The sequence below is a fragment of the Synechocystis sp. LKSZ1 genome (assembly GCF_040436315.1).
Lineage (GTDB): Bacteria > Cyanobacteriota > Cyanobacteriia > Cyanobacteriales > Microcystaceae > Synechocystis.
Window position 1 is genome coordinate 3,220,208 of the sequence record NZ_AP031572.1, and the last position, 57,671, is coordinate 3,277,878.

At 46.2% G+C, this 57,671-nt stretch carries 43 protein-coding genes (2 of these 43 running past the window's edge); 22 read left to right on the forward strand and 21 right to left on the reverse strand.

All coding sequences use genetic code 11. The features are described 5' to 3' along the window. The 3 genes from ABXS88_RS14595 to ABXS88_RS14605 form a co-directional block, all read right to left on the reverse strand. Positions 1–822, reverse strand: partial view of an AI-2E family transporter gene (locus tag ABXS88_RS14595; RefSeq protein WP_353672776.1) — the 5' portion only. Its footprint begins 255 nt before the window's first position; 822 of the gene's 1,077 nt are visible here — the first part of the coding sequence; it begins with the start codon at positions 820–822; the stop codon falls past the left edge of the window. An 87-nt stretch (positions 823–909) separates the two neighbouring features. Then, the gene (gene trpE / locus ABXS88_RS14600) at positions 910–2,436 is read right to left on the reverse strand and encodes an anthranilate synthase component I (RefSeq protein ID WP_353672777.1); all 1,527 of its coding nucleotides are present in this window, start codon (positions 2,434–2,436) and stop codon (positions 910–912) included. Positions 2,437–2,535: 99 nt separating this feature from the next. Further along, a complete protein-coding gene (locus tag ABXS88_RS14605; protein WP_353672778.1) occupies positions 2,536–2,961 on the reverse strand; it encodes a photosystem I reaction center subunit II PsaD in 426 nt (141 codons plus the stop codon). A gap of 270 nt (positions 2,962–3,231) precedes the next feature. On the opposite strand from ABXS88_RS14605, the gene ABXS88_RS14610 reads away from it, so the two are divergent. Together ABXS88_RS14610 and ABXS88_RS14615 are read left to right on the forward strand one after the other, a co-directional pair. Further along, positions 3,232–3,618, forward strand: coding sequence for a cupin domain-containing protein (locus ABXS88_RS14610; RefSeq protein ID WP_353672779.1), 387 nt, complete (start codon positions 3,232–3,234; stop codon positions 3,616–3,618). An 18-nt stretch (positions 3,619–3,636) separates the two neighbouring features. Beyond that, complete coding sequence (locus ABXS88_RS14615; RefSeq protein ID WP_353672780.1) at positions 3,637–4,137, forward strand: DUF1269 domain-containing protein; 501 nt, start codon at positions 3,637–3,639, stop codon at positions 4,135–4,137. 121 nt (positions 4,138–4,258) lie between these two features. On the opposite strand, the gene ABXS88_RS14620 is transcribed toward ABXS88_RS14615, so the two are convergent. The 3 genes from ABXS88_RS14620 to ABXS88_RS14630 all read right to left on the reverse strand — a co-directional run bounded on the left by ABXS88_RS14620 (position 4,259) and on the right by ABXS88_RS14630 (position 8,076). Then, entirely contained in the window at positions 4,259–5,410 is a 1,152-nt protein-coding gene (locus ABXS88_RS14620) for a response regulator (RefSeq protein ID WP_353672781.1), read from the reverse strand. A 120-nt stretch (positions 5,411–5,530) separates the two neighbouring features. After that, positions 5,531–6,754, reverse strand: coding sequence for an EAL domain-containing protein (locus ABXS88_RS14625; RefSeq protein ID WP_353672782.1), 1,224 nt, complete (start codon positions 6,752–6,754; stop codon positions 5,531–5,533). A gap of 542 nt (positions 6,755–7,296) precedes the next feature. After that, the gene (locus ABXS88_RS14630) at positions 7,297–8,076 is read right to left on the reverse strand and encodes an SDR family NAD(P)-dependent oxidoreductase (protein ID WP_353672783.1); all 780 of its coding nucleotides are present in this window, start codon (positions 8,074–8,076) and stop codon (positions 7,297–7,299) included. Between the two features lie 831 nt (positions 8,077–8,907). Here ABXS88_RS14630 and ABXS88_RS14635 point away from each other — a divergent pair. The 5 genes from ABXS88_RS14635 to ABXS88_RS14655 all read left to right on the forward strand — a co-directional run bounded on the left by ABXS88_RS14635 (position 8,908) and on the right by ABXS88_RS14655 (position 20,171). Beyond that, positions 8,908–15,681: a phytase gene (locus ABXS88_RS14635; RefSeq protein WP_353672784.1), complete on the forward strand. Its 6,774-nt coding sequence runs from the start codon at positions 8,908–8,910 to the stop codon at positions 15,679–15,681. Between the two features lie 132 nt (positions 15,682–15,813). Next, positions 15,814–17,148: a nicotinate phosphoribosyltransferase gene (locus ABXS88_RS14640; protein ID WP_353672785.1), complete on the forward strand. Its 1,335-nt coding sequence runs from the start codon at positions 15,814–15,816 to the stop codon at positions 17,146–17,148. After that, complete coding sequence (locus tag ABXS88_RS14645) at positions 17,145–17,735, forward strand: nicotinate-nucleotide adenylyltransferase (protein ID WP_353672786.1); 591 nt, start codon at positions 17,145–17,147, stop codon at positions 17,733–17,735. Before ABXS88_RS14640 ends, ABXS88_RS14645 begins: the two co-directional genes overlap by 4 nt. A 41-nt stretch (positions 17,736–17,776) precedes the next feature. Then, positions 17,777–18,496, forward strand: coding sequence for an NUDIX domain-containing protein (locus ABXS88_RS14650; RefSeq protein WP_353672787.1), 720 nt, complete (start codon positions 17,777–17,779; stop codon positions 18,494–18,496). Positions 18,497–18,500: 4 nt separating this feature from the next. Beyond that, positions 18,501–20,171 carry an NAD+ synthase gene (locus tag ABXS88_RS14655; RefSeq protein WP_353672788.1) on the forward strand — a complete coding sequence of 557 codons (1,671 nt, stop codon included), beginning with the start codon at positions 18,501–18,503 and terminating at the stop codon, positions 20,169–20,171. A gap of 15 nt (positions 20,172–20,186) precedes the next feature. On the opposite strand, the gene ABXS88_RS14660 is transcribed toward ABXS88_RS14655, so the two are convergent. After that, positions 20,187–21,449: a HAMP domain-containing sensor histidine kinase gene (locus ABXS88_RS14660; protein ID WP_353672789.1), complete on the reverse strand. Its 1,263-nt coding sequence runs from the start codon at positions 21,447–21,449 to the stop codon at positions 20,187–20,189. A gap of 314 nt (positions 21,450–21,763) precedes the next feature. Between ABXS88_RS14660 and ABXS88_RS14665 the strand changes: the two genes are divergently transcribed. Beyond that, positions 21,764–24,046, forward strand: a complete 2,283-nt coding sequence (locus tag ABXS88_RS14665) for a SpoIIE family protein phosphatase (RefSeq protein ID WP_353672790.1) — start codon at positions 21,764–21,766, stop codon at positions 24,044–24,046. A 2-nt stretch (positions 24,047–24,048) separates the two neighbouring features. On the opposite strand, the gene ABXS88_RS14670 is transcribed toward ABXS88_RS14665, so the two are convergent. Continuing rightward, the gene (locus tag ABXS88_RS14670) at positions 24,049–24,339 is read right to left on the reverse strand and encodes a hypothetical protein (RefSeq protein ID WP_353672791.1); all 291 of its coding nucleotides are present in this window, start codon (positions 24,337–24,339) and stop codon (positions 24,049–24,051) included. A gap of 18 nt (positions 24,340–24,357) precedes the next feature. Further along, positions 24,358–25,452 (reverse strand): metallophosphoesterase, encoded by a 1,095-nt coding sequence (locus ABXS88_RS14675; protein ID WP_353672792.1) that lies wholly within the window; start codon positions 25,450–25,452, stop codon positions 24,358–24,360. A gap of 118 nt (positions 25,453–25,570) precedes the next feature. Between ABXS88_RS14675 and ABXS88_RS14680 the strand changes: the two genes are divergently transcribed. The 9 genes from ABXS88_RS14680 (at position 25,571) to ABXS88_RS14720 (ending at position 40,467) form a co-directional block, all read left to right on the forward strand. Continuing rightward, positions 25,571–27,760 carry an ATP-binding protein gene (locus tag ABXS88_RS14680; RefSeq protein ID WP_353672793.1) on the forward strand — a complete coding sequence of 730 codons (2,190 nt, stop codon included), beginning with the start codon at positions 25,571–25,573 and terminating at the stop codon, positions 27,758–27,760. 546 nt (positions 27,761–28,306) lie between these two features. Next, positions 28,307–28,843 (forward strand): methyltransferase domain-containing protein, encoded by a 537-nt coding sequence (locus ABXS88_RS14685; protein WP_353672794.1) that lies wholly within the window; start codon positions 28,307–28,309, stop codon positions 28,841–28,843. 14 nt (positions 28,844–28,857) lie between these two features. Further along, positions 28,858–29,934: a hypothetical protein gene (locus tag ABXS88_RS14690; protein ID WP_353672795.1), complete on the forward strand. Its 1,077-nt coding sequence runs from the start codon at positions 28,858–28,860 to the stop codon at positions 29,932–29,934. A gap of 5 nt (positions 29,935–29,939) precedes the next feature. Then, entirely contained in the window at positions 29,940–30,512 is a 573-nt protein-coding gene (locus ABXS88_RS14695) for a class I SAM-dependent methyltransferase (RefSeq protein ID WP_353672796.1), read from the forward strand. A gap of 30 nt (positions 30,513–30,542) precedes the next feature. Continuing rightward, a complete protein-coding gene (locus ABXS88_RS14700; protein ID WP_353672797.1) occupies positions 30,543–30,902 on the forward strand; it encodes a hypothetical protein in 360 nt (119 codons plus the stop codon). A gap of 40 nt (positions 30,903–30,942) precedes the next feature. Beyond that, positions 30,943–33,132, forward strand: a complete 2,190-nt coding sequence (locus ABXS88_RS14705; RefSeq protein WP_353672798.1) for a hypothetical protein — start codon at positions 30,943–30,945, stop codon at positions 33,130–33,132. A gap of 100 nt (positions 33,133–33,232) precedes the next feature. Further along, positions 33,233–35,425: an O-linked N-acetylglucosamine transferase, SPINDLY family protein gene (locus tag ABXS88_RS14710; protein WP_353672799.1), complete on the forward strand. Its 2,193-nt coding sequence runs from the start codon at positions 33,233–33,235 to the stop codon at positions 35,423–35,425. Between the two features lie 66 nt (positions 35,426–35,491). Continuing rightward, positions 35,492–37,990, forward strand: a complete 2,499-nt coding sequence (locus ABXS88_RS14715; protein WP_353672800.1) for a tetratricopeptide repeat protein — start codon at positions 35,492–35,494, stop codon at positions 37,988–37,990. Beyond that, a complete protein-coding gene (locus ABXS88_RS14720) occupies positions 37,990–40,467 on the forward strand; it encodes a hypothetical protein (protein ID WP_353672801.1) in 2,478 nt (825 codons plus the stop codon). The genes ABXS88_RS14715 and ABXS88_RS14720 overlap by 1 nt, the downstream gene beginning before the upstream one ends. Here ABXS88_RS14720 and ABXS88_RS14725 read toward each other — a convergent pair. Continuing rightward, on the reverse strand, positions 40,450–41,259 hold the full coding sequence (locus tag ABXS88_RS14725; RefSeq protein WP_353672802.1) for a hypothetical protein: 810 nt from the start codon (positions 41,257–41,259) through the stop codon (positions 40,450–40,452). The two genes, ABXS88_RS14720 and ABXS88_RS14725, sit on opposite strands and share 18 nt — an antisense overlap. 156 nt (positions 41,260–41,415) lie before the next feature. On the opposite strand from ABXS88_RS14725, the gene ABXS88_RS14730 reads away from it, so the two are divergent. Then, positions 41,416–42,435, forward strand: a complete 1,020-nt coding sequence (locus ABXS88_RS14730) for an IS4 family transposase (RefSeq protein ID WP_353674830.1) — start codon at positions 41,416–41,418, stop codon at positions 42,433–42,435. Positions 42,436–42,764: 329 nt separating this feature from the next. On the opposite strand, the gene ABXS88_RS14735 is transcribed toward ABXS88_RS14730, so the two are convergent. The 7 genes from ABXS88_RS14735 to ABXS88_RS14765 form a co-directional block, all read right to left on the reverse strand. After that, positions 42,765–43,277 (reverse strand): prepilin-type N-terminal cleavage/methylation domain-containing protein, encoded by a 513-nt coding sequence (locus tag ABXS88_RS14735; protein WP_353672803.1) that lies wholly within the window; start codon positions 43,275–43,277, stop codon positions 42,765–42,767. A 185-nt stretch (positions 43,278–43,462) separates the two neighbouring features. Then, complete coding sequence (locus ABXS88_RS14740; RefSeq protein ID WP_353672804.1) at positions 43,463–43,897, reverse strand: type IV pilin-like G/H family protein; 435 nt, start codon at positions 43,895–43,897, stop codon at positions 43,463–43,465. Between the two features lie 111 nt (positions 43,898–44,008). Further along, entirely contained in the window at positions 44,009–45,328 is a 1,320-nt protein-coding gene (locus tag ABXS88_RS14745) for a class I SAM-dependent methyltransferase (RefSeq protein WP_353672805.1), read from the reverse strand. Between the two features lie 116 nt (positions 45,329–45,444). Continuing rightward, positions 45,445–47,193 (reverse strand): arginine--tRNA ligase, encoded by a 1,749-nt coding sequence (argS, locus tag ABXS88_RS14750; RefSeq protein ID WP_353672806.1) that lies wholly within the window; start codon positions 47,191–47,193, stop codon positions 45,445–45,447. A 151-nt stretch (positions 47,194–47,344) separates the two neighbouring features. Beyond that, positions 47,345–48,973 (reverse strand): chaperonin GroEL, encoded by a 1,629-nt coding sequence (gene groL, locus ABXS88_RS14755; protein ID WP_353672807.1) that lies wholly within the window; start codon positions 48,971–48,973, stop codon positions 47,345–47,347. A 74-nt stretch (positions 48,974–49,047) separates the two neighbouring features. Next, a complete protein-coding gene (groES, locus tag ABXS88_RS14760) occupies positions 49,048–49,359 on the reverse strand; it encodes a co-chaperone GroES (RefSeq protein ID WP_353672808.1) in 312 nt (103 codons plus the stop codon). A 200-nt stretch (positions 49,360–49,559) separates the two neighbouring features. After that, a complete protein-coding gene (locus tag ABXS88_RS14765; RefSeq protein WP_353672809.1) occupies positions 49,560–49,820 on the reverse strand; it encodes a glutaredoxin family protein in 261 nt (86 codons plus the stop codon). A 415-nt stretch (positions 49,821–50,235) separates the two neighbouring features. Between ABXS88_RS14765 and ABXS88_RS14770 the strand changes: the two genes are divergently transcribed. Together ABXS88_RS14770 and dcd are read left to right on the forward strand one after the other, a co-directional pair. Further along, a complete protein-coding gene (locus ABXS88_RS14770; RefSeq protein ID WP_353672810.1) occupies positions 50,236–51,957 on the forward strand; it encodes an ABC-F family ATP-binding cassette domain-containing protein in 1,722 nt (573 codons plus the stop codon). Positions 51,958–51,980: 23 nt separating this feature from the next. Beyond that, positions 51,981–52,562: a dCTP deaminase gene (gene dcd / locus ABXS88_RS14775; protein ID WP_353672811.1), complete on the forward strand. Its 582-nt coding sequence runs from the start codon at positions 51,981–51,983 to the stop codon at positions 52,560–52,562. Here the strand turns inward: dcd and ABXS88_RS14780 are convergent. Continuing rightward, positions 52,559–53,314 (reverse strand): Uma2 family endonuclease, encoded by a 756-nt coding sequence (locus tag ABXS88_RS14780; RefSeq protein ID WP_353672812.1) that lies wholly within the window; start codon positions 53,312–53,314, stop codon positions 52,559–52,561. The two genes, dcd and ABXS88_RS14780, sit on opposite strands and share 4 nt — an antisense overlap. Positions 53,315–53,401: 87 nt before the next feature. Next, on the reverse strand, positions 53,402–53,731 hold the full coding sequence (locus tag ABXS88_RS14785; RefSeq protein ID WP_353672813.1) for an iron-sulfur cluster assembly accessory protein: 330 nt from the start codon (positions 53,729–53,731) through the stop codon (positions 53,402–53,404). Between the two features lie 121 nt (positions 53,732–53,852). Here ABXS88_RS14785 and crtD point away from each other — a divergent pair, with 121 nt between their 5' ends. After that, complete coding sequence (crtD, locus tag ABXS88_RS14790; RefSeq protein WP_353672814.1) at positions 53,853–55,346, forward strand: C-3',4' desaturase CrtD; 1,494 nt, start codon at positions 53,853–53,855, stop codon at positions 55,344–55,346. Between the two features lie 73 nt (positions 55,347–55,419). Continuing rightward, complete coding sequence (locus tag ABXS88_RS14795) at positions 55,420–55,698, forward strand: YggT family protein (protein WP_353672815.1); 279 nt, start codon at positions 55,420–55,422, stop codon at positions 55,696–55,698. Between the two features lie 160 nt (positions 55,699–55,858). On the opposite strand, the gene ABXS88_RS14800 is transcribed toward ABXS88_RS14795, so the two are convergent. Both ABXS88_RS14800 and ABXS88_RS14805 read right to left on the reverse strand, forming a co-directional pair. Beyond that, on the reverse strand, positions 55,859–57,532 hold the full coding sequence (locus tag ABXS88_RS14800) for a GTP-binding protein (RefSeq protein ID WP_353672816.1): 1,674 nt from the start codon (positions 57,530–57,532) through the stop codon (positions 55,859–55,861). A 63-nt stretch (positions 57,533–57,595) separates the two neighbouring features. Continuing rightward, on the reverse strand, positions 57,596–57,671 hold the 3' end of the coding sequence (locus ABXS88_RS14805) for an ABC transporter ATP-binding protein (protein WP_353674831.1). 1,586 nt of this gene lie beyond the right edge of the window; only the last 76 of its 1,662 coding nucleotides appear in the window; the start codon falls outside the window, past its right edge; its stop codon occupies positions 57,596–57,598.

The following is a 57,671-nucleotide window of genomic DNA, read 5'->3' on the forward strand; positions in this document are numbered from 1 at the left end:
CGCCAAGGGCGGAAAGGTGAACCAAGCATAGACTAGGGTACCGATGATGATAATCCCTGGGCCAATCTGCACAATTGTTAAGAGTAAACAAAGGGGAATCAGCAGGCCAGCGGCAGGGATTTTAGCCACCATAAAACCTAGCCCCACCAAAAGGGTTTGGATGACCGCGACCCCAAGAATGCCACGGGTGACACTGCGAATCGTAACCGCCATCAGTTTTAAAAAGGCCGGCCCCCGCTCGGGAGAGAGACGGGTCATCAAGCGCGTCAGGCTAATTTTCAAGCTGGCCTGATTAAGAATCAGAATGTTGGCAATGACGATGGATACCATAAATTTCAAGAGAATTAAGCTGGTATCCGCCGCTAGCAAGAGTATTTTAGTTGCGATGTCCTTGAGTTGAGGTTTAAATTGGCTGAGCACAGACCCCAAGTTACTGGAAGCCTTGGCCCAGAAACCGTAAATCGGTGGGCCAATCAACGGCCAGGACGAAATATCTGAGGAGGGCGGCGGAATCACCAAAGCGCCTTCTTTGAGTTGATCCGCCAGGGCCTGGGCATTGCCGGCCGAGAGGGTGGCCATGACACTGACGGGGCCGATGATAATGCCTAAGCCCAGCAGGATTAACAGGGCACTGGCCAGTTTGGAGCGTCCTTGCAACACCGCCCTGAGCCATTCAAAAATAGGGAAAATGGCAATGGCCAGGATTGTGCTCCAGAGAATAATGTCCATGAAGGGCCGTAGTAAGAGAAAGCACCAGGCCCCCAGCCCCCCTAGAATGCCGAGACGAATCAAAAAATCCACATTTTTAACATTGCTGTCCATGGTCTGACCTTCTCCCCGAGGCGCGATACTGCCCTATGATCCGTCGCGAATGCCCGTTGGCTTCGCTTAATTCCCGCTGGTTTTGACCTAGATCAGGCAACGAATGGCCTCGAGCAGGCCCCGGGCCTTATTGAGGGTTTCTTCGTATTCCTTTTCCGGGTCAGAATCCGCGACGAGGCCGGCCCCCGCCTGAACAGAGACTTGATGGCCCTGGCCGCCGGCTTTTTTTTGCACGACCATGGTGCGAATAGCAATGGCCGTATTGAGTTGGCCCTCAAAATCGTAGTAACCGTAGACACCTGAGTAAGGCCCTCGTCGCTCTGGTTCCAGTTCATGAATGATTTCCATGGCGCGAATTTTCGGGGCGCCACTGACAGTGCCTGCTGGAAAACAGGCCTGGAGCAAATCCCACGCCGTTTTACCGGGGGCCAATTGACCCACGACATTGCTGACAATGTGCATCACGTGGGAATAGCGCTCAATAACCATCAGTTCATTCACCCGGACAGATCCCTGGACACAGACCCGGCCTAGATCGTTCCGGCCGAGATCTACGAGCATGATGTGCTCGGCAATTTCCTTGGGATCCTGGAGCAGTTCCTCCGCCAATTGTTCATCTTCCTGGGGGGTTAGGCCACGACGACGGGTGCCTGCAATGGGCCGCACGGTAGCCTGGAGATTATTGTCCCCCTGCCACTCGGCCTTGACCATTACCTCAGGGCTAGAACCAATGATTTGCCAATCGCCAAAATTGTAGAAGGCCATGTAGGGAGAGGGATTGATCAAACGCAGAGAGCGGTAGAGGTTGAAGGGCGCGTCGCTGTAGGTCGTGGTCAGGCGCTGGGAAAGCACGACCTGAAAAATATCCCCGGCTTTGATGTAGTCCTGGGCCTTGCTGACGTTATGACAGAAAACATCGTGATGGGTATTGCTCTGGTAGGCCAGATTACTGGCGGCGTCAGGATGGGGTTGTAGTTCCAAGGAGGTGGCCTTGGGGGGTAGGGGCAATTGCAATTTCAGCACTAACTTGGTAACGCGGTCACAGGCCTGTTGATAAGCCGCTTCTAAGCTGCCCCCTTCCTCCCGCACATCGGCGTAGGCAATGGCCCAAATTTTTCGTTTTACCTGGTCAAAAATAATCAGATGATCGATCTGCATCCAGATACCATCGGGCAGATCCTGGTCTTGGGCCTCGTAGATGGGCACTCTTGGCTCCATCCAGTGAATTAATTCGTACCCCCAAACTCCAAACAGGCCCCCAATACCGGGCGGCAACTGGGGCAATTTGACGGGATGAATCGGGGCCAAACAATCCGCCAAAATTGTTAGGGGATTCCCCTGAAAGTGTCGCTGGCTTTCATCCCGGAAGGTCTGGGTTGTTTTCTGCCCCCGAGCCTCTAGCACCCACACCGGGTCACAGCCCAAAAAACTATAGCGCCCTAGATTTTCTCCCCCCTCCACCGACTCCAGCAAAAAACTATAGGGTTGACCCGCACAAACCTTATACCAGGCGGAAACCGGCGTTTCCAGATCCGCGACCCACTCTTGGTAAACCGGAATAAAATTACCTTGCTGGGCCAAGCTAACGAAATGGGAGAACTCAGGAAAAATCATACCGTTGGGGAAGCGGGGGCTAAACAGAAAAGACCCTCACCGGCGATTTCTCCAAACTGAGAGAAGGGTGAGGGAATACAGACAAGCAATTGAGTTGACCTAGACGCTGTAGGGCGTTTGGCCGGAGAACTTCAGGGTGACAGGCTCAGGGTTTTTGCCGATGCTTCTGTCTTTTTTGCCTTGGGCTTCCCGGCCTTCGTTAACTTTTTCGGGGAAAACACCATCAGCAGGATGCAGATACTGCACTTCACCCGAGGGATAAATCCGGTAGATTTTATAGTCTTCAATTTTGGGTTTGAACTTTGTCCGGAGCTGGGTACCCAGGGCCAGACATTGTTCCTTGCGAGCGAGATACAGGAGATTTTCCCCTTCATTCATGATGGCGGCGCCACCGGTAGGCATTTCAAAAACTTGTTCTTTTGCGCTAGTCCAGGTGATGGCGTATTTTTCTTCCCGGTCGGCTTTGGAAAGTAGACCACCGGTACTGCCACCGAATTTAGGAGGTTGTCCAGAAAGCTCTGTCATAGGATGATGCTGTAATTGAAAGGTATTTTAGGGAATCCTATCACTGAGTTACGGGTCTCTTGTGGCTTTGTCAAGAACTGTAACAAAACTCAAGCTGATTCAATCTCTGCTCGCTTTTTCAAGGTTTTTGTGGGCAATTTTGGGATCTCCATAGACAGCGGTCTGGTCTCCCCAGAGTTATGACCTCCGGTGTACTGCCCCTCGGGCAGACGGTCGAGCTGGTTGGATGCCGAGTTCCAGGGAATTTGCCGCCGCTATACTGAGATGGCGATGGTGACAGAACAGACATTGATGGATATAGGTAATCTTTTTTTCCAGGCCGATCCCCCGCCCCAGGGAGAATCGTTTGAAACCCTACTGAAACAAAAAGGGGTAGTGATTGAGCGTATCCTCAGTTCCTCCCAAATAGAGCCCCAGGAATATATTCAGGTGCAAGATGAATGGGTGGTTTTACTGCAAGGGGAAGCGTTACTAGAGATAGCTGGTGAGACTATCCGGCTACGGGCCGGGGATTATATTTTTCTGGCATCGCAAACACCGCATACCGTTTTGGCCGTGTCCCAGGGCGCATTATGCCATCCACTTCTGAGAAAATTGCGCCAGCGATTCCCCAGCGTTCCGTCACCGCCATCAGCTTCTAGAATGGGAGGCGATTAATTCCCATAGGTGCCCTTCATGAGTGATCTAATTGTTATTGCCTACGATGATGAATTTAAGGCCGAAGAGGTTCGGCTGACCCTGGCTAAATTACAGGTAGAACATCTGATTGAAATGGAAGATGCGGCCGTTGTGGTCAAAAATGAGCAAGGTAAGGTCAAGCTCAAGCAAGCGGTTAATTTGACCAGTGCCGGGGCCGTTAGTGGCAGTTTCTGGGGCCTGCTCATTGGCACCCTATTTCTGTCTCCCCTATTTGGGGCCGCCGTTGGGGCTGCCAGTGGCGCCTTGGCCGGTGCCCTCAGCGACATTGGGGTTAACGATGACTTTATGCGGGAACTGGGGGAAAGCTTGAAGCCCAAGAGTTCTGCCCTCTTCGTGTTAGTGCGGAAAGTCACCCCTGATAAGGTTCTCGCAGAAGTGGCCCCCTACGGTGGCAAAGTGCTAAAAACCTCTCTGTCCAAGGATGAGGAGACCCAACTTCAGGAAGTGCTTGATCGTCATGGCCTGCCGACGGTTTAGAGACTTCGACAATTTCAGCACAAAATCAGTCTCAGCCTAAAACTCCAATCGATGGCCCCTCATTCGTTAGCCTTAACCCAAGGACGAAGGTGGGTCTTTTTATTACCTGGTTTCTTTTTCATCAGGCACTTAATGGCCGGCGGAGTTGTTGTTCAACCATTTGGAGAATGTCGTTAGGAAGAAAGGGAATGCCTAAAGACCCTGATGCACCAGAAAGTTTAATTCTCAGCTTATCAATCAGGTTGTTACCATGGGTTAAAACGACAATGGGTAAGTGAGCCAAATGGGGCGACTTATGGCACAACGCTGTAATCTCATAACCATCTAGACCTTCCATGTCCGCTCGTACAAACAATAATTCTGGTTGACGACTCTGTAATACAGCCAAGGCCTTGAAGGGGTCTTCAATACAGAGTAGCTTGATTCCTTTTTCTCCTAAAATATAACGAATTTGATGCTGATAAATAGGGGAAGTATCAACATAGGCAATCAGGGAACTATGATGATTTTTGATTTCTTGATGAGGGAGCATCGTCACCGCCCCGGTTTGGATTAAAGGATGAAAAAGAAAAGCTAATTTTAGCGTATTGAGACGAGTTTTTCCGGCGATTAAATATAGAGAATTAAGGTCTTCTAAGCAAGCCTTTAGTGGTTTCACCCAACTAGTACCAGTCAGTTGTCTTTTTTCAAAAATCTCATCGACTTCTTGCCAATTATGTACCAAAGGACGCTGGAATGGCGAGCTAATTTTAGAGCGAACCTGCCACCAGTAACCCACTTTAGATTGGATTTTGGGAGTAATTTGTTGAATATCTAAATTCAAAAATAACGTATCTAGATAACTAGCATGAGTAAAGTGATATTTTGTCTTTGGTAAAGACATGATATGCACTAAAGCCTCCGTCGTGAATTGCTCCAGAATAGAACGGGTTTGTTGAAAAGAGAAAACCCCTCGTTTCCATAATGATGAAATATATTGATAGTCATCTTTAATATAGGGAGGCACTTGTAAATTCAAGTGGTGAATCAAGTCTCCCAGCATATAGATTAAGCGATCGGAAAAACCCGTTAAGCTACTGGCAAAATGGATTTTTCCTTTACCAAAGTAGATTTGCCAAAAAACAAATTCATCAAAGGGATTTTGAACAATTAACTTGCCAGTCACTTGTTCTTCCACTAATTGGTGAATTAATTTGTGAGGAATTTCCATAGGATTATCCTCAGGAATAATGATATTCGTAAAAAGGGGAGCAGAGAGAGCTGAAATTTCCATTGGATGACTCCTGATAATAAATGGATGGTTAGAGATAATTATGTTGAGTAGCAATAAGCTCTTGGGAGAGATATTTGCTAACTTAATTAGGTAAATAACTATTGCTAAGAGCCAACAATTCTAGTAACAACAGGAAAAATGTTCAATGACTTTTTGAGGGATAAGGGGAGGATCAATTAAATAACCTTGGATAACATCACAGTCTATGGATTCTAGAATTTCCATTTGCTCTTTTTCCTCTACTCCCTCAACAATGACCTCTAACTCTAAGTCGTGACTAAGATTAATTAAATTCCTAACCAAGGAGATGCCTCGAGAAGAATACTGAAAGTCTTTTATGAATGACCGATCAATTTTAATGGTTGAAAGGGGGAGTTCTTTTAAAACTGAGAAGGATGAATAACCTGTTCCAAAATCATCAATAGCAGTTTTAATGCCCAGTTCCTGAATTTGTCGTAGAGTATAGACTGCCTGCTGAAAATCATGGAGAATGCAACTTTCTGTAACTTCCAGTTCTAGATTTTTCGTCGGGATAGGGATCTGCTGTAGGATACTCTTCAATTGAGCTAAAAAATTCTTATTTTGCAACTGTTGAGCAGAAATATTAATCGATAAAACAAAAGGAAGAATTGGGTTAGCTAGCCATTGCTGATACTGCCGACAGGCATGGGACAAAACCCAATAACCAGCAGAAATAATATCGCCACTCTTTTCAAGGCGAGGGATAAAATCCCTGGGAGAAATCACGCCTAAATTAGGATTCTGCCAACGAATCAGGGCTTCAACTCCCCGCAAGCGCTGATTTTTCAGAGAAAATTGGGGTTGATAGAGGAGAAAAAATTCTTTCAGTTCCAGGGCCGATGCTAATTCTTGGCCGATTAAATGGGAACGATAGGGATCTAGTTGATCTTCTCGATCGTCTCGATCTTTAGAGTTATCTGATTTTGTAAAGGATTGATAGGTACTCGATAAATCTGATTTAAGCGATAAAAAAGATTCTTTTCTTGGCTTTTGAGGATAGATTTTGCGAGTGAGTTTAAGATCGAAATATTCCACAAGCCGAAAGAGCAGTGGAATCAAAAATCGATGAAGAATAGACTCCCAGTTTCTGGTTTTTATCAACCAATAACAACTCTTTCTTAAACCCGAACCTAGCTGCTTAAACCATTTGATAATTAAACCAAATTCGGGGCAATTTGCCTCTAGTAAAATCGTCGCAGAGGAATGATGACAACGTTTTTTTGTGTAAGATTTATTTTTTTGATGTATCTTCAGGATCTTAGCCTTAGCGGCAGAGAGATTTAGTTTATAAGTATAGTAAAAAGAGTAGGATTCAAAATTCATAGTCGGGCCATCTATGGAATGATAACTAATGGAAACAAGCTTCCATTAATACAGAGAAATTAGGACTCTTAATATTGAGTAGAGTTATCTAGAGCCTATCGCAAAAAAGAAAAAACAATAACTTTATAAAGTATAAGGAATCCAGCTTGATTTTGAAGTATCTATTGTTACTAGGTTGAAATAAAAATCTAATTAACGATAAATGGTCTTAGCCAAAAAGTACACTTTAAATTCTAGGGTTGAATTCAGTCTTGATCCTATTGAATAGAGAAATTAAATGCAGGGCAAAGTGGGTTCTTTTGTTCTTTTTGTGCTCTTGGATTCATGACTTAGATTAATGATAGCGATCCCCATAAAAATCACTCTATTCTTAAGATTGTTATAAGGATTCAGCGAAAAAGACCTAAGAGAAAGTAGTGTTTATAACATTTACGCTTTCTTTGTCAATCTCCAACTCTGGGATAACAAGCTACCGAGTTTCCCCTGATGCTTTCTGGGAGCGGCTGGTTAGTCCCCCCACTTCCACCGTGGGGGGTTGAGGCCTAGACAGACTGGGGGACAGCTAAGAGCAAAATCCGATCCAGCAGGCCGGGAGCCAAACGTTGACACCACACGGCTAAATGACTCTGCCAACCGACTAGGATTTCAGTGCGGTTTTGACGCAGGCCCCGCAGGAGGGTTTTGGCCACGCGCTTAGCCGTCATCGGCCTCACCCAACGGAAGCGCTGGAGATCTTTGACCATGTCCGTATCGGTAAGGGTCGGCAGGAGAGTGACGACCCGAATATTGTAGTTAGCCAATTCTCCCCTCAGGGCCTGGCTAAAGCCCAGAATGGCAAACTTAGTGGCGGAGTAGGTGGCCATGGTGGGAGCCGCTACCTTGCCCATCAAACTGGAGACGTTGACGATGGTGCCTTCCTGTTGGGAAACCATGCGTCGGGCCACACAGCGAGTAATGGCGTACAGGCCCAGTAGGTTCAAGGAAATTTCTTGATGAACCTCCGGCAGACGGGCCTTGAGAAAGGAATTTTGGTGAGCAACTCCCGCACAGTTGACCAACAGATGAATTGGGCCATAGTCGCGCCAGGCCTTGGCAACAGTAGTATTCACCGCAATGGGATCAGTGAGATCTAAGGGGAGGACAATTGCTTCTAAGCCAGGATAAGCATTAGTTAACTCTATGGCCAGTTGTTGGAGTTGGTCTTGATTGCGGGCAACGAGCATTAGGCGGGATACCCCAGCCTGGGCTAATTCTGTAGCGATGGCCCGGCCAATACCCCGAGAGGCACCGGTAACGAGGGCAGTTTTACTTTGGAAATGCATACATCTACCTCCTAAATGACGATGAGGTGAAGGTGAATCATGACAGGCTAGGGGCTACCAATCTGAATACCTGCGGTTCCCCGGAGCGTTCAAAGGGGGATACCGTCAGGGCCTTGTCAGGATTGGGGCCAGGGCAGAGCCTATGCAGAATAAGGAAAATGGTTTAGTGTCTGAGTTTCAATCCAGAACCGTAGCGACGACACTCTGTACACAAGCATAGAGCATGGAAAAACGCCTCCTAAGATACTTCAGCGTAGAATTCGCTCTCGAACACACAGGATAACAAAATAGTCAAGGACTGGCAAGATTTCTTAATGATTTGCTGACAGTTTTGGGTCTGGTCTAGTGCAAGTGTTTAAGAAAAGGGAGACTGGGGCCAGTCCCCATGGACTAGGGATGGGCTTAGATTGGACGGTTTTAACCTGCCTTAAATCTTCCATTAACCTCTCTGGGATCGGCCCTGTGGTAACGTTTGGAGGCGTTGCAACAAAATCCTCAATTGTCTCTGGATTTAAGCTTAACTTGGTAGGTATATTTGCAGCGAGCAATCTTAAGAAGAAATTAATGCTCTGAACTTGCCCTGTATTGCAGATATTCTCCTACAAATTAATTCTTATGCACAGTTAATTTCATTGGCATCTTTCAAGTCCTTTTTTCTATCGAACTTATGTCCAAGGATACAAGTATTCGCTTTTCTCCATTTATGTTTTGCCCAAATCAAAACTCAAATGGCACCCTCCATCGCAGTATTGCCGGTTGAGCCCCCCCTCTTCCAACTTCTAATCGCACTTACCAACGCCATCCATTAAAGTCAAATCACAATTAACCCCTATGGCTCCCAAAGTAATTTTAATTTCCTTAGATGGTGCAACCGATACCATCGTTGATAAGTATCTCCAAACTGGAGTTTTAAGCTCTAGTACTGGTCTAGGACTGCTAAAAAGCAAGGGTTTGTCTGCTACCGCTAACGAAACCATTACACCTTCTCTTACGGCTCCTGCTCATATCGCGATCGCCACAGGTTCCACAGCCGTCAATAACGACATCAATGCCAACACTTTCCACTTAATTGCGAATCCCTTCACTTCAAATACCAGTGGCTTTGCCGCGCCAATTGGTGGCTACAACTATCAATCGGGTATTGATCCATCGGAAAGCGGTAATCCAACAGCTAACCCGATCTGGTTGGCACTTAAGAATGCTGGAAAAACAGTTGTTGCGGCAACCTTTCCTGGTGCAGATGGCGTAAATATCAAATCATCGACGGGAATTGTTTTAGATAAAGCCGCAGATCGCACCGTTGATTACACAGTGCCTTTCGGAGCATTTGGTGGACCTTTCTTTACTGGTGGATCGGGCGGTCGGGGTTTCAGTCTTACTGCTGCGAACTTTAATGTTGACAGTGCTCAAGCCGTTACTGGTTTGAATGCGTTAGGTAAGACTTTCTATGGTGCAGTAAAAGTTGCGAACTTAGAAACCCTTACGGCAACTGCGCTTACGGGTAATAGTAGTGCAGGTTATGACCTGAAAGTTGCGGCGATCGACACCAGCAATGACAACACTGTTAACTACGACACCTTAGTTGTTTTTGATGCCAACGTCGGTATTAAGGGACCTTCGAGTTTGCCTTCCACAGGTTCCGCTTTTATCAAAGTCAGCGACCCAAAATCTATTCCCTTTTTCTTTGACGGCAGCAATAATAAGGTTGGGACAGCTTTTTATGCCAGCACCCTCGCACCTGATCTTTCCAAAGTCAATATTGCCCGCTACTCGGCATACTATATCCCCCGCCCTGCCGAAAGTCCTGGGGTAATCGCCAATGTCGATGACATCAACAACAACATCGGCTTTTGGGCTCCCCAGGCAGATTTCCGCTTCCCCGAACGGATCAACACGGGACTCACTCAGTTTAGCGATGCGGAACTCGAAGCAATTTACGAAGATCAGGTCAAGACTTTTGTCGAATACCAGACTAAGGTTCTGCTCCGCAGTATTCAACAAAACCCCAATGCCGATCTCGTCCTCGGCTATATCGAACAGCCCGATGGCTCCGAACACCAATTCTTGCTCACCGATCCCCGTCAAGCCACGGACTTCACTAACCCCAACAGCATTGGCGCAGGTCAAGATGCAGCTAAGGTAGCACGTTATAAAGGATATGTTGAAACAGCTTACAAGCTTGCTAACGAAGCCGTCCAGAAAGTGATTGACACTGTAGGGGTTGATGCTAATGGCGATCCCAACAGCAACATCATCGTCGTCTCTGATCACGGCTTCTCACCCTTCCATACCGCTGTTAGCATGAACAACTTGCTAAAAAATGCAGGTTTCGACAGCAATAAGGTTCGGGCGATCACCAGTGGACCGGCAGTCAATATTTACATCAACCTCAAGGGACGCGAGCCTAACGGTACGGTTGAAGTTGCCGAGTATTTAACCCTTCAACAGCAGGTAAAAACACTTCTGAACAGTTTGGTTGACACCAATCCTAACTATGTCAATAGTGGTGCTACCAGCAATAAGGTTTTTGACAAGATTTATAGCCGTCAAGTCCCAGCTAACGCGACTACAGCTAACGAGGTGATTAACGCACGGGGTGAGTTTATCGGTGAAGATACGGGCGATGTATTTGCCCTATTGTCCACTGGCTATAACTTTGATGGCGTGCAATCGGCAACGGCTCCAGTAATTCGTAAAGGCGACGATCCTAACAGTCAAAGTACCGCCGTTTTCTCCGTGCCCAACTTCTATGGTGCTCACGGTTATGATCCCACTTTGCCAGACATGAAGGCGATTTTCTATGCGGCGGGTCCCGATGTCAGCCAACAGTCGCTTGGTAATGTCAACAACATTGACGTAGCACCAACTATTGAGAAAATTTTGGGCGTAACCCCAGCCGCTACGGTTAATGGTACGGCTCTGACATTAAATTCCGTTCTCCCCACACCAACAGAAGCTGGTAAAACCGTTGTCGAGTCATCAAAGCTTTTAGCCAATACAACTTTTGCCACGAGCTTTATTCCGACAGGTGCGGCGGGAACGGTAAATGGCAATCAGGTTGCAATTGGCGGCTTGTCGGGCGTAACTTACGATGCTGCAAACGATCGCTACTATGCAATTTCCGACGATCGCTCTTCCATCGCCCCAGCGCGTTTCTATACCTTTACCCTCGACAAGACAACGGGGGCGGTTACGTTTACCAATGTGACTCCCATCAAGGACGCTGGCGGGAATTTCTTTGGGGTTAACAGCCTCGATCCTGAAGGTATTGCTTTAACCAAGAATGGAACCGTCTTTATCTCCTCTGAAGGTGAAGCCAATCCAGCGGTTGGTCGCGTTACGGCTCCTTTTGTTAAGGAATTTAACTTGACCACTGGGCAAGAAGTGCGATCACTAAGCATACCGACCAAATTTGTGCCTGTAGTCCAGGACACCAATAATAACAACGTTGTTGATGCTGGTGATACGCAAACGGCTGGGGTTCGCAATAACTTGGCTTTTGAAAGCTTGACGATTTCTCCCGATCAAAAAACGCTATTCACAGCGACAGAGAACGCTCTATTCCAAGATGGCGTGGCTGCTGATGTCAACAATGGTACAAGATCACGCATCGTTCAGTTCAACCTCACCACTGGTCAAGCGGAAAAAGAATATCTCTATGTAACCGATAAGGTCGCCGTAAGCCCTAATCCTGCTAATGCTTTTGCTACCAATGGCTTGGTGGATTTGTTGGCGATCGACAATCGCGGTACGTTCCTCGCACTAGAGCGCTCGTTTTCCACTGGTGCAGTTGGTACGATCGCGAACACGGGTAACACGATCAAGATTTACGAAATCTCCTTGCAAGGCGCGACCGATATTAGCGTCAACGCCTCCTTGAGCAGTCTGACTGCCGAACAATTGGCGGCGATTGCCCCAGTACAAAAACGGTTGTTGTTAAGTCTCGATTCGTTAAACTTGCCCACGGGAACCGACAACATTGAAGGGATTACCTTTGGCCCCAAGCTTGCCGATGGTCGTCAGTCCATTGTGTTAGTCAGCGACAATAACTTCAGTTCCACTCAGTTCACACAAATCTTGACTCTGAGTGCAGATGTCGTGCCTACGGCTGCTCCGCTCAACGAAACCCGTCCCGCGCTTATTGATGATGGTACAAAGCCCTTCAGTCAACGCGCTGATGCTGACGATCCTGCGGTGTATGTCAATGCCACTGACGCTTCTAAGAGCTTGGTTGTTACTAGCGTCAAGAATGGCGGTTTGCGGATTTACGATCTCGCTGGCAATCTGTTGCAGACGATCAATCCTAGCAATCCCGACATCCGATACAACAATGTGGATTTACAGTATGGTTTTACGCTTGGTGGTCAAAAGGTTGATATCGCCGTAGCCAGCGATCGCAATAACGACAAACTCGCAATCTTCAAAATTGATGCCAATGGCACGGGCGGCAATTATTTAACCAACATCACCGATCCCAGCGCTGCCACCATTTTCCAAGGTGCGCCCTTCACCGGTGAATTTGATCCCGATTCCATTAGCGCTTACGGCTTAACAATTTATCGTAGCCCCGTCACCCAAGATTACTACGTTTTTACTAGCCGACGCGAAACTGGCGATATTGCCCAGTTGAAACTCGTTGACAAAGGTAATGGTGCAATCGGCTATCAGTTAGTACGGAACTTTACAGTTCCCACCATTGATGGACGCGACCCTCAAACTGAAGGCATGGTTGTTGATCAAGAGACAGGTTTTCTATATATCGGTCAAGAGAATGTCGGTATCTGGAAGTATGGAGCCGAACCCAATAGCAGTAATGTCGGTACGCTCATTGATAAAGTCAAAGCCTTGGGCGGTAAAAATCTGATCGAAGATGTTGAAGGATTGACCATTTACTATGGTAAAGATGGTGCTGGTTATCTCTTTGTTTCCAGCCAAGGCGATAACACTTTCGCGGCGTATGCTCGTGAAGGCAACAATGACTTTATCGGACGCTTTGCTATTGGCAATAATGGAGCGATCGATAGCGTGCAGGAATCCGATGGCGCAGATGTGATTAATGTGCCTTTGGGCGGGAATTTTCCCTTCGGTGCATTCATTACTCAAGATGGCAGCAACGATCCTGCGGTGTTGGTAGAAGATGATGGCGAATTGGAAAATATCAGTAGCAATTTCAAGTTCGTTCCTTTTGAAAATATTGCTAATGCTTTTGCAACGCCTCTCACAATTGATACCACAAGCTACGATCCCCGCAATCCTCAAGCTAACTCTTTACTCAACGGTGTGGCAAGTGGTGACACCACCCAGACTTCAACGGTGCTGTGGACTCGTAGTAATTTTACGGGCAATGTCAAGTTTGAGTATTCCACTAAATCGGATTTCAGCACGATCGCAGGGGCAAAAACAGCTACCGTTACCAATCCACTGCAACCCGTCAAGGTTGATGTTACAGGACTCACCCCAGATACCAATTACTTCTATCGTGTCACCGATGCGGCGGGAGATATTGCTACGGGCAAGTTCAGCACGGCGGCGGCGATCGGTAAACAGACTGGGTTACGCTTTGGTGTAGCAGGCGATTGGCGCGGCGAATTAGCTCCCTATCCTGCGATTTCCAATGCTGACGATCGCAACCTCAAATTCTTCTTTGAGTTTGGTGACACCATTTATGGGGACGTTGCCTCCCCTGCTCTACGCAATGCCGATGGCACAGAAAAATCCCAAGCCACAACCCTTGACGACTATCGCACCAAATATACCGAAGTCTATGGACAGCGCTATGGTCAAAACCCATGGGCAGATTTACGGGCTTCCACTTCGATTTTGGCAACCATTGACGATCACGAAGTCACTAACGATTTTGCTGGAGGTGCGCCGATCGCCAGTGATAGTCGCTTCCAAGCCGCTTTCCCCAGCGATAGCGGCAGTGCCTTGATCAATGACAGTACTCTCTTTGAAAATGGCTTACAGGCTTTCCAAGAGTACAAGCCAATTCAGGATCAGTTCTATGGACAAACTGGCGACCCCAGAACAGCAGGCGAACGCAAACTCTATCGCGTCAATACTTACGGTAGCGATGCGGTCAATTTTGTCTTGGATGCTCGCTCTTTCCGCGATCCTGAATTAGCCGGTGTCACCAATCCTAACAACCCTACCCAAGTAGGAACTTTCCTTGCCCAGTCTTTTAATCCTAGCCGTACTCTACTTGGTCGCGCTCAGGTAGACGATCTCAAGCATGATTTGCTCAAGGCGCAGCAGGATGGCATCACTTGGAAGTTTATTAATATTCCTGAGCCGATCCAAAATTTGGGAATTGTTGGTGCAGGCGATCGCTATGAAGGTTATGCCGCCGAACGCACGGAAATTCTTAAGTTCATTGATGACAATAAAATCAACAACGTTGTTTTTATCAGTGCTGATATCCATGGCACATTGGTCAATAACCTTACCTATCAACTGGGGGTAGGGCAAGCCCAAATTGCTACGAATGCCTTTGAAATTACCACAGGCTCAGTAGCCTATGATGCGCCCTTTGGACCAACCGTTGCCGATCTGGCGGTTGCCGCAGGCTTGATTAACTCGCAGCAAAAAGCCTTCTACGATTCCCTCCCTGTTGCTAATGATGCCGATAGCACTCCCAACGATAAGGATGACTTCATCAAATCCATCGTTGATGGTGGTTTAGCACCTCTCGGCTACGATCCCCTTGGTCTCAACAACAATCTCGCTCAAGCCAATGGCCTCATTAATGCCACCCTGCTCCAAGGAGATTACGTGGCAACCCACACCTATGGCTGGACAGAGTTTGATATCGACCCGCTGACTCAAAAGCTAACAGTGACCACCTACGGCATCGATTCCTATACTCGAGCGCAACTGGAGGCCAATCCAGAGGCCATTACCAGCCGTCAGCCCAAGATTGTGAGTCAGTTTGAAGTCTTGCCCCAGACAATACAACCTAAATCTCAATTAGTGGTAGGAACCCCAGGGGATGATGATTTGACGGCCCTCAATGGTGCAACCTTTGACGGTCGCAATAACCAAGTCTTCACCGGAGCCGGTAACGATACTGTTGACCTCCTCTTTAACGCTGGTGCTTTTGGGGCCGGCAATAACCGTATTAACCTCGGTCGCGGGGCCGACACCATCTTTGTCAACCAGCACGAGCGGGTTTTTGGTAGTGATGGGGATGATACCTTCGAGGCCAGTGAGGGCCGGGGCGGCAATCGTATTGCCGGTGGAGCCGGTAACGATACCTTCTTCCTGGGCCATAATGACCGGGCCCTGGGGGGTGAGGGCAACGACCAATTCTACGTCGGCACTGGAGCCGATAACCTGCTCAGTGGTGGGGCTGGGGCCGACCAGTTCTGGCTGGTGAACGGGGAACTGCCCGAGGGGGCCAATACCATCCTCGACTTCCAAGCAGGAGTTGACGTAATCGGCTTCTCCGGTAGCGCGGCCCTGGGCATTAGTCCCACTAGCTTGACCTTGGTTCAGGCGGGGGCCAATACCGTCATTCGTCTGGGGACGCAAGCCCTGGGAATTCTGAACGGAATTGAGGCCGCAAGTCTCAACCTTACCGATGCCAGTCAATTTGTGTTTGCCTAAGCGCTGGGCCCCTACGGGGGCCTTTTTTAAGGCCCTTCTTTGACCATCACTTCAGAGCTTAGGGATTGCCTTTTATAGTAAAAAACACTATTATTGGGGTAATCTTCCGACCCTGCTAAGCAGATTTCGGTCATGATCACCCCTACGGCCTCTCGTCTTACCCTTGGTCTTGATGACCTTGCCCTTGTTACTGATCTCTATCAACTCACCATGATGGCCTGCTATGCCGGTGAGGGCCTGGCAGAACAGACCGCCTGTTTTGAGTTATTTGTCCGTCGCTTGCCCCCGGATTTTGGCTACTTGATTGCCATGGGGCTCCAGGATGCCCTGACCTACCTGGAGCATTTACACTTTACGCCTCGTCAGATCGAACAACTCCAAGGTATGGGTCTGTTTGACCAGGCCCCGGCGGCTTTCTGGCAACAGTTGGCCCAATTCAAGTTTACCGGCTCGGTTTGGGCCGTACCGGAGGGCACCGCTGTGTTTGCCCAGGAACCCCTCCTGCGGATTGAAGCCCCCCTCTGGCAAGCTCAATTGGTGGAAACCTTTTTGCTCAATACCATCAACTATCAAACCCTGATTGCAACGCGGGCCGCTCGTTTGCGTCAAGTGGCAGGGCCAGGGGCAACCTTGTTAGAATTTGGCACCCGTCGGGCCTTTAGTCCCCAGGCAGCTCTCTGGGCGGCACGGGCAGCCTTGGCAGCAGGCTTTGATGCCACCTCCAATGTCTTGGCGGCCCTGCAACTGGGGGAAAAACCCAGTGGTACCATGGCTCATGCTCTGGTCATGGCTTTTAAGGCCACGGCAGGGACGGAGGACGAGGCCTTCACGGCTTTTCAGCGCTATTTTCCCCAGGCCCCTTTACTAATCGATACCTTTGACACGGTGGCAGCAGCAGAACGTTTGGCCCAGCAGGTGCAGGTTGGAAGCCGACAAGTGCGGGGAGTCCGCCTCGATTCAGGGGATTTAGTGGCCCTCTCCCAAACGGTGCGTCGGCTCTTACCCGACATCCAAATTTTCGCCAGTGGGGATTTGGATGAAGTCACCGTTGCGGCTTTAATTGCCCAGGGGGCCAGTTTAGACGGCTATGGTATTGGGACTAAATTAGTGACAGGAAACCCCGTCAATGGTGTTTATAAATTGGTGGAGATCGGGGGCCAACCCACCCTCAAACGCTCTCAGGACAAGGCCACCTATCCCGGTCGTAAGCAAATTTTTCGCTCGGTCCAGGCAGACCGCCTCGGTTTGGCCACGGAATCGCCTCTAACGGGAGAAGTTCCTCTCCTTCAACCAGTTATGGAACAGGGCCAACGACGCTTAGCCTCCGAATCCCTGGCCCAATTGCGGCAACGTACGGCCCAATCGGTACAGGCCCTAGCCCCCGATCTACAGTCCATTACTGGCCCTCATCCCTATCCCGTTACGATTTCTGAGTCCCTCGAAGCCCTCCGTCAATCCCTGCTATGAAAATCGCCCTGTTTGGTACCAGTGCTGACCCTCCTACCGCGGCCCACCAGGCCATCCTGGAATGGTTGGCCCAAGATTACGACCAAGTCGCGGTTTGGGCGTCAGATAATCCCTTCAAGGCCCACCAGAGTCCTCTGCCCGACCGTTTGGCCATGCTGACCTTACTGGTGCAGAGTCTGGGCTATGGCCATATTCAGGTCTGGCCCGAACTTAGCGACCGCCGCAGTTTACTCAGTTTGCAACGGGCCCAGTCCCTGTGGGGGCCCCAGCAGGACTACAGTTTGGTGATTGGTTCTGACCTGATTCAACAAATTCATCAGTGGTACCAGGCCCCCCAACTCTTGACCGCTGTTACGCTGGTAATTTTCCCTCGACCTGGTTATCCGATTAAGGCAGCGGATTTAGCGGCCTTAACCCAACGTGGTGCCCGCTATTGTTTGGTACCTGCCCAGGCCCCAGCGGTATCCTCCTCCCGTTACCGCCAAACCCAGGATCAAACCCTAATTCCTGAGCCAGTCAAGGACTATATCCAACGTCACCACCTGTATCTTCCCTGGGCCGTCGCCACACCGGAACAACGGCCATAAACCGAATCCTGTTAACCTAGCCGACTTTTTCCCGATTGTCTATGCAACCTGTTTCTCCTAACGCCCTCGCCGATTTTAAGGTAGGTGTTGATAACGTCATTTTTTCCGTCGATAGTCAACTCAACCGTCTCCTCGTCCTCCTGGTCAAGCGTCAGGAAGACCCCTTTGCCGGTGATTGGAGCTTGCCCGGTACTTTGGTTCGTCAGGGAGAATCTCTAGAAGCCGCTGCCCAGCGTATTCTGGCGGAAAAAATTCAAGTCGATAACCTCTATTTAGAACAGCTTTATACCTTTGGGGGCCCTGGCCGAGACCCCCGTGAGGCCCCGGAACAGTACGATGTCCGCTATCTGTCCGTCAGCTACTTCGCCCTTGTCCGCTACGAAGAGGCCAAGCTGATGGAAAAAAATATCAGTACAGTTGCCTGGCACAATCTGCTCAATCTACCCTCCCTGGCCTTCGACCACCAGCAGATCCTAGACTACGGTTATCGTCGCCTCCGTAGCAAAGTGGAGTACAGTCCCATTGCCTTTGATGTCTTGCCGGAATGCTTTACTCTCAACGAGTTGTACCAACTCTACAGCACGATTCTCGGGGCCAATTTTTCCGATTACTCCAACTTTCGGGCCAAATTGCTCAAGCTCGGCTTTTTAGCTGATACCGGCCGCAAAGTGATCCGGGGGGCCGGTCGGCCGGCCAGTCTCTACCGCTTTAATGCTCAGGCCTTTTTGCCCTACCAAGATAAACCCCTCGTTTTTGTCTAACGTCATGAAACTTGCCCTGGCCCAACTCAATCCGACCATTGGTGATCTTGCCGGTAATGCCCAAAAAATTCTGGCCCAGGCCCAACGGGCCCACCAAGCAGGGGCAGATCTGCTATTGACCCCTGAATTGGCCCTTTGTGGCTATCCACCGCGGGATCTGTTGCTCGATCCCGCTTTTATCCAGGCCCTGGAACAGCAACTGCAAGACTTGGCCCAGGCCTGTCCGGCAGGTCTTGGCCTAATAGTGGGAACCGTGACCGCCAACCCCGAAGCCCAGACTCAGGGGGGCAAGGGCCTCTGGAATAGCGCCGTACTCCTGGGGGAGGGCCAAGTTCAGCACCGTTTTCATAAGCGTCTCCTGCCCACCTACGATGTCTTTGACGAAGACCGCTATTTTGCTCCCGGCGGGACCCAGGGGTATTTTCTCTGGGCAGGCCTGAAAATTGGCGTGACCATCTGCGAAGACCTCTGGAATGATGAGGCTTTTTGGGGCCAGCGCCGTTATGCCCATAATCCGTTAGCGGATTTGGCCCAGGCCGGGGTGGATTTGGTCTTGAACCTGTCGGCTTCGCCCTACAGCCTGGCCAAGCAACGTCTGCGGGAGGCCCTGGTTCAGCATAGCGCCCAGCGTTTTCAACTGCCCATCGTCTATGCGAATCAGGTGGGGGGGAATGACGACTTAATTTTTGACGGAGCCAGTTTTGCTGTTAATCGTCAGGGCCATTTACTGTGTCGGGCCAAGGCCTTTGCAGAAGAGCTGATTTACCTTGATTTTGAGACGACCCAGGGAGATTTTTTAGCCGGGCCTTGTCAATCATTACCAGAGTCAGAGCCGGCTGAACTCTTTGCAGCTCTGGTGTTGGGCGTGAAGGATTATCTACACAAATGCGGTTTTAGCCGGGCCGTACTGGGTCTAAGTGGGGGCATTGATTCTGCCTTGGTGGCGGCCATTGCCGTCGCGGCCCTGGGTGCCGAGAACGTTCTGGGAATTTTAATGCCCTCTCCCTACAGTTCCGACCACTCCCTCAGCGATGCTTTGGCCCTGGCCCAGAATCTGGGAATTACCACCCACACGGTTCCCATTGAACCGGCCATGGCCACCTACGACCAAATGCTGGCCCCCTTGTTTCAGGGAACACCCTTTGGCCTGGCCGAGGAAAATATTCAGGCCCGGATTCGGGGCAATGTATTGATGGCCATCGCCAACAAATTTGGCCACCTACTGCTAACCACCGGCAACAAGTCGGAAATGGCCGTGGGCTATTGTACTCTCTACGGCGATATGAACGGCGGCCTGGCTGTCATTGCCGACCTGCCAAAAACCCAAGTCTTTAAGCTCTGCCATTGGCTCAATCGAGAAGACGAAGTCATTCCGGCCCACATCCTGAGCAAACCCCCCAGTGCGGAACTCAAACCCGGCCAAGTAGATCAAGATTCCCTACCTCCCTACGAGATCCTGGACCGAATCCTAGAACGCTTTATCCACCATCACCAATCCCGTCAGGAAATTATTCAGGCCGGTTTTGAGCCGGAGACGGTTCACCGCGTTGCTCATCTGATCCGCCGGGCTGAATTTAAGCGTCGCCAGGCCGCCCCTGGCCTGAAGGTGACAGACCGGGCCTTTGGCAGTGGTTGGCGGATGCCCATTGCGATGAAACCCAGTTGGGAGGCGTGAAGGGGGAAACCAGCCCTAACCCAGGGGTAAATAAAGGGTCAGGATCTCCTCTTGGGGGGAGCGCCGACGAATGGTTAATTTGGCCCCCAGGGCCTGGAACAGATTCTTGGTGACATCTAGATTCAGGCTAAGGCGGCCCGTTTCCGGCTGAAACAGGAGGATTTCCCCCAGGGCCTTGAGGGGATTCACCTCGTAGCTGGCCTGGATATGGAACTGTAGCTTCAGTTGATCCCCCGCCGTCCCCACCTGGAGTTGAATGGCCCCGCCGCCGGCCAAGCTCCGTACAAATTTTTCGATTAACCCGGTTAGTACTTGATCCAGCAAAATCGGATTGCTGGCCACCTGGGGCAGGGTGGAGGGCAGATCCACGGCTAAGGCAACGCCATGACGCTGGGCCTGGTGTTGCCACCGGGGAATACATTGCTGGAATAGTTGTTCTAGGGAAGTGGGAACCAGGGATAATGGTTCTTTCTGGGGACTGGTGGCCAATTCTGTCGCTCGGAAAATTAACTCCATACGGCCAATTTGCTCCGTACATTCCCGGTCGATGGCCTGGACTCGTTGCTTAATATCAGCGGGCAAGTCTCGACGTTTTAACAACAAACGGGTCATAGTACGGATACTGGTCAGGGGAGTCCGAATTTCGTGGGTCAGGGCCTGGATCAATTCCACATCCACAGAAGGTGGCGATGGTCGGCCCTCCGGGATGGGCATGGGAGGGGGCGGGGCCAAATGAATGGGGGCCAGATAGCTAAGGAGATAATGGCTAAAGTCTGTAACGAGTTGGTAATCTGGTGTGGGGGCCTGCCAGTCGGTCAACCAGGGAGCGAGGCCGGACAGGGGTAAACGGGCCTGGAGTCGCGATAGGGCCGCCAGGAGTTGTTCTGGGTTAAAGCTAAAGTGAAATTGGGGTTGGCCCTGGGCATCCTCTCCTACCAGCATCAAGAGGCCAAAGCGCTCCGTTAAAAGCAGGCAAAATTGCTCCTGGGCCAGGGGGTCTTGGGGAGGAAGAAAGACTTCCTGAACGAGGGAAACACTAGGTTTAGTTCTGGCGCTTGCCAGGGTTGTTTCGGGTAAGCGGGCCAGGGGCAAACCGGCCAGGGGAGTCAAGACCACACTGGGGCAACGGGACAACAGGTCGGGATGACTTAAAACGGGCATGGGGCCGCAGAGACAAAGGCCCTGGACAATATTTTGATGCAGCAACAAAGTTTCGAGGGCGGCAACGGCGGCAAACCAATGGTACTGGGCCTGTTGTTGGGCCCTAGACCAGGACATCACTGTTGCCACAGGCAAAGTGGCCCGACCATTTGTCGTGGCAATCGGGACAAAAAGATCACTTAGTTTGCTATCGACCCCTGGGCTTGAAATCATTGCGGTGGGGATACTCTACACTCTGCTCAAATCTTAAACGCAAGGGCCCGTTTTCCCTAGCCGTAGAACCGAACCGAGGGCTAGGCGATAACCGTGCCAATGCCTTTGGGCCCGGCGGTTGCTGGTTCAATCTGGGCGGGATCGAGAGTCTTTTTCCGTCGATGCGTCACGCAAAGTGCTATAAGCTAAGCAAGCTTTCAACTGTTTGGGAAAGTCCTATGCTCCCTCGCTCCTCCTGGGACGGCTGGTTTCAGCCGGCTATTCGGCTGATCAATCGTCTGAAGTATCCCCAAAAGTTTGCGCTCCTCAGCTTTGTGTTACTGTTGCCCTTGGCATTAGCGCTCTATCTGCTGTTGTCAGAAATTCAGGGCCAGATTAATTTCGCGGCCAAGGAACTCGATGGGCTCCATTATCTCCAGGCCCTAGAACGTTTTCAGCAAGCGGTTCTCTCATTGCCTCCCCAGGCCTCAGCGAGCAACATAAACGCCGAACGCTTGGCCGCTTGGCAAGACCTGAAACAAGCCGAGCAGACCTGGGGGCCTAGTCTAAAAACCGAAGCTCGTTTCCAGGCCCTGGGTCAATACGGGCCACAATCGACCTCCGCCCCTCTTGCGAAGGGCCCTCTTCTGGCCGCCTTGGCCCGGCTGAGAACTCAGGTGGGTGACCAATCTAATCTCATCCTTGACCCCGATCTGGACAGCTACTATCTAATGGACGCCATTCTCCTGCGTTTGCCGGGGATTCAAGTCGATCTAGCCGCTGTCGTTGATCTGACCCCCGAGGGACATCTATCTCCCCTCCAGCGAGCCCAACTGGTGACCTGGGGAGAACGCATCGAGCAAGCTAACCAGGCCCTGCAAACCTATACCACCGTGGCCTTTGAGCATAACCGGGATGGCCAACTCCGTCCCCGTCTAGAAAGTCCTCTCCAGGCTTTTGGTGAAGAACTCGACCAAGTAACTCTCCCCTTGGCCCGTTTTGCTGATCCCCAGGATACCCCCTCCCTGCCAGCCCTTAAACGTCAAGCCCTGCAGGCCCTGCGATCCAGCTTCCCGGTGTGGCAAAAAACGAGCACCGAACTAGAGCACTTACTGCAAAAGCGCATCCAGCGCTTCCGTTATCGTCAGTGGTCTCTCAGTCTATTTGTGCTATTCACCCTGGCCATGGCCCTGTACCTCTTTATTGGCTTTTATCGCAGTGTGATGCAGACTGTGGAAAGTCTGAGCCAGGCCGCCCGCCGCATGGTGGATGGCACCCAAACCCAAGGGGTACAACTACAAACCCAAGATGAGATGGCCATGGTCATTCACTCCTTTAATACCGTCGCCGATGCCCTGCGCCTGGCAGAAGCCAAGTACCGGAGTATTGTCGAAAATGCGGTGGAAGGGATTTACCAAACGACGGTAACCGGCCAGTATCTGATGGCCAATCCAATGTTGGCCCAGATTTATGGTTACGATTCGCCCACGGAATTGATCGAGCATTTGAGTAACATCGAAACCCAACTCTACGTGAACCCAGAGCGGCGTCAAGATTTTATTCAATTAATGGCTGAGCAGGGAAAAGTCTGGGGTTTTGAATCTGAAGTGTATCGCAAGGATGGTAGTACCCTCTGGATTTCCGAAGCCGCCAGGGCCATTTATGATCCCCAGGGCCAGCTCCTGGGTTTCGAGGGGACAGTGGTGGATATCACCCGTCGTAAACAGGATGAAGGAGAAATTGCCCGCCTTACCCAGCAACTCCAGGATGAAAATTTACGCATGAGCGCGGAACTCTCGGTGACTCGACGCTTGCAGAGTATGCTGATGCCCTCGGAAGAGGAACTCAGCCGGGTGGCCGACCTGGATATTGCCGGTTTTATTGAGCCGGCGGCAGAGGTGGGAGGAGATTACTACGATATTCAACAGGCCCATGGCCGGGTGCGGATCAGTATTGGGGATGTAACAGGCCACGGTCTGGAAAGTAGCTTGGTGATGATCATGGCCCAAACCGCTGTCCGAACCTTATTGGCCAACGGAGAAACTGACCCCGCCCGCCTTCTGAATGCGGTGAATCAAACGATTTACGAAAATACCCGGCGCATGGGTTCCTATAAAAACATGACCCTGGCCCTGTTGGAGTACGAAGCAGGCCTGCTAAGACTCAGCGGCCAGCACGAAGAACTGATTATTGTGCGGGCCAACGGGGAAGCGGAGCAGATCGATACCTTCGATCTGGGCTTTCCCCTGGGGCTGGAGTTGGATATTTCCCGGTTTGTGGCCGAGGCCCAGATCCAATTTTTCCCCGGTGACATTGCGGTTCTCTATACCGATGGCATCACCGAGGCCATGAATCCGGCCAAGGAACAGTACGGTCTAGCGCGGATTCAAAAAGTTGTAGTGGCGCACCGTCAGCAGTCCGCCACCCAAATCCGTCAGGCCCTGATCGATGACCTCAAGTCCTGGATTCATACCCAGCGGGTATTCGATGATATTACCCTCCTTGTCCTCAAGCAACTGTAGCTTTAGGGGGCCGCTTTAATTTTCTGGGCCTGGGCCGGACATTGTTTCAGCACCGCCGCCCGGGTTCTTTGGCGCAGGGCCTTGGGGCTGACTTTTTCTGATTTTTCGATCTGCTCCATGAGGTAATCAGTGGCGACATCCTGAGCAACGGCTTCACTCTTACCTGCCTTGATGGCATCACAGAAGAGTTGGGCTGCCCGTTGGATATCGGGTTCTGTAACGGCTGCTTGGGCCGGAGCCAGGCCGCCGAACAACAGGCCACTCAGCGCAAGCAAGGGTAGGATTCGTATCAAGGTGATTACTCCTAAAGACTATAGGTTGAGTACGGTATCGTTGTCGGTAAAGGTGAGGTGGGGCGGGTGATTAAAGTAACTGAACTGTTGTAGGAAGGCCCGCACCGTGGGGGGGAAATGGGGAAAGTCAAATTTGCCATCGCCAGCGGCCACATCGGCCCAGAAGTAGCGTAGGGATTCCAGGAGGGGTTCCGTCGCCTCTGGAGCAATGTTGAGGGGAGGGGAGGTGAGCAGGCGGGTCATAAAGCGGGCAGAACGGTCGCCTAAAAACTGACGGGAGGTTTGGGCCAGGTCGGGATAGTTTTCAACGGCATCAATGCGGTAGGATTTCACTGCTAATTGCCGGGCCGTAGGGGTCAAGTCGGCCTCGATCACCCGGTAGGGATGGGGATAGCTCACCAAAGAGCCTGTGGTAATTTCGTAAATGCCGTCCTGATGGGCAATGTCCTGGACGTGGAGATGGCCGGTCAGGATTAACTTGACCTGGTATTGCTGGAGAATTTGCAAGAGAGCCGGTGCGTTCTCCAGCATATAGCGACAGCCTAGGTTATGGGTAGACTGGCCCGGTAAATGCTCAATCACATTGTGGTGGATCATGACTAGCACAAACTCTCCGCGACATTGCTGGAGTTGGTGGGTCAGCCATTGCAATTGGGCCGTGTCCAAACGACCCACCTGTTCTCCGCTGTCATTAAATCCATTGGAGTTGAGGCCAATCAATTGTACGCCGGGCAGTAAGGTCTGACGATAATCCAGGCCCTTGGCTTGGTCATAGCCACAGTGGGAATAATAGTCAGCAAAGGTATCTAGGCCAACGGCCTTGGGCGTCGATTGCGGCACCGTTACATCGTGATTACCCGGAATCACGTAGGCCGGAAAGGGCAGTCGGGTCAAGCGATCACTCAGCCAAGCATGGTTATCGGGTTCCCCGTCCTGGGTTAAATCCCCTGGAATCAGCAGAAAATCCAGGTCTAATTGTTCTAGATGAGCCAGGGCCTGGTTGAGGGCGGCCAAACTCACCTCCACCAAGTGAAAACGCTGGGCGATGGGCTCAATAGTATGGGGCAGGGCCACATGGGGGTCGCTGATGATGGCAAAGCGGAAGGTCGGCATAGAAAATCCGAGGGACGAGAATTCTATAATAATGCTTAGAATTTACTCTACGGTGGATAACCCTCGTCATCATAGAAAGGTGACGGACTGCTCTCTACCATAAGGTTATCTGACGGGAATGCTGCCAGCTTTTTCACCTACCTTTCACCGTGTATTACCGACCATTACCGTAGAACGCCTACTCCGTCTATGGCAGGCACTGGCAGACAAGGGAGGAAACAGTACACATCTCGTCATGGAATCCCAGGGGAATAGGCGCTTTTGCCTGCTCCTAGCGCCAACTTTTCAGGCCCTGTTAGAAGCTGAGTCCGCTTCTCCCCACCACGAAGCCATTTCCCTCACCCTGTCAGAAGCCGTCATTGCCGACTTCATCGAGCAACGCCACCTCGTCCTGGCCCCGGCCATGCTGGTGCAATCCCCAGGCCTTCATCCCCTGCAACAGCAGTTTCTATTATCGTTGCTGGAAATTCTCAGTAGTGATAGCAGTAGCCTACCGGCAGAAATGGCTCCCCCCGTAGAACTCCAGGCCAGCCAAGACCGGGTTCTTAGTCAGGTTATTGCTCAGATTCGTCAAAGCTTAGACCTCTCCGTGATTTTAAAGACGGCCGTCACGGAAGTCCAAAAATTCCTCTATGTTGACCGTCTGGTAATTTATCAATTCCAAAATGCCCCTAATCAGCCGGCATTGCCGTCGGCCCCCCGCCAACGTTACGGTCAAGTCACCTACGAGGCCCGGCGCTCTCCCGAAATTCCCACCATGCTTAACTTGGTGACGGAAAATGACTGCTTTTCCCAGGTGATTATTTACGAACAAAAATATTTAAATGGTCAGGTCGTTGCCATTAACGATATCGAGCGTCAGTATTCCTCTTCCTATTGTTTAATCGGCTTGCTTCAGCAACACCATATCCGGGCTAAGTTGATTGCTCCGATTGTGGTGGAAAAGCAACTCTGGGGTTTACTGATTGCCCATCAGTGCCATTGTCCCCGGCAATGGTTAGAACAAGAACAAAATTTCCTGGGCCAGATTGGTGAACACCTAGCGGTGGCCATTGTCCAGGCCAAACTATATGCCGAAGTTCAGCACCAAAAACATACCTTTGAGAAACGGGTGATTGAACGCACTAAAGATCTGCGGGATACCCTCCTGACGGCCCAGGCCGCCAATCATCTCAAAGGAGAATTTTTAGATAACATCACCCATGAATTGAGAACCCCGCTCACCTGCATCATTGGTCTGTCGGGAACCCTCCTGCACTGGTTTGATAAGGCCCAAAGTCTATCCCTCGATAAACAGAAACATTACCTCCAAACCATCCAAGACAGCGGCAAGCAATTAATGACCCTCATTAACGGCATTATTGAGTTGTCTCAATTAGAATCTGGCCAATCGGTTCTGAACTTCCAACTCTTTTCCCTTTATCATTTGACCCAGCATTTAATCCATAGTTTAGAAGCCATGGCCCAAGCGAAAAATATTAAATTAGAGTTGGATTTACAAATTCAAAGTGAGCAGGATGAATTTTGTGCCGACCCTGAAAGACTAGAACAAATCCTACAGCATCTACTGAATAATGCCATCAAATTTACTCCTCCAGAGGGTATGGTAATTCTCCGGTTGTGGAAGGAAAAAAATCAGGCTGTTTTTCAAGTAGAAGATACAGGTGTGGGCATTGCCAATGAACAGGTTCCCTTTCTTTTTGAAGCCTTTAAACAGTTAAATGATAACCCCCAAAGAACTTACGAAGGCAGTGGTATTGGCCTGGCCCTGACCAAGCAATTAGTGGAGCTACATCGGGGCCGCATTGAAGTTGATTCCACCCCCGGTAAAGGCTCGATATTTACCATTTTTATCCCGTACCAAAATCTTTCCTTCCTCGACAAGAATGCTCGACTTAATCCCAATGCGAATATTAATCCTCTCAATTCTGGCGTCGTCGTCATTGAGCAAGATGAAGAAATTGCGACTCTTATTTGTGAGCTCTTGACGGCGGCTAACTATCAAGTCATTTGGCTCATTGAAACGGCTAACTCTGTCAAACAAATTGAGCTATTACAACCCGGTATTGTGATTATCGATCAAGATTTCAAAGATGTGAATCAAATCAGCCGCCTCCTCAAGGGTTCCCATCGCATTACTAACCTAAAAGTGATTCTTTTGAGCGAGCAAATTTCCTCGGCGGAGTGGCAAACCTTTTCCCAAAACGGCATTGATGATTATCTCCTCAAACCCCTACAACCCGACCTGCTTCTACAACGACTAAATACTCTTCGCAACAGCCTCCAGGAAACCAAACCTAGTCTGTGAGAGGCTAGATAACCTAAAAGCAAAACAGTTCCTGTTACCCTGAGTGATAGATACATTTTAAACAGTTTTTTGTGCTTACCTAAGGTTGATATAGGGTAGAGTTCTCAGAAAGATAAGGATTACGCTCAAAAGGTTAAATCTCTTTAAAAATACTTCCCTCTACTGATTTCATTAATGCCCCCAACATAAGAGAATAGTCTAATGTCTTTTTTTGATACGATTCTACTAAGCAAGCACCTGATTATCCAGATGGTTGATGCCCATTGTCTTGAGCGACATCTAGCAAAAGTTCAGATGACAACGAAAAAGCCGCATTGAGGATAAGGAAACTAACAGCGTTGATTGCTAAGTTTTTTGAAGATGAGAATTGCTATCGAAGATTCAAGGGTAATCTAAGGTAAGACATTTAAGTCAAAATACACGACTTAGAAACTGTTTCAGATATACCAAGTAAAAATTCAAATGCTAGAATAGAAACTAGTCATCTATTTAAGTGATTGTTGTTGCAACATTAATATAGTTTTAATTATATGTATAAATGAAGTTATGAGTAATAAAATAAAACTCCATATTGGAGGCACTCAAGTTCATCCTGAATGGAAAATTTTAGACATTGAAGCCCGTCCAGAAGTTGATTATGTAGGTAATGCCAATAATTTGTCACAATTCTCTGACAATTCTGTTGATGTTATTTACGCAAGCCATGTGCTAGAGCATTTTTATTATAATGTTGACAATGAATTAGCTAACACCTTGATAGAATGGCATCGGGTACTAAAGTCAGGGGGAAAATTGATGGTTAGTGTACCGGATTTAAAAACTTTATGCTGGTTGTATCTTCACCCCAATGCCCACCCTCTCGAACGTCATCATATTATGCGAATGATATTTGGTGGACAGACAAATATTTATGATGTTCATAAAGTAGGATTTGACGAGGATATACTGGCTATGTATTTAGAAATGGCGGGTTTTGATAGCTATGAGCGAGTTATGGAGTTTAACATATTTCAAGACTGTAGTTCAATCAAGCTAGTCAATACCCATGTAAGTTTGAATGTTATTGCATCTAAAAGCCTGTGACGGAGGGGGGGGCTATGCTTCACTTTTTTTGGAGTAATTATATTCTATCTGATAATAGCTTCAATATCTATGAGCAATCTAATGCGGAAATAGCAAAATGGGCAGAATACTATTTATCACAAAAAATAAGTTTTCATCAATCTTCTTGGTCTTCCGGAAGAGTTACAGAGTCTCCTGATGATATTTTGTTAGGTCATTTAACATGGGATGGGAGAAGTCAACGACAGAGAGATAAGCAAGGGACGATTCGTCGAAACTGGATTAAAGACAATTCCTTGAACATATGTGAAAAATGTCATCCTAATACCTATATTCTTACTCCTTGGGTTCCAAGTTTTCCATCAATTTGGGTTGATAATATGCCACACTATCAAAGTCAATTATTAGCCGCCAAAAAAATTTTTGCTTTATGTGGTAAAATTTGGATTGAAAAAACCTTTGCAAAAAATGATGATTCAATTGAGTTTATAGTTAAAGACAAATTAATCCATTTAAATATGGGGGTAGCCTATCAAAACTTTCCTATTAAAAAGCAAAAATTCAATCAAAAAGGTGAAAGGCAATTACTCCATATCAGCAACTTAGCTGATTACAAGGGATTCGATATTACCGGTCTTAGTTTAATTGGTGTTGATACTCTTCTTCATGTTGCAACATCATCTATTCAAGCTCCAATTGGATTGCTAAATCTAGAAATTAACAACCAAGATTTTACTTTTAATTTCATTGGTAATATTGACAATAATGATGACGAATTTAATCAATGGGCTGTTGAAAATTGCGACTTCTATATTCATACAGGGAAAATGGATGCACAAGCGACAACTATATTAGAAAATTGTTCACGAGGGCTAATCCCTCTTGTGACCCCGGAAAGTGGCTTTGCCTGCCCCCATGCCATTTATCTCACCCACAATCCTGAAAAAAATCGTAAGATTATAGAATGGGCTCTTGAATTACCAGAGGAGGAATTAATGCAACGCAGTTATCTAATTCGAGAATATATCCAACGCGAACATAACTGGGAAACAATTTTCAACTCCATTTGGAATAATATTATTGTTAGTTGTGCACACTCTGTCACTCATTAATAATCATGTCAAACAATAATCAAAAAGTTGATCAACGGCTGTATATTGATCGTGAAAAACTTAGAGAGTTAGAACTTAATATTCGTCTATGCAGGCACATCGAGCGATACGCACTTTTACGTCAATTTGCTAAGGGTGTTGTTTGTGATGCTGCTTGTGGATGTGGTTACGGCAGTTATTTGTTGTCTACTAATCCCGATGTCACTAAAGTGATTGGTTTGGATTTAGATAAAGATACGATTGACTATGCTAAGAAAGAATATACCACCGAAAAAACAGAATTTTATGCAACAGACTTGGAGCGTTGGGTCTGCTCAGAAAAAATAGATATGCTGATTTCAGTAGAAACCATTGAGCACATTATAAATACATCTCTGATGCCAAAGTTTGTCAACCGTAACTCCATTAATCATCTGATTTTAACTTATCCATCGAAAAAAACTACTCATTACAACCCGTTCCACCATCATAATTTCAATTTGGCCACCATACTAGATATGTTTAGTGATTTTACTTGCTATAAACATTTCAATTGGGAATATGAATTTGACGTAGTTTTTTTATTGAGAAGCAAATAAGCTTCAATGAATTTTTATCTATTGAAACTTATGCAATCAAAAAACTTATATTTATTAATGCTGCAAAGCTCTCAAGAAGTTTTAAAAAAGAGCATTTTTGCCATTCAAATTGAAATAAAGTTTTCCCTTTTTTACTGCGATCAACCTTTATTTGTAACGGAAAATGATCCTCATAAGCTTTTAAAGTTGGCTTGCATCGCTGATATTTTAAATTTCCCTGATTATACATTGGGAATTATGGAGCATTTAACGCTAAGTCATGGGGCTGATCCCCGCTATAATTTAGCGAATACCATTTTTGATAGGCTTTCTCAATTTTCTGATTTAGTTGAGCAAGGTTTAGAAAATTTACCCGTGATCCAAAGTATTCAAGATTACATTAGATTTTAAAAAAATAGATGTTAAAGATTTTTGTTGAGAATAAGTTGTAATGAAAAAAAATTTAGAATTTATAACAATAACTCCTTACTTAGAGCAAGGTTTATGTCAAAAAGCAACTAATATATTACTAAAGCACATCAATGAAGAGCCTAAATTTCTAGATTTGTATTGGTATTTAGGGCTGGCATATTTATTTCAGGGAGATGAAGAAAAAGCTACTGAAGCCTGGTGGGCGGGTCTTAACCAAGCTTGGGAGATGGAAGTTTTAGATGGAGCATTATTATTATCTTCTTTTTTGATTAAAGTTGCTGAAGAACAAGAAAACAAAGAGAATTATGATAAAGCTTTAATTATTAGAGAAAGAGTGCAGGAAATTGATTCCAATAATATCAACAATACTCTAACTCTAATTAAGCTAGCTTATTTCTTGAATATTTTTGATTTAGAAAAATTAGCTAAATGGCAGGTTATTGATAAGCTAAATAGCAACACTGGATCTTCTATCGATTCTGGATTATTACTAGAATGTATCCCTTGGATCTTGAGCTTTCCTACAGCGCTTTCTATTGATTTCTTAGAAGCTAGTTTACCCTATTTAAAGGATCAAGATTGGCTAACATCTGTGATGCATTACGCTATAGAATTAGCTGATGCTAAAAACTTAATTACGTATGCAACTGATATTGCTCAAATTTGTTTAAAATTTGAACCTGATAATTACTGTATTATTAATCAGCTTTTGTATTTTTATGAAATGATTAATAATCAAGCCGCTTTGCTAAAAACAGCTTGGCAATTCTACCATTGTATCCCTAAGCATTCTCAGGAGTTTGGTCTTGAATGTTACATTCTTTCTCGAGTTTTACGTATTCTACTCTTGCAGGGTTGCTGGGCTGATATTGATCGAGAAGATATTATCAATAAGCTGAGATCCGCACTAATTTACCTTGAAAAGCAGCCAAAATTACAACTTAATAGTTTTCTTTCACCTCGCTTTTGGTCTATCGGCTTACCGCTACTCTATCTATTTGATGACTTACTAGAAAATCGCCGATTTATTAATAGTACTTCTCAAAAATTCCAGGAAGGATTAATTCAGGAAAATTCTCTAAGACGCTGGAAAAATAAAGATTTAGATAATAATCGACCTCTCAAAATTGGCTACATCGGTCATTCGTTACGAAAACATTCTGTGGGTTGGCTTAGTCGTTGGCTTTTCCATTACCATGACAAACAAAGATTTAACTTATACTTTTACTTAATCAATCAAGTAAATGATGAATTAACGAAGCAATGGATCATTCCCAATGCAACTCAAGTTTATAATCTAGAGAATGGTTTAGAACAAGCGCTCGATCAGATTCAGACAGACGAAATAGATATACTAGTCGATTTAGATGGTCTTATGGGTAATATGACGGCTAATATTCTTGCATTTAAGCCAGTTCCCATTCAAGTTACCTGGCTCGGCTCTGATGCATCCGGCTTACCAAGCATCGACTACTTTATTGTTGACCCCTATGTATTACCCAAAGGGGCTCAAAATTACTATACTGAGAAGCTTTGGTGTTTACCTGATACCTATCTGGCTATTGATGGATTTGAAGTTGGAACCGCAACACTAAGCCGTGGTAGCTTAGGAATAAATGAGCACGCGGTCATCTATCTAAGTGTACAATCTAGCCTCAAGTACAATCCCCAGCTTTGTCGTCTACAGCTCAAAATTATCCAAGCTGTTCCCAGTAGCATCTTTTTAATCAAAGGAATTGCCAATAACCAAGGCCTACAGGATTTAATTGCAACTATAGCGAGAGAAGTTGGAGTAAATATCAATCGGATTAAGTTTTTGCCTAGAGATTCCGATGAACTAACCCATCGAGCCAATTTAGCAATTGCTGACATTGTTCTAGATACTTATCCCTATAGTGGTGCAACCACAACCTTAGAAACTCTTTGGATGGAGATTCCTCTAGTAACCAGGGTTGGAGAACAATTTTCAGCAAGGAATAGCTATACTTTCCTGACTCAAGTCGGTGTTGAGCAGGGTATTGCCTGGACTGATGAAGAATATGTAGAATGGGGAGTAAAGCTAGGCCAAGCTCCTTTGCTAAGACGGCAAATTAAAAGACAGCTCCGAAAAGCTAAGCAAACTTCGGTTCTATGGAAAGCGGAATTATTTACTCGAGAAATAGAAAAGGCTTATGAGTCAATGTGGCAAACTTTTGTCAAAGATAATTAGTAAAAATTGTATTGATTGGCATCTTGATGATTTTTGATACTGAGCTTTTAATTCACACTTAAAAACGTAGTTTTCTTCACACTAAGCAAGGTAAAAATAAATGAAAACGAACGAAATCACTTCTCTTATAGAAATACAAGAATATGATACTGCTATTATTAAGCTAGAAGAAGAAATCGAGAAAAATCCAACAGAAATAACTTGTTATTTATACTTAGGATTACTATATTTATTACAAGGAAAAGAAGACGCATCTTTGATATGGTCATTCGTAATGTCGCAGGGAGATGAATCAGAAGTAAAGCAATGGCAAAAAGAACTATCTATTATTCTAAATACAGAAGCTAGTAGGCAAGAAAATCTTAACAAATTAGCAGTAGCATACTTAATAAGAGATTGCCTAAGGGAATTGGAGCCTTTTTGGATTGATAACTTGATTAGCTTGATTGCTCTAAAGCTAGAAAATGGTACCTATTCTCCTGAGTATCTACAAGAACTAGGATTGATCAATAGTGGATTTTTTAATGAATCAGATAAAATAAAAAACCAGAAACTTTTAGAAAAAATTATTCCTACGATATTGGATTTCCCAGCTTCAGTTAATCTTGATTTTATTGGCGCTATAGTTAATGTTATCGACGATATTGATAGCTTTAGTTTAGTTTTGAAAAATAAAATATTTGAACTTGCCTACAATCAAAAACATTATAATTACGCATCTGAGCTAAATAAAATATATCTATCACTTCAGGAACATGATCTTACGATGATAGATCAGTCCTTTTGGATTAACTTTACAGCTAAAAATTTTTCAGAAACTATATTATCTGCAGAAACATATCTAGCAAAAATAAGTGATCATTCTCTAACTGTCTACGGATACCACAAAAAGATATTATCTCTTATGGCTAATGCACGCTGGAAAGACTTATTATCTTTTGCAGTAATCTATGAAAACTTATTAAATGAACTAGTCGATTTAATAAACAAAAGTGATTATAAAGTTGAGCCTATTGTTTGCAAATATTTTTATAATTTAGCTGTCAATTTTTTATATCTTGATGATTCCCCTCGTCAATATCGAAACTTACAAAATAAAATTTCTTATATTTACCAATATAAAATAATATGTCAAAGTATTTCAAATAATACAAATTCTTCTGAAATTAATAGAATTAAAAATGGAAAGCTTAGAGTTGGATACATTGCGCATACATTCAATCGTTCTTCCGTTGGCTGGTTATGTCGATGGTTATTGGCGTACCATGATAAAGTTAAGTTTGAAATTTATATTTACTCAATCAGTCAGCACAGAGATGATATTTTAGAAAAATACTTTGACACTGGAATTAATACTTTTTACAATTTTAAAAACTCAATCCAAGAAATTGAAAAACAAATACGAGATGATAAGCTCAATATTTTGGTTGAATTAGATAGTGTAACACAGGATTTAACCCTTGAGATAATGTCTTTGAAGTTGGCTCCGATTCAGATTACGTGGCTCGGATTCGATGCAAGCGGTTTACCGGCAATTGATTATTTTGTTGCTGATCCATATGTATTGCCTGAATATGCTCAAGAATATTATCACGAACAAATACTACGTTTACCAAGTACGTATCTTGCTGTAGATGGTTTCGAAGTTGCTACGCCAACTATTAGACGTCATGAATTAAACATTGATGATGACTCTATTGTTTACCTAACTATGCAGTCTATTCAAAAATACAATCCAAATATCATCAAATTGCAACTAAAAATTATATCCCAAGTTCCCAATAGTTTTTTACTAGTCAAAGGGCGACAAAATCTCGCAAATATTAAGAACTTATTTTGTGAAATTGCTGATGAACAGAATATAAGCTTAAGCCAGCTCAGATTCCTGAATGATGATGTAACTGAAGAAATACATAGAGCGAACTTGTCAATCGCCGATGTAGTTTTAGATACTTATCCCTACAATGGAGCAACAACAACCCTTGAAGCACTGTGGATGGAGATCCCAATTGTAACCAAAGTAGGTCAGCAGTTTGCAGCTCGTAATGGATATACTTTTATGATGAACGCTGGCATTCATGAAGGTATTGCTTGGAACGATCAGGAGTATATTGAATGGGGAGTTAATCTGGGAATGAATAAAGCACTACGTCAGCAGATAAGCTGGAAACTAAAAGAATCTAAAAAAACATCTCCATTATGGGATAGTAAAAGATTTGCTAGTTCAACGGAAACTCTCTACTATCAGATATGGGAAGATTATTTAAGCAAGCAAGCAAGTAAGATTGATTGATGCTTTCAATCTCTTCATGTATTGTTCTATTTTTTTTACTATATATAAAGTCAAGGTTTACCAATCATGAAAACAGAATACCTTAAATTAATAATAGAATATCTAAATGTAAACGATTATGGTTCTGCAATAGATAAATTATTAAATGAGCTACAAAACTCAAAAGAGCCACTCAAAGAAGAGTATTTTTATCTTTCTCTTGCCTATATTTTAAGTGATCAAATAGAAAGCTTCCAATCTTTGTGGCTCTCTCTATTATTAGAAATCTCTCAGAATGAAATTGATACTTGGATAGAAGAGCTAGTTCAATTTTTAGAAAAAAAAGTAAGTAAATTTTTGCAAGAGGAAAAATTAGAAGAGGCAAAAACTCTTTACGAGTCACTCCAAGCATTTCATTCTAGCTATGAGAACCCAGTATTATCAGAAGAATTAATTAATGCAATTTACTCTTTAGCATCTAATTTGAGTCTCATACAAAAATATGAAAATGCAATCGAAGTCTATCAAGAAATTCTTAATTTAAACCCTAATCACAGCTTTGCTTGGCATTCTTTAGCCTTGTGTTACTATAACTTGGATCAATATTTTGAAGCTAAGCTTTCTATAAACAAAGCTATAGAATTAAATCCAGATTTTGTCCAGAATTATCATACCTTAGGATTGATTTTAGAAAAAATGAGTAAGGATGATGAGGCGATATTTTTCTATCAAAAGGCCATAAATAAAGATTACGTTTTTCTAGACTCATACACTAGTCTTGCTCATCTTTATATCAAAAAAAATCAGCCTGAAAAAAGCATTGAAATTTATGAAAAATTTCTAGAATATTCACCTCAAAATAGCTTCGTTTTAGAAGAATTAGGCAAAATCTATCAATCTATAGAAAATAATACTAGAGCATCTTATTGCTTAGGATATTCGGTGTACTTTAGCGGTCAAGTAGGATGTCTTTATGATGCTTTGACTTATTTTGAAACCGTTTATTTTGACACATCAAAAAGTTCCTTAAAGAATATTAATTTTTATATTGATTTTTCTAATTGCTATGCAATGTCTAATCAAACAAAAGCTGCAATTCTGTTGCTGGAAGAGGCTATTAATTTATTTCCCGAAAAAAAATTGACCTTGACAAGAGTCATTCAGAGTAGTCTACCTGTTCTTTATGAAAATGAACAACAGATAGATTTTTATCGCAATCATTTTAATGAATTTTTGGATAAATTGACTCAAAAAGTAGATGTAATTCTTTTAAAGAGTAATGATGATATCACCCCTCAAGAGAAGTCTGATCTTAAGAGTTTTATTACTATTAGAAGCAACTTTTACTTGGCATACCAAAATAAAAATGAGTTATTTATCCAAGCAAGATACAGTAAACTTGTACAAAAAATTGTAAATAGAGCTTTTCCTCAATGGTGTAGCTCCGTTCCATTTATTCATACTTTTTCTAGTAGAAAAATTCGTATTGGTTTAGTGTCATGTAGGCTAGAAGGTTTGGGAATACTTTACTTGGGTTGGCTAAAATATATTGACAAAAGCAAGTTTGAGGTTTATGTCTACAATATTGTTCAAAATCACGATGAATCATTCACTGGGCTTAAGAGTGAATTCAAAAAATATAGTGATGAGTTCCGTATTATTTTAATATCTATTGATTCTTCATTGCTGTGTAATATAATGCTCAATGATCAGTTGGATATTTTGATTTTTCCTGATCTTGGAATGGATGGTATTATATCATTTCTCTCCTTTCTTCGTCTTTCTCCAATTCAATGTGCTACTTGGGGCCATCCCGTAACCTCTGGCAGTCCAACCATTGACTATTTTATCTCCAGTGATTTAATGGAGCCTGCTAATGCAGATGAGCATTATTCTGAGAAGTTAGTACGACTACCTAATTTAGGTTTTTCTATCCCTTCATTTTCACCTCCGGCGGTAACTAAATGTCGTTTGGATTTTCAGTTAAAAGAAGATTCAATTATTTATTTTTGTTCTCAATCATTGTTTAAATATTTACCGCAACATGACTATGTTTTACCAGCTATCGCAGAAAAAAATCCTAGGGCTGAGTTTGTATTTGTTGATCCTATGCATGGTCGAGTCGTTACTGAAGTATTTCAAAAGCGATTAGAAAAAGCTTTTCAGGAGTTTGGTTTGGACTTTCGTCATTACTGTACTTTTCTCCCTCGCCAAAGTCGTACTGACTTTGTGACAATAAACCAATTAGCGGATGTATTTCTAGATTGTCTAAGTTGGTCAGGGGGATTAACCACTCGGGATGCCCTGTCCTGTGGTTTGCCCGTCGTGACTCGTCCTGGAGAATTTATGCGTGGCAGACACTCCTATGCTATGCTCAAGATGATAGGCGTGACAGAAACTATTGCAGAAACAGAAGAAGAGTATATTGAGATTGCCGTTCGACTGGGTCTAGATACTGAGTGGCGACAACAAATCAAGACCAAAATTCTCGCGAATAAAAACCGCCTTTTTGATGATAGAGAATGTATTCGAGGTTTAGAATCTTTTTGTCAACAAGCTCTCCAAGATTTGGCTAACTCCAACTAATGAATTTTCCGACCCCAGTTAAAGCTATTCAAGATGCTCTAGAGAGTAGAGACTACGACACAGCTATTCGATTGTCAGAGAGATTAATCGAAGAAAGACCAGAAGAACTAAATACCTACTGCTATCTAGGCTTGTCCTATCTGCTGGCAGGGCAGGAAGTAAAAATGCAGGAACTTTTGCTTTCATTGGCTCTGATGGAGACAGTGGAACTGGTCGAGAACTGGATTCAGGAATTGTTTCAGTTTCTGGAAGTTCATATTGAAAGATACTTAGAACAAAGAAGGCTAGCAGAGGCTAAGGTTATTTATAAAACCTTGCTTGAATTAGAGCCAAGTTACAACAATGTAAGCCTGTTAGAGCGTTTAATTGTAGCATTATCTGAATTAGGAGCGGAGCTAGCTTCCAGGGAAAAGTATGAGGCGGCAATAGATGTGTACCTAGAAATTCTGAATTTAGCTGAAGAACATAATTTAACTTGGCATTCTTTAGGATTATGCCGATATCATCTCAAGCAATGGTTAGAAGCAGAGGTTGCTATCAAGCACGCCATAGAGCTAGACCCCAGCTTTATTGCTAATTATCAACTTTTAGGACAAATATTAGAAGAACAGAATAAAATGGAAGAGGCTATTTCTATTTATCTTTCTGCCATTCAACTTGATTGTAAAAATGTTGACATATACAGAAAAATTAGTTCTCTTTATAACCTAAAAAAATATCATAATCAAGCCCAAAAAATATTATCTGACGCCTTAGAAAAAATACCGAATCAGGTAGATTTGCTATACGATCTAGGGTTAACCTATCGACTACTTAATGATAGGGCTAAGTCAAGTTTTTACTTAGGCTATTCTGCTTTCTTCAAGGCTGAGTATTATGTCGCACTCACAGAATTGGAAATTTTTCATTCTTTATCTCTAGCAGATGAAAAAAATAAAAATATAGGATTCTACTATAGCCTCGCCTATTCCTATATGGTTTGCGATCAATCTGAGCAAGCTATCAAAATATTACAGGAAGGAATAGAACGTTTTCCAAAAAGTTTAGTATTAAAGCGTATCAACCAAGTTATATTGCCTATAATTTACAATGACATTAAAGATATGGATTTTTATCGAAATAGATTTTGTAAGCTTTTGGATGATTGGATTCAAGATGTCTTGTCTGGATTGACTAAAAACTCATCTGATGTGATGACAAGTCTCGGTCTTGTCACTAATTTTTATCTTAGTTATCAAGGTTTTAATGATTTAGAAATTCAAAAAAAATACAGTCATTGTATTAATGAGGTACTCAAAAAACAATATTCTAAGTTTTGTCAAAAATCCAAAATAACTGAGATCTTAAGCGATCGTAAAATCAAGATTGGCTTTATTTCTTGTCATGTTAGTGTCGAAAAATTGGGATTGCTTTACTTGAATTGGCTGAAGTTTATAAACAAGAATAAATTTGAAATCTATATTTATGATGTCATTTACAGTGATCAAGATAAGTTACATGAAGCAAAGAATCTCTTTCAAGACAATAGTGATTCCTATCAATCAATATTATACAATACTGATTTAGAGACTATATGTACAACTATAATGAATAAAAGTTTAGATATTTTGATTTTTCCAGAACTAGGTTTAGATGCGATCTTTAATTTATTATCCTGTTTAAGGTTTGCACCAATTCAGTGTACTACATGGGGCCACCCCATAACTTCAGGCAGTCCGACTATTGACTATTTTTTGTCTAGTGAACTAATGGAACCTGTTAACGCAGACGGGCATTATTCTGAAACGTTAATCCGCCTACCTAATCTTGGATTTTCTTTACCTCCAGTTGAACTACCTAAGCTGAGTAAAACTCGTAGTGATTTTAATATTCAGGAAGATAAAATTGTTTATTTTTGTTCCCAATCATTATTTAAGTATCTTCCTCAGCATGATTATATTTTTCCAGCGATCGCTCAGCATAGCAATACGTTTCATTTTGCTTTTATTGAAGCTCCTGCTAAGAATGGCCCCACCTCTACAGAAAATTTTCGAGAGCGTTTAAGAAAGGCATTTGAAGCATTCGGATTAAATTATCATGATTATTGTACAATCATGCCTCGTCTAAAAGGAACAGATTTTTTAGTCTTTAATCAATTGGCAGATATATTTCTTGACGGTCTAAGCTGGTCAGGAGGATTAACTACCCGGGACGCCCTATCCTGTGGTTTACCCGTTGTGACTTATCCTGGAGAATTGATGCGAAGTCGTCATTCCTACGCCATGCTGAAGATGATCGGTGTCACTGAAACCATTGCAGGAACAGAGGAGGAATATATTGAAATTGCAATTTGTCTTGGCCTTGATTCAGATTGGAGACAAACAATACAGGAGAAAATATTAACTAATCTTAATCGTTTATTTGATGATCAAGAGTGTATTCAAAGCCTCGAAGATTTCTTAGAACAGGCTGTACAAGACTTAGTCTTGACTACCTGATAAAGACACGGTAATTTTTCCGTCCGGCATAAAAGTCACTTGACCTCCCAGCTGTTCAATTTTCTCAATCACTCGTTTAATCGTTTTTTGATCGGGACGATTTGCTAGCACACTTGCCCATGCACCAATTTGCGCTTGCTTACTGTCAGGATTATGAGACAAAAACTGTAAGGACTGTTGATTAATTCCAATCATTTTCCGGGCATCTTCTGTATTATAGTATTTTGCCCAATCTAAAGATTTTTGATAAGAAGTCTTGGTCGCATTGATATCACCTAGAAATAATAATTCATCATTTCCTTTGGCTCGCCAAAGATAGTAAGGCTCAATATTAGTAATGAATTTTGGAGGCATCGTATTAAGAGCCTTGGTAAGGTTATTAACGCTCATTTTAGGTAATCCAGCAAATAGAGACGTTGCAATGTCTAGATGATATAAAGCATCAACAAATAAAGGGTCTTTATTGACAATAAAATTAAAGTAGTCATTGGTTAAGCTATAACCCACTTCTTCACGCACCTTTGTATCACCAAAATACTGAATAAAATTAAGATAAAGCCAATCGGCTATCAAATTACTAAAGCCTAGGGTCGGAATTTTATTCAACACCCGAAGACTAAGTTTATCTTGGGCTTCTTGAGTTTGATACTCTGCCCAAGATAAAGTCTTTTGCTTATTAGAAATAGCTGGATACTGTAGTGCAATAATACCTGCAAGACTGCTCACCAATAGCCCCAGAGAAGCTACTACGGTCAATAAATTGCTGATTTTAAAAGTTTCTTTAGTGTCCATCCTTAAGAAGTTCACAATTTAGAAAAAACGACATTGCTGAATTAAGGTATGAAGGTAGGTTTTGCTTCAGAAGTGTTGAATGTTAGAAGAAAATCAAAAAGGTAAAGCCCCTAAACTTGTATAATTAGGGGCACAAAATCAAAATAACTGAATATGATTATATCAAACTTTCCTCAAGTTGTGCAAAAGCATCTGGGTCACTTGCCCAAAAAGGATTATCCAGAACTGGACACCTTTAAGTTTGTCTCAATTTGGCTAAGTTTCGTGCTAGACCAAAGCCAAACAAGCATGAGAAGTCAATTCAAGAGATTAAACGCGAGAGGAGAGTCAGTAGATATATCGACCTTCTCAAAAGCAAGTAAAAAGCGAAACCCAAAGGTTTTTAAAGAAATATTAAAAAAGCTAAAAAAAGAAGTAGAAGTCTCTCGAGAACCAGAAAAAAGGGAACTGGTTTTGTTTCCACTGGACTCAACAGTGATATCGTTAACGAGCAAATTATTATGGAGACAAGGACATCATCAGGTAAAACTATTTAGTGGGATTAATTTAGACACAGGAGCCCCAGGAGGAATAGTAATTAATTTTGGTCAAGGGCATGATAGTAAATATGGGAATGAAACGATAGAAGCAACGCCAGAGAATGGAGTTGGGATAATGGATAGAGGATTTTGTAGTCTAGCAAGAATAGCAAAACTGCAAGAAGAGAAAGAGCGTTACTTTGTGTTAAGAACAAAGAACAATATAAGCTTAAATATGCTGGAAAATGGAAAGTATGAAATAGGAAGTGGGAAGGAAAAGCTAGAAGGAAGAGTAGTAGTATTTAGTGATAGAGAAGAAAGAACAGAGTTTAGGTTGGCAACAAATTTACCAGAAGAGGGAGAGGGAGGAATAAGTAATGAAGAGATAGCTGAGTTTTATCGATTGCGTTGGCAAATAGAACTATTATGGAAGTTCTTAAAAATGCACTTAAAGTTGGACAGGCTAATCACTAAAAATACAAACGGAATAGAGATTCAGATTTATAGTTGCCTGATTGGATATTTAATGTTGAGATTGGTAAGAATTCCGAAAGAGTTTGGGGAATCTTTATTAGATAAGCTACGGTATTTACAGGCATTTATGTGTGAAAAAACAAGTTATGTACACTGGCTAAGAGAGTTAGTGGTAAATTGTTGAATCTGGGCTTTTACAGAATCGTTGTGTCTATTCCTTGGTGGTTCAAATAAACCATTCAATATTTCTGGTTTTGCTTATATTCAGAAGGTGGTTTGAGTCACGATTTTAAAAGTGCTCTTTTAGAGATTCATCGTGCAAAATAGCAATGCAAAAAACCATACATCAGCGACAACTGGTTTGTGGTAGGGTTCCCAGCTAAAAACTTTCATTGGAGTTGTAGCAGTTATATCTATCATAAAATATAGTCCTCAAGCTAGATTCCTTGCTAGACAAGACTTGTGAACAAATATCATTATCCGTAAAATTATTTCAGGATATATACCATGGGACTAAAAAACATTTGTTCCGCCATTAGAACAGCTCCCACTGGGATCATCCGGGGCCTCTGTGAGCGCACCAGGAACTGACCCTTGACAAAGCACGATGGAATAAGTGTCCATGTTATAGTAAACACCTAAGGAATAGTGACGGGCACCTGTCAGTCCACTATCCCTAGAAAGGGCCGTGCTTTTAGTTCGGGGAGGGCTAATACTTGTGTTTGGGGGTAGAAAATCATAATACTTGCTTGGCATCGCTACGCCTAAGGTTGCGTAGTCAGTGGCAAATTGCCGAGCTTCAAAGAAATATCCCTGCTGGGCGAATCCAACAGAACTTAAAAACTGCGTGGCTTCTGCTTCCTTTGCTTTACCGACATGACGAACTAGTGTCGGCAAAGCTATAGAACTTAAAACTCCCAAAATAATGATCACAACAATTAGCTCAATCAACGTGAAACCCCGGCAAGCCAGAGATTGATGGGCATCAATTTCTTTCCTGAGTGCTAATTTTAATAAGGCATGCATGACCTTGCTTTGACTCACAATAAATATAGAGTAACGGCAAAACATCAGCTCTTAAAAAAAAGAGGTAGGATTTTAAATATACTTCCTACCTCTATATTAAGCTATGGAAGTTATTTATATTAATAACTTTTCCATACTTCTAATGTTTATCTGCTTAATTTAAGCTGACCTAGAGCGACGAACTACTACCAGCTTGTCGTAACGGTAAAGGTCTGGTTTGTTGAGTCATAACTAACTGTTCCAATAGCCGTGGTGGTTGCATCTCCAGCTGCGCTCTTAGGCTGAGCAGTAGAAGTTGCAGTAGTAGCGGAGCCTGCGTTGTCGCCAACGAAAGTAAAGAACTTGCCAGGATTGACCAACTTTGTATCTAAGGCACTTAAGTTACCAAATGTAGGGTTTTCCGTCCGATAGGCTTGTTGGGCACGGTTAAGGGCACCCACACCATTTCTGCCTTCAGCCTGCCGGGCTTTACCGGCTTGGGAGATGAGGTTAGGGAGGGCGATGGCGGCGAGAACCCCGATGATCACAACAACGACGAGTAGTTCAATTAAAGTAAAACCTTTATCTTCTTTTTTAGCGGTGAGGTGAGAGAGAAGCTTGAACTTAAAATTACTATCCATGGTTGATTTCTTCCTTAGTGGTTGGGATGGTGAATAACTTGTCTGAACCCTTCTGAACTGAAGTTACCCCCAAGTCCGCTAAAATCGATCACCCTTTTTCAAAATTTTTTCTTAGAGCCGTTCCAACAAGAGAATGCCCATCTGCTCCTGGGTTAACAGAGCCTGATAGACAATATCAGCGGTCTCGGCTAAGCTGACCGGTTCTAGGGTGACGGGATGTCGGGGCCGCACTTGCTGGTAGCGCTCAGCAAGGAAAGTAAGCGTCCGGGGGGCCTCTAGCAACGGCGCAAAAATAGCTGAGAGGAATGCCCGATCCAGCCAGAAGTCATTGAGCAAAAAAGGAACATAGGTTTTGAGATTAACGGGAGCCAGATAAGTCGTTGATAAAATTTCTTCTCGGAAATTAACTGTATTGAGTTGAGGATGGAGAAATACCCGCAAGCTCGGTTCATTTTCAAAAATTGGCAAGACTTGTTCCTGGGGAAAACTGCACCAAAAGTCGAGGAGTCGTTTGTTGGGCTGGATGAGTTCATAGAGACAGAGCTGGTCTTCGCGAGGCAAGTTGTCGAGGCCTATGGCCATAAAGGCCGGGAGATTATCCGGATCCTTGAAGAGTTCTGCTAAATCCCAGGCCCACCAGTCCACCATATCAACCAGTTGCAGGCCAGCTTCCGTCAAAAACGATAAAAGCTGGGGCAGGGTAAAGCCTTTATCATTTTGAAGTAAATAGTTCATTACAATTTCTTGACCCGTGACTTGACTGGCAGCACGATTACCCCAGGTTGTTGCTTTTAAGTGGACATTATCTTTAAGGTTGGTAAAAAATTCCCGGACAAGACCGATCTCGATTTCTCCTGGGTTTTCATCCATGAGTCCCATCTGCTGGAATAGGGCCTGGGCACGAAAAAAAGGTGTTCGTTCATAAGCATTATGGAGATTACTGTGAATAATCCCAGATGGCTTCAGCAACTTACCCATTTGCCTTAAGCCGAGGGTAATATCCGGTAGAAGATAAAGAATATCAGAAGCATTAATGTAATCAAACTGGATCCCTAACTGAGGTGTTTCTTCTAAGGAAATGAGATGATATTCAAGGTCATTAAAGCCATGATAACAAAGTCTTTGTTCAGCTATTTTTAAGGATTCGGGAGAAATATCTGTGGCGATAATTTTGGCACCGGGATTGGCTTCTGCTAAAGCTAGAGTAGTATAGCCAGTTCCACAGGCCAGGTCAAGAATATAATAACTACTCAAGTCTTTTATAACATGATGATCCCGCCGATAAAAAGCCGTTACTAGGCTACTTTTGTAGAGATGAAAGTGATCATTTTTAAGGGAATATTCAATGGGAGTATCAGGATAGGGACGACCTTCAAACTGCTGGAAGGTCTTTTCTAGATAACTTAAGTCAAACTGCTTGGCCTCTGACATCGCGGTTCTCCCAATGAGCAATACAGTAACATCCTATCGCTAGAACCATTACTGCAACATCTCAATTTACTACTAGATCTAGACTCTCAAGAGGACTGAAGGGAGCGACCTAATATTTACATTCGTTCTAACACCGGAATACCCAGGAGAGACAGGCCGAGTTTTAGAGTTCTGGCGGTCAAGTCACAGAGGGCCATGCGAGAGACCCGGAGGGATTCTTCGGCCTTTAACACCGGACAGTTTTCATAGAATTGATTAAACTTCTTGCTGAGATCGTACAAATAGTCACACAGGCGATTAGGTAGTAGCGTTTTTTCCACTTCCTGAATCACTTCACTTAACTGCAACAGGGCCTTGGCCAGTTGTTGTTCTGTCGGCTCTGGGAGACTCATGGAAATTGCTTCGGTTTCCTGCTGGAAGCTGACCTTCCCTTCCCTAGCAATACTTTGGATACGAGCGTAGGCATAGAGGAGATAGGGGGCCGTATTGCCCTGCAGGGCCAACATTTTGTCGTAGCTGAAGACGTAGTCACTGGTTCGGTTCTGGCTGAGGTCGGCGTACTTAACTGCCGCAATCCCTACGACCTGGGCCACTTGCTGGATAAATTCCGGTGTTTCCTGCCGTTCCTCCTGCATTAGACGATTTTCGAGATCCTGCCGGGCCCGTTGAACGGCTTCATCTAAGAGATCTTTGAGGCGGACGGTTTCTCCGGAGCGGGTTTTGAGTTTTTTACCGTCTTCCCCCTTCACCAGGCCAAAGGGAACGTGCTCGACTTGACTCGGGTCTGGGAGAATCCCCGCTCTTTGGGCCACTTGAAAAACCTGGGCAAAGTGGTTAGCCTGCCCTGCATCGGTAACGTAGATAATACGCTGGGCCTGGTCGGTTTCGAGGCGATATTTCAGGGCCGCCAAATCCGTTGTGGCGTAGTTATAGCCCCCATCGGACTTTTGAATAATCAGGGGCAGGGGTTGGCCCTCTTTGTTGCTAAAACCCTCTAGAAAGACACATTGGGCCCCGGCATCTTCCGTTAACAGGCCAACGCGGTCAAGTTCCGCCACAATTCCCGGCAGAAAAGGATTGTAGAAGGATTCCCCTCGCTCCGTCAGTCGAATGTCCAGAAGTTGGTAAATAACTTGAAATTCCCGCCGCGATTGCTCGCAGAGGAGTTGCCAGGCCTGGAGGCTATCGGGGTCTCCTCCCTGGAGTTTGACCACTGCCTGACGGGAGGCTTCTTTAAAGCTTTCATCTTCGTCAAAGCGGAGCTTGGCCTGTTTATAAAAGGCCACCAAGTCACCCAGATCAAGGACATCTGCCTGGATCAAGGCATCGGGATAGACTTCCTTGAGGTAGGTAATCAACATACCAAACTGTGTGCCCCAGTCCCCCACGTGGTTAAGCCGTAAAACTTCATAACCCCGAAATTCTAAGACTCGGGCTAAGCAGTCACCAATAATGGTCGAGCGGAGATGGCCCACATGCATTTCCTTGGCAATGTTGGGGCTGGAAAAATCAATAATTACCCGTGCGGGGATGGCTACCGGTGTTACCCCTAAGTGCGAGTCGGTCTGCAGGGCCTGGAGTTGTCGGGCCAAATAGTCTAGCTTGAGCCGCAGATTAATAAAACCCGGCCCAGCAATTTCTAGGGGTTCACAGATATCATCCACCTGAACCGTTGCCACAATTTGCTCCGCGATGGCCCGAGGCGACTGCCCCAAGGATTTTGCCAGGGGCAGGGCAATATTGCATTGGAAATCCCCAAATTTTGCTTGGGAAGCGGGAACAACGAGGGCCGGAGGGAGGGCCGGCCATTGTCCCGCCAGAGCCTGGGCAAAGCGTTGATTCAGTTGTTCCAGAATTGAGGGCATAACAGCGGGGCAACGATAGATTAAGAGAGGAAAATCCATTGTGCCATACTGGCCTGACCGCCTCCAAATGGTCGCCATTTCCCTGCAACGACAAAAAATCCCACGGGGAGCCGTGGGACGCAAAGAAATTTAGTTAATAGGTTAGTTAACCTTAGTAGTCGAAGTCACCGCCACCGGGAGCACCAGCCGGCGCTTTTTCTTTTTCGGGTTTATCAACCACGATACATTCAGTGGTCAATACCATGCCGGCGATAGAAGCGGCATTTTGCAGGGCCGAACGGGTCACTTTAGCGGGGTCAACAATACCGGCGGCAATCATGTCAACGTATTCGTTGTTGGCGGCGTTGAAACCGGTATTGAAGTCTTTTTCTTTGACGCGCTCGGAGATGACGGCACCGTTTTGGCCAGCATTTTCCGCAATCCGTTTCAGGGGAGCGGGCAGGGCCCGGGCCACGATCATGGCACCGGTCAACTCTTCATCTTTAAGGTTCTGGGTGGCCCAGGTTTCCAGTTGAGGAGCCAGGTGAGCCAAGGTCGTACCACCACCGGGAACAATCCCTTCTTCCACAGCGGCTTTGGTGGCGTTGATGGCATCTTCCAGACGCAGTTTGCGGTCTTTCATTTCGGTTTCGGTCGCGGCACCGACTTTGATGACGGCAACCCCACCGGCCAATTTAGCCAGACGCTCTTGCAGTTTTTCTTTGTCGTAGGAAGATTCAGTTTCTTCGATCTGACGACGGATCTGTTCGCAACGGGCTTTAACAGCGGTTTCGTTGCCTTCAGCCACAATGGTGGTGTTGTCCTTGGTGATGGTGATGCGGCGGGCTTTACCCAGACTTTCGATCTTGGTGCTTTCCAGTTTCAGACCGGCATCTTCGCTGATCATTTGACCACCGGTGAGGACGGCGATGTCTTCCAGCATTTGTTTGCGACGGTCGCCAAAGCCAGGGGCCTTAACCGCAGCCACGTTCAGGACACCGCGCAGACGGTTAACCACCAAGGTTGCCAGGGCCTCTTTTTCAATGTCTTCAGCGATGATCAGCAGGGGCTTGCCTTGGCGGGCCACTTGCTCCAGCACGGGAACCAGGTCTTGCACCAGGTTGATTTTCTTGTCGGTGATCAGGATAGCCGGATCTTCCATCACGGCTTCCATGCGCTCTGCGTCGGTGACGAAGTAGGGAGAGATGTAGCCTTTGTCAAAGCGCATCCCTTCGGTAATTTCCAGTTCGGTGGTCATGGATTTCCCTTCTTCGAGGGAGATAACGCCTTCTTTACCCACTTTGTCCATAGCGCTGGCAATCATTTGGCCGACTTCTTCGTCGTTACCAGCAGAGATAGCACCCACTTGGGCAATGGCTTTGGAATCTTCGACGGGTTTGGCATGGGCCTTGATCTGCTCGACTAGGAAGTCGGTGGCTCGGTCAATCCCGCGCTTGAGGGCAATGGGATTAGCGCCAGCGGCAACGTTGCGCAGACCTTCTTTGACAATGGCGTGGGCCAGAACCGTAGCCGTGGTGGTTCCATCCCCAGCGACATCATTGGTTTTGGAAGCGGCTTGACGGATCAAAGAAACACCAGTGTTTTCGATGTGGTCTTCGAGTTCGATCTCTTTGGCAATGGTGATCCCGTCATTGATGATTTGGGGCGCGCCAAATTTTTTCTCGAGTACCACGTTGCGACCTTTGGGGCCGAGGGTAACAGCAACGGCTTCTGCCAGGATATCAATACCCCGCTCTAGGGCACGACGAGCATCGTCATTGTAAATAATCGATTTAGCCATGGGAATTAGGACCTCTTATGGGACAACAGTGAAATGTAGAAAAATTCAGAGAAATTCAGTTAACAACACCGAAACTAGGCAACAGCGGCCAAGATATCTTTTTCGGTCAAGAGAACGTAGTCGTCACCGCCGAGTTTGATATCGGTACCGGCATACTTGGAATAGAGAACTTTATCGCCGACTTTCACTTCGACGGGAGAGTAGGTGCCATCATCATTGCGCTTGCCAGGGCCAACAGAAACCACTTCGCCCACCTGGGGTTTTTCTTTGGCGGTATCGGGCAGAAGAATGCCACCAGCGGTTTTTTCTTCGGAAGGACTCACTTTGACCAAAACGCGGTCAGCGAGAGGTTTGACGGTCGTAACGTTAATAGAAATAGCTGCCATGAATCATCCTCCTGATGAAGACTTAAAACAACTCGGCTTTGATGGAGAGTGAGGCATTAGCACTCTTGCCTCACGAGTGCTAATTTAGCCAATGGCAGACCCCTAATGCAACACCCATCTAAGTGTGGTTTCCCGAACTCAGGCTCAATTAGGCTTTCCAGAAAGTGTTTTAGCTGCTGGGCGTATCGAGGTCTAGCGGTTCAGGCAGTCGGGGGAAGTAAGGCTTGCAATTGTTTTTCTATCTGCGCGATGGAGGCTCGAGGGGAAAAGCGGGGCAGAGGTTGTTCCCCTTCGTTGACTTTGCGGCAAAGTACCGGAATTTCGTACTGAAAAGCTTCCCACCAGGCGGGATTCGTGGTGATGTCTCGGATTTCTACCTGCAGGCCGGCAATCTGGGCCAATTTTTCGGCCAGGCCCTCGCAGAGGTGACAGCCGGGCTTACTGTAAAGGATTAATTCCATGCAAAGCTTGGGTTAAAAGACTCAGTTGACGAAGGCCCTCGTTGGCGGGTCAGGGCGTGTTGAGATTATTTTCCCCTATCTGGAAGCTTGAGAGCTTTTTCCCGTCATTGATTTAAGGGCTTCCAACAAAAAAGCCTTTGGGAGTCTTGCCGTGTTTCGACCCCAAAGACTTTTATTTTACTCCTCACACACAAGTCGATTATACCAGCAATTTTGAAAAAGTCCAGCGTTTTTTCTCTAGGCTCCAGCATAATTATTTTTTTCTTAGACAGCGGCGGGGTATGCAGGCGCTGATGGACGAGAGTAGCGGTTTTTTCAGGGCCTTGGGCCTGCGAAAAACGTTGGGATTCCCTGGCCGTTTGAGGGCATTCGGGCCTAGACTGAGAAACGGTGACGCGCGTGAGTAAATATCCCCATGCTGAGATTGGAGCACATTCGTAAAATTTATCCCACTGGAGAAGTCCTCAAGGACATCAACTGGGAAGTCAAACCCGAAGAACGGGTGGGTCTAGTGGGCGTCAACGGGGCCGGTAAGTCCACCCAAATGCGGATCATTATGGGGGAAGTGGAACCGACGGAGGGGGAAATTATTCGCCCAGCGGGCCTGAAAATGGCCCATCTAACCCAGGAATTTGATGTGATGCCCAGTCGCACGGTGCGAGAAGAATTGTGGACGGTCTTTACCGAAGCGAACCAAGTCCATGAAGCAACGCTCCAACTCCATCACCAGATGGAAAGTGCCAACCCCGACGAACTGGATAAATTAATCCAAAAATTAGACCGCCTACAACGTCAGTTCGAGGCCCTGGACGGCTATCGCCTAGAATCCCAAATTGAGAAAATTCTGCCGGAAGTTGGCTTTGAGCCGGAGGATGGCGACCGCTTGGTCAGTTCCTTCAGTGGCGGTTGGCAGATGCGCATCAGTTTGGCCAAAATTCTATTGCAGGAACCGGATCTCCTGCTTCTGGATGAGCCGACCAACCATCTGGATCTTGAAACCATCGAATGGCTCGAAAATTATCTGCGGGGCCTGAAAACACCGATGGTGATCATTTCCCATGACCGAGAATTTCTCGACCGACTTTGTACCAAAATTGTGGAAACGGAACGGGGCGTCTCTACCACCTACCTCGGCAATTATTCCAGCTACCTGGCCCAAAAAGCCGAAAACCGAGCCGCCCTAGAAAGCACCTACGAGCGCCAGCAGAAGGAAATTGCCAAACAGCAGGCCTTTGTGGATCGCTTCCGCGCCAGTGCCACCCGCAGTACCCAGGCCAAAAGCCGCGAAAAACAACTGGACAAAATTGAACGGGTTGAGGCCCCCATCGGAGATGTGCGGACGCTGAAATTTCACTTTCCTCCTGCTCCCCGCAGTGGCGAAGAGGTGGCCCTAGTTCAAGACCTGTCCCATACCTACGGTGATAAAGTTCTGTTCCTAGGGGCCAACTTAGAAATTGAGCGGGGCGACCGGGTGGCCTTTCTCGGCCCCAATGGCTGTGGCAAATCCACAATCTTGAGAATGATCATGGGCCTGGAAACGCCGGAGGAGGGCCAGGTGAGTCTGGGCAAACACAATATTATTCCTGGCTATTTTGAGCAAAACCAGGCCGAGGCCCTGGATCTGGCCAAGACGGTGATGGAAACTATCCACGATGAAGTCCCCGACTGGAAAAATGAAGAGGTGCGGACTCTGCTCGGTCGCTTTCTCTTTACCGGAGATACGGTGTTTAAACCAGTTCAGGCCCTGAGTGGTGGTGAAAAGGCCCGTTTGGCCCTGGCTAAAATGCTCCTGACACCGGCTAATTTTTTAATTCTGGATGAGCCGACTAATCATTTAGATATTCCCGCCAAAGAAATGCTGGAAGAGGCCCTGAAAAGCTACGAAGGCACAGTGGCCATTGTCTCCCACGACCGTTATTTCATCTCCCAAGTGGCTAATAAAATCGTGGAAATTCGGGACGGGGAATTTAAGGTTTACCTTGGTGATTACCATTATTACCTGGATAAAATTGAAGCGGAAAAACAGGCAGAACGTCTCCGTTTAGAGGCGGAAAAACAGGCCCAGAAACAAGCCGAAAAACGAGCCAAGGAAGCCACTAAAAAAGCAGAGAAAAAGAAAAAAGCCAGTGTCAGCTAAGCAATTAAACGGAGTCTAGATTAATGATTAAAAATGACCTGTGGATCACAGGAATGGCTAGTCAGGGGATGATTGCCCCCTTTGAACCTCGACTGGTGCGTCGTGTAGAGAGCTTGCCGGTGATTTCTTTTGGCTTGAGCAGTTTTGGCTACGATATCCGCCTTTCTCCCAGTGATTTTCGCATTTTTCGCCATATTCCCGGCACGGTGGTCGATCCTAAAAATTTCAATGCTGAGAATTTAGAAGCCAGTAAGCTTCATCAAGATGAAAATGGCCAGTTTTTTATCTTGCCGGCCCATTCCTATGGACTGGGAGTGGCCCTGGAACGGCTAGAAATTCCCGACCACATTACGGTGTTGTGTATCGGCAAAAGTTCCTACGCCCGTATTGGTTTAATCGCCAATTTGACCCCTGCAGAGGCCGGTTGGCGGGGCCATCTAACCTTGGAATTTTCTAATTCCTCTAGCGCTGACTGTCGCATCTATGCCAACGAGGGCGTTGTACAGCTACTTTTCCTGGAAGGGGAGCCTTGCTCTATTAGCTATCACACTCGCGAAGGCAAATATCAGGATCAACCCGAAGCGGTAACCCTCGTGCGGGTTTAGTTCGGAGCGCTTTCCCCAGAAGACCAGCCCGCCTGACGCAATAACTCCCTTAAGCGCGCGTTTTCCAATTCGGCTTGTTCTGCTCGTTGCTGGGCCAGTTCGGCCTGTTGATCAGCTTGCTCGGCCCTTTGACGCTCCAAGATCATTTCCTGTTGCGCTTGGTCGGCCCGTTGCTGGGCCGCTTCCGCCTGTCGCGCCAATTCTATCGTGCTTAAAAAAGGGCGCCCATCCGGATAATAGACCTTCAACTCGGTCTCTGTTAACTCAAAACGGATGCTTAGGCGGGGGCTCGTCCAATTTTCCACTGCCTCAATCAGCCTTAACTCTCCCTCAACCCGTTCTAATCCTGTCAACTCATTGTAGTCGGGGTCATAAATGTAGTACTCCTCAACTTTATAATGCTCATAGAACTTTAACTTACGCGTCATTTCCTTAGTGGTATTGCCTGGGGATAAAACCTCAAACACCACCTGGGGCGGTTGATTATCTTCTAACCACTGCCGATACGAGCCCCTGTCTCCCTTGGGACGACCCAACACAACCATCGCATCCGGAGCAATCCGAATTTCAGGATGGCCTTCTACGGGATACCACAGCAAATCCCCTGCCACAAAGACATCGGGGTCATCGGCAAAAAGACATTCTAAATTTTCCTTGAGCAACACAATCCAACGAAATTGCTTGGTATTATCCGCCATGGGTTGTCCGTCACTGTCAGGATAAAGAATGTCACGCTCAAGGGCTACCGTCATGGCCTTAACTCCGGAGACTTGTCGATAGCCCGTATTCTAACAAACCTGTTCACGGCCAACTTAGGACAGTAGATTCAACACGAAACCTTAAGCATCCAACTGAAATGAAAGACTACAACTACAGGTCTTGCTAGCATTGGGATTGCTAAAGCGAAAACCTCCCCCCATCAGGTCTTCGGCGTAGTCAACTCGCAGGTTTTGTACATAATGAGCCACGGCTTCGGGGATCGCAATGGCAATACCCTCGCTCTCAAATTCTAGGTCGGTTTCCGCAAACTCATTGATGAGGTCTAGGGTATAGTACAAACCGGCACAGCCCCCCGCCTGGACGCCTAGACGAAAGGAACTTTTGTGTTGGCCTCGGCTCTGCTGGAGTCGCTTAATTTCTTGGGCTGCGGTTGGCGTTAGGTGAATCATAGGCAATCGTCACGATGGGCAATCCAGGTCTATTCTCCATCCTAAGCCCAAGGGTTTCTCGGCACTCATCCCTCTTTCTGGGGATAATGTAAAGAAATGTTAAGTATGTGAATAGCTGGGAATGACACAACGGGTTTTGGTAATTGGGGCCGGTATTGGGGGCCTAACTGCCGGGGCGCTACTGGCCCAACAGGGTTACGAGGTAAGGGTCTACGAACAGGCCGCCGTTGTTGGCGGTTGTGCCTCTAGTTTTCGGCGACGGGGCTTTATTTTTGATGTGGGGGCCACCCAGGTCGCGGGTCTGGAAATGGGGGGAATCCACCAGCGTATTTTCAGCCAGTTAGGCCTGCCCCTGCCTGAGGCAACGGACTGTGACCCGGCCTGTGCCGTCTTTTTACCCGGAGAAAGGGAACCGATCTCGGTTTGGCGAGATCCTGAGCGCTGGCGACAGGAACGACAACGACAATTTCCCGGTAGTGAACTTTTTTGGCAATTGCTCCAGTCCCTCTTCCAGGCCAGCTGGCGCTTTCAAAGCCGAGACCCCATCCTCCCTCCCCGCCATTTATGGGATGGACTGCAATTGCTTCAGGCCCTACGTCCCGATACCCTGATCACAGTGCCGTTTACCGGGATGACCGTCACCGATGCTCTGAAGCTCCTGGGCCTAGGGGCCGACCAGCGCCTCAAAACCTTTTTGGATCTCCAGCTAAAACTCTATTCCCAGGTGGGGGCCGATGAAACAGCGCTTCTCTACGCGGCGACGGCCCTAGCGGTTTCCCAGGCCCCCCAGGGCCTTTGCCATCTGCAGGGTAGTATGCAAGTTTTGGCCGATACACTGGTTACTGGCCTAGAAAAATACGGCGGCCAGCTTTATCGACGCCATCGTATTGACCGCATTCATCAGCAACAAGGCCGCGTGATTGGCCTGACTCTTACGGATTTAAAAACCGGAACCGTTCATCGGGAAGAGGCAGATCACATTATTGCCAACGTCCCAGCCCCAAACTTAATCGACCTTCTAGATCAACCTCCCCCAGGCTACCAACAACGTGTTAAGGCCCTTCCCCCGTCCTCCGGGGCCTTTGTTATTTATCTAGGAGTACAGGAGGCCGCTATTCCGGTTGATTGTCCTCCTCATTTGCAGTTTTTGTATGATGCCCAAGGCCCGATTGGCGAAAATAATTCCCTATTTGTCAGTGTGAGCAAGCCGGGGGATGGCCGCGCTCCCCTCGGCCAACGGACGATTGTGGCGTCCTCGTTTACTGATGTTGGCTCTTGGTGGACGGATTCTCCCCAGGCCTATGAGCAACTCAAGGCCCACTATACCCAAACGGCCCTGGTCCGCCTGAGTCAATACTTTGAACTTACGGAGGCCACGATTCTCCACCAGGAAGTCGCGACTCCTCGCACCTTCGAGCGCTTTACCCTACGGCAACATGGGATTGTGGGCGGAGTGGGCCAACGCCTGGCTACCTTTGGCCCTTTTGGCCTGGCCACCCGTTCACCGATTAAAAATCTCTGGCTGGCGGGGGATTCTGTTCACCCTGGAGAGGGGACGGCCGGCGTCAGCTATTCGGCCTGGAGCATTGTTCGACAAATCCTAGCGAGCGCCTAGCGCCAGATTGGCATCGCCAGGGCTTCAAGCTATGATGAGGATTAATTCCGACCGTCATTTTAGGGATATTTCTATGGATGCAACTGCACTTATTATTAATACACTGCTGAACTTCATTAACATTTATCTCTTACTCCTTTTTATTAGAATTTTGCTTTCCTGGTTCCAAACCGCCGAATGGGCCAACTCGGCGATGGGTTTTCTCAGCCCAATTACAGACCCCTACCTGAATATTTTCCGCTCCTTTATTCCGCCTCTAGGAGGCATCGATTTTTCACCGATTTTGGCGATTCTGGCTCTACAATTTCTGTCTTCGGCCCTCAGCCAATTTCCTGTTATGGCCGGTTTCTAGAGAATAACTCAAGGTTGCCGCACTCATCAAAAAGGAGGGTGCTATTGTTCAGGCGATTTCCAAGAAAAAAGACCCTTCTTCAAGCCCCCTATCCCCCAAATTTAGGGGCAGAATGAGACTTTATAAATAGATTCTAAGGGCCGACTGAGACAGGCCTCATTTACCAATCATCCAGGTACTTGGGCGGCGTTTCCCAATCTGCATAGGGCCGGTCGGGAAGGGGGTTATCCTGGGGAATCAATTCCAGGGGAATTGGGGAAATCTGGGATAAATCCGGCAAAGGGGCCAGGGCCTCTTCTGGGGATGTCTCGGGAGTCAGGTTCCAGGTGTCACTCAAGGGCTGTACGACCTTAGCAATGGCTTCTTTGACAAAGGCTTGGATGAACTGATCCTTGCGACTAAGTTGAAATTGTTGCTGAACAACTTCGGTAATACCGCCATCGCCCCAATCCTGGTCTTGGCGAAAATATTGGATAAAACTCTTCCCGGCAATGCGAGTCAGGTAGGCGGCGGTGACAGCCTGAATTAATTTGCCTAGAAGATAGGTCGTCACCTGAAATTGCAGAACACTGGCCAATAATTCCACTGCTCCCTTAACAATGCCCAGGCTAACAAAGGTTTTACCGAGGGACAGGGCCAATTCCTTCCCCCGCTCACCATCCAGTTCGCAACCATAGACGCGGCCGATCTCCACCACCATTTGGGCATTGACCGCCGCGGTGGCCAGCATATCCAGCACCGGCAAAGGCGTCACCGCAATCACACCGGCCCCGACCCATTGATATCGGTCGATGATTTGGGTCGCTTCCCGACGACGTTGTTGGTCAATGAGTTGTCGGGCCGTTTCTCCTAGACGCTGGGATTGAAGCAGAACATTGTCGGCCATTAAATCCTCTGCATCGGCCCGAAGCACGGTGATCAAGCGTTTAACCAAGCTGTCAATTTCAGGATCGGGCTTAACCCTCAGGCCGGGTTGGATTTGAATATCCTGGGGACAGGCCGCAATGGCCAAGACATCTTCGGCAGGAATGAAGGGCTGAACCCGACGACGCAAAGTCGTTAGGAGCATATCTGTATCTTCCAGGGTGTAGAGGTCTTTTTTGTTGAAGATCAGCAGGGAACGCTTGCCAATGGCCGCCAGGGCCTGGAGCGGTTCGTATTCCGATTGGCGCAGGTCATTATCCACCACAAACAGCAGTAGGTCGGCCTCGGTGGCCAGTTGCCGGGCCTGTTTTTCTCGCTCCGTACCGGCAATACCCGCCTCTAAAATGCCTGGGGTATCGGTGATCACGATCTCCCGATTCAGGCCGGGCAGGGCCAGGGAATAGGTTTCACCAATTTGAGTCGTGCCCATGGTCGGCGCCACCCTACCGGCTCGATTACCGAGAAGAGCATTTACCAGGGAGGTTTTGCCCGCGGAGCCAGTGCCAAACACCACTAAATGCAGGCGGCCCCGCTGTAAATTGGCCTCAATGGCCTGGGACTTTTGCAAAAGGGCCTGTTTTGCCACTTCATCCTGGATTTGCTGGACTTGACGACGGATGGCCTGGAGATTGGTGGTAGCGGTCGCGGTTTTCTGCTCCGGCAGTTTGATGCGTCGTTGCTGGGCCTGTTTGGAGAGTTTGGGCCGGGTGGAGAGGTTGAAATAGTAAAAAAAAGCATAGATCAAGAGGCCCAATAACCCCAAGATCATCAGAATGAGGATATTGCCTAAAAAAGGAGACGTCCAGGCCACCTGGGCATAGAGGCGTAGGATCGCATCGATCAGCCAGATCACCAGGCCGAGGATAATGCTAAGACCGATAACAAGGGGAATGAGACGAGAGGGAGGCATCAGCCGGGGTCTTGTCCGTCAAGGATTTTTTTCAATTATGGCAGAGGGGACAAACGCTCTGATTCACTGGGCAAACTGTTGGGCATGGAAACGGGCATAGCGCCCCTGTTGGGCAATCAAGCTGTCATGGGTACCCATT

Bases quoted from the DNA above. Each gene is read 5' to 3' on its own strand.
- trpE (WP_353672777.1), bottom strand. From the start codon at position 2,436: ATGATTTTTCCTGAGTTCTCCCATTTCGTTAGCTTGGCCCAGCAAGGT.
- ABXS88_RS14605 (WP_353672778.1), bottom strand. From the start codon at position 2,961: ATGACAGAGCTTTCTGGACAACCTCCTAAATTCGGTGGCAGTACCGGT.
- ABXS88_RS14610 (WP_353672779.1), top strand. From the start codon at position 3,232: ATGGTGACAGAACAGACATTGATGGATATAGGTAATCTTTTTTTCCAG.
- ABXS88_RS14615 (WP_353672780.1), top strand. From the start codon at position 3,637: ATGAGTGATCTAATTGTTATTGCCTACGATGATGAATTTAAGGCCGAA.
- ABXS88_RS14620 (WP_353672781.1), bottom strand. From the start codon at position 5,410: ATGGAAATTTCAGCTCTCTCTGCTCCCCTTTTTACGAATATCATTATT.
- ABXS88_RS14625 (WP_353672782.1), bottom strand. From the start codon at position 6,754: ATGAATTTTGAATCCTACTCTTTTTACTATACTTATAAACTAAATCTC.
- ABXS88_RS14630 (WP_353672783.1), bottom strand. From the start codon at position 8,076: ATGCATTTCCAAAGTAAAACTGCCCTCGTTACCGGTGCCTCTCGGGGT.
- ABXS88_RS14635 (WP_353672784.1), top strand. From the start codon at position 8,908: ATGGCTCCCAAAGTAATTTTAATTTCCTTAGATGGTGCAACCGATACC.
- ABXS88_RS14640 (WP_353672785.1), top strand. From the start codon at position 15,814: ATGATCACCCCTACGGCCTCTCGTCTTACCCTTGGTCTTGATGACCTT.
- ABXS88_RS14645 (WP_353672786.1), top strand. From the start codon at position 17,145: ATGAAAATCGCCCTGTTTGGTACCAGTGCTGACCCTCCTACCGCGGCC.
- ABXS88_RS14650 (WP_353672787.1), top strand. From the start codon at position 17,777: ATGCAACCTGTTTCTCCTAACGCCCTCGCCGATTTTAAGGTAGGTGTT.
- ABXS88_RS14655 (WP_353672788.1), top strand. From the start codon at position 18,501: ATGAAACTTGCCCTGGCCCAACTCAATCCGACCATTGGTGATCTTGCC.
- ABXS88_RS14660 (WP_353672789.1), bottom strand. From the start codon at position 21,449: ATGTCCTGGTCTAGGGCCCAACAACAGGCCCAGTACCATTGGTTTGCC.
- ABXS88_RS14665 (WP_353672790.1), top strand. From the start codon at position 21,764: ATGCTCCCTCGCTCCTCCTGGGACGGCTGGTTTCAGCCGGCTATTCGG.
- ABXS88_RS14675 (WP_353672792.1), bottom strand. From the start codon at position 25,452: ATGCCGACCTTCCGCTTTGCCATCATCAGCGACCCCCATGTGGCCCTG.
- ABXS88_RS14680 (WP_353672793.1), top strand. From the start codon at position 25,571: ATGCTGCCAGCTTTTTCACCTACCTTTCACCGTGTATTACCGACCATT.
- ABXS88_RS14685 (WP_353672794.1), top strand. From the start codon at position 28,307: ATGAGTAATAAAATAAAACTCCATATTGGAGGCACTCAAGTTCATCCT.
- ABXS88_RS14690 (WP_353672795.1), top strand. From the start codon at position 28,858: ATGCTTCACTTTTTTTGGAGTAATTATATTCTATCTGATAATAGCTTC.
- ABXS88_RS14695 (WP_353672796.1), top strand. From the start codon at position 29,940: ATGTCAAACAATAATCAAAAAGTTGATCAACGGCTGTATATTGATCGT.
- ABXS88_RS14700 (WP_353672797.1), top strand. From the start codon at position 30,543: ATGCAATCAAAAAACTTATATTTATTAATGCTGCAAAGCTCTCAAGAA.
- ABXS88_RS14705 (WP_353672798.1), top strand. From the start codon at position 30,943: ATGAAAAAAAATTTAGAATTTATAACAATAACTCCTTACTTAGAGCAA.
- ABXS88_RS14710 (WP_353672799.1), top strand. From the start codon at position 33,233: ATGAAAACGAACGAAATCACTTCTCTTATAGAAATACAAGAATATGAT.
- ABXS88_RS14715 (WP_353672800.1), top strand. From the start codon at position 35,492: ATGAAAACAGAATACCTTAAATTAATAATAGAATATCTAAATGTAAAC.
- ABXS88_RS14720 (WP_353672801.1), top strand. From the start codon at position 37,990: ATGAATTTTCCGACCCCAGTTAAAGCTATTCAAGATGCTCTAGAGAGT.
- ABXS88_RS14725 (WP_353672802.1), bottom strand. From the start codon at position 41,259: ATGGACACTAAAGAAACTTTTAAAATCAGCAATTTATTGACCGTAGTA.
- ABXS88_RS14735 (WP_353672803.1), bottom strand. From the start codon at position 43,277: ATGCATGCCTTATTAAAATTAGCACTCAGGAAAGAAATTGATGCCCAT.
- ABXS88_RS14740 (WP_353672804.1), bottom strand. From the start codon at position 43,897: ATGGATAGTAATTTTAAGTTCAAGCTTCTCTCTCACCTCACCGCTAAA.
- ABXS88_RS14745 (WP_353672805.1), bottom strand. From the start codon at position 45,328: ATGTCAGAGGCCAAGCAGTTTGACTTAAGTTATCTAGAAAAGACCTTC.
- argS (WP_353672806.1), bottom strand. From the start codon at position 47,193: ATGCCCTCAATTCTGGAACAACTGAATCAACGCTTTGCCCAGGCTCTG.
- groL (WP_353672807.1), bottom strand. From the start codon at position 48,973: ATGGCTAAATCGATTATTTACAATGACGATGCTCGTCGTGCCCTAGAG.
- groES (WP_353672808.1), bottom strand. From the start codon at position 49,359: ATGGCAGCTATTTCTATTAACGTTACGACCGTCAAACCTCTCGCTGAC.
- ABXS88_RS14765 (WP_353672809.1), bottom strand. From the start codon at position 49,820: ATGGAATTAATCCTTTACAGTAAGCCCGGCTGTCACCTCTGCGAGGGC.
- ABXS88_RS14770 (WP_353672810.1), top strand. From the start codon at position 50,236: ATGCTGAGATTGGAGCACATTCGTAAAATTTATCCCACTGGAGAAGTC.
- dcd (WP_353672811.1), top strand. From the start codon at position 51,981: ATGATTAAAAATGACCTGTGGATCACAGGAATGGCTAGTCAGGGGATG.
- ABXS88_RS14780 (WP_353672812.1), bottom strand. From the start codon at position 53,314: ATGACGGTAGCCCTTGAGCGTGACATTCTTTATCCTGACAGTGACGGA.
- ABXS88_RS14785 (WP_353672813.1), bottom strand. From the start codon at position 53,731: ATGATTCACCTAACGCCAACCGCAGCCCAAGAAATTAAGCGACTCCAG.
- crtD (WP_353672814.1), top strand. From the start codon at position 53,853: ATGACACAACGGGTTTTGGTAATTGGGGCCGGTATTGGGGGCCTAACT.
- ABXS88_RS14795 (WP_353672815.1), top strand. From the start codon at position 55,420: ATGGATGCAACTGCACTTATTATTAATACACTGCTGAACTTCATTAAC.
- ABXS88_RS14800 (WP_353672816.1), bottom strand. From the start codon at position 57,532: ATGCCTCCCTCTCGTCTCATTCCCCTTGTTATCGGTCTTAGCATTATC.